Raw genomic sequence first — 56,900 nt, forward strand, 5'->3', positions numbered from 1 at the left:
TGCGGACGAAAGTTTCATTGAATTTATCTAATGGAATTTTACCGCCAACTTCCGCAGGTACAGGTTTTACCTCAGCAGCACCAACTTTAATTAGTGCTGCTCAACGCGGAGATAGCCGGATGTTTGTAATTGAAGCGATCGCCGGTACAATTGCCTCTAAAGCTTCAGTACGCCGTAGCCGTCAAGTTTACACTGTACCTTACGAACGTCTCTCAGCTACTTACCAAGAAATTCACAAGCGTGGCGGTAAAATAATCAACATTTCGCAAGTTTAAATTTCAGCAAAAATCAGGAATTCTCTTTTTGATAGGGTGTGAGGGTGTAGGGGTATAAGGGTTTAAAAAAATCCCTACACCCCTACACCCTTAATCCCTTACACCCTTTTCACTATGACTATTACTAACTCTGCTGAACCAATTCTTTCACCAGAAAGTGCGATCGCGGCACTATCTAGTGAGGATAATCAAATTCGTTATTACGCTGCTTGGTGGTTGGGTAAACATCAAGTCCAAGCTGGCTGTGTGGCGTTATGTGAGGCTTTATTTGATGAAGGTTATCGCATTCCCGGCGGGGGTTATCCGCTACGCCGTCAAGCCGCCCGCGCATTAGGACAATTGAAAAATCCCCAAGCTGTACCAGCGTTAGTAAAAGCGTTAGAGTGCGATGAGGATTTGCGTTTAAGGGAAGCTGCGATCGCCGCTTTAGCTGCTATTGGTGACAAAAGGGCTGTGACTCCTTTGTTACATCTGTTAGCAACCAGTCAAGAACAACCTTATGAAGCCTTGATTGAAGCATTAGCAACACTCCAAGTTTGGTCAGCACGTCCGCAAATCGAAGATTTTTTGCAACATCCTTCAGAACGAATTCAATGTGCGGCGGCGCGATATATGTATCTGTTAACGCAACAACCCGAATACATTGAACGTATCGTCAAAAACCTCAACCACGACAATATGTATTTACGTTGGGCAGCAGTTTTTGACTTAGGCGCAGTTGGTCATCAACAGGCTATTCAGGCTATCTTAAAAGCCCAGGTTCCTAATAGTTTGAAATTATTAAACTTAAAGCGTATTTTAGAAGCATTTCTAGAAAGTCATAGTTATGCCGAAGAGACAGCTTTATTAATTTTTCAAGCGATAGATAATTTACTAATTCAACTTTAAAAGTCAAAATACATTTTTTCGAGATTAGTATCACAAGTAAAAAGTAAAAAGGCAAAAGTAAAAAGGGAAATTCATAATAGGACTGACGCAACGAGAAGATTTGAACGTAGTCATCAGATTTATAGCGTCATGCACCAACCAGCAATTGTGACACTTACGTAATTCCTGCCATATTGGAAATTCGGTGGCAAATTAGGTTTGCCCCACTAATTGACCTTGATCGTTTTTCTAACCGGAGTCGTTTGCTCTTTTTTACTTTTACCTTTTACCTTTTTACTTTATTTTGCCATGCAATTTTTTATCAGTGAGCAGAACCATGAATGAGCAATTAATTTCCCAAATTAATCAAGCTGCAACACCAGAAGAAGCCATTACAGCAATTAGGACTATAGCTATAAGTAATACTCCAGAAATCGACTCTATCAATGCTGTAATTACAGCTTTAAGTCATCATCACCCAATGGTGAAAAATGCAGCAGTAGATGCGCTAGTTAAGTTGGGAAATGTCACAGTAAAACCGTTAATTACTGCTTATGAAACTTCTCGTGATCAGGGATTGCAAGCTTATATTATTCAAGCTTTAGCTCAAATTGGTTCAGATGAGGCGATGGATTTGTTAGCGGAAGTTTTAGGGACAACTGTAGCCAATCATTGCCAAGGTAATGTGCGACGAATTGCAGCAAGGGGTTTAGGAAAAATTGCCAGCAATTCTCAAGATGCAGGAGTGATTGGTTGTGTACAAGAAAAGTTGATTTGGGCTTTGGTTTCTCCTGAAGATTGGGGACTGCGTTATGCGGCGGCGGTGTCTTTACAAGAATTAGCCACACCAACAGCAACGGCGGCTTTACAAACTGCCATCGCTCAAGAACCCGATCCTGTGGTGCGATCGCGCGTAGCTTTAGCCTTAGAGTCAGGGAAAACGAACAAATTACCCATGACCTATGACCGATGAGAACCGTCTCTTGACCCTCAACCCAGCACTCACGAGAATGTTGCGAAATATTTATTTTATGTTTCTTCACAATAACCTTCCGGATGCAAAAACTGTTGTACAACAGCAATATCTTGCTCAGTAAGGGTTCCAAGAAGCTTAAGAAAATATTAAACACGCAATATTTTTTTGAAAAACCAATCAAATGTAAAGTTGAGTAACGAAAAAAAGCTAATTTTCTCAGTTCTAGCCCTTGTATGTAAAGGATTTGAGGTGGTTCTTATGACTGCAACTTATTTATTCACAATTTGTAACAAATAAAGGATCTATAGCGTTGTATAAACATAAGCTGGAGGGGTAAATAACAGACAGAACATAAACAAGGCAATCAATTCGTAAAGTTTGCTGGTTTCTCATAAAACAAACCCTAGTTCTCATAATTTTCCTCATGAAGCAACAGGCGGACTTGAGAAGCAGCAAAACGAGAAATGGTTACTTGGTCTGTTAAATGCCATCCCAAATTGATAAAACATTACCAGTTTTAATCGAGACATCTCTCAACTAAGGAATTAGGAGATTAGAGTCCATGACATTAGATGTATTCACCAAGGTAACTTCTCAAGCCGATTCTAGAGGCGAGTTTTTGAGCAACGAGCAATTGGATGCTCTGTCTGCTGTTGTTAAAGATGGCAGCAAGCGCCTAGATGTTGTTAACCGCATCACCAGCAACGCTTCTGCGATCGTTACCAACGCTGCTCGTTCTTTGTTTGAAGAACAACCCCAATTGATCGCTCCTGGTGGTAATGCTTATACAAACCGCCGCATGGCTGCTTGCTTGCGCGACATGGAAATCATTTTGCGCTATGTAACCTACGCTATTTTGGCTGGTGATGCAAGTGTCCTGGATGATCGCTGCTTGAACGGCTTGCGTGAAACCTACAGCGCCCTGGGTACTCCTGGTTCTTCCGTAGCTGTTGGCGTTCAAAAAATGAAAGATGCAGCTGTTGCGATCGCTAACGATCCCAACGGTATCACCAAAGGTGATTGCAGTGCATTGATCTCCGAAGTAGCTGGCTACTTTGATCGTGCTGCTGCTGCTGTTGCTTAATAGCAGTCTAGAGTCTCAATACGAAAGTATTTAGGCAACCAGGTAAAAAGACTAAGAAATACCAAGGAGATTTGAAAAGATGGTTAAAACACCAATTACCGAAGCTATCGCAGCTGCTGATACCCAAGGACGTTTCCTGAGCAACACCGAATTACAAGCTGTTAACGGTCGTTATGTACGTGCAGCTGCAAGCATGGAAGCTGCTCGTGGTTTGACCTCCAACGCTCAACGCTTGATCGATGGTGCAACCCAAGCTGTTTACCAAAAATTCCCCTACACCACCAGCACTCCTGGCCCTAACTTCGCTGCTGACAGCCGTGGTAAATCCAAGTGCGCTCGTGACGTTGGTCACTACCTCCGCATCATCACCTACAGCTTAGTAGCTGGTGGTACTGGCCCCTTGGATGAATACCTGATTGCTGGTTTGGCTGAAATCAACAGCTCCTTTGATTTATCTCCTAGCTGGTACGTAGAAGCTCTGAAATACATCAAAGCTAATCATGGTTTGTCTGGTCAAGCTGCTAACGAAGCTAACACCTACATCGACTACGCTATCAACGCTCTCAGCTAGATAGTTTTCTGCCCGGAGAGGGATGCAAGTGCTGGATGGTAATCACCTAGCAGTTGGATCAAGCTCCGGGCATAGTTTTATGTAGGGATGAAAAGAAGAATGCAGAATCCAGAATCCAGAATTCAGCTTTGGTTAAATCTAGTTATTCTGACTTCTGACTCCTGAATTCTTATTCAAAAAGCTTTTTAGAGCAAGCAGTCGGCATAAACCGCCGAACATCAATAAGGGGATAAAAGATGGCAATTACAGCAGCAGCATCTAGGCTAGGGACAGAGCCATACAGCGAAGCACGTCGAGTTGAACTGCGCCCCAACGCCAGCAAAGCAGAAGTCGAAGCCGTGATTCATGCCGTGTATCGGCAAGTCTTGGGTAATGATTACATCATGGCATCAGAACGTCTGGTAAGCGCAGAATCACTCCTGCGGGATGGAAACCTGACAGTGCGGGAGTTCGTGCGTAGCGTTGCCAAATCAGAACTCTACAAAACCAAGTTTTTCTACAACAGCTTCCAAACTCGTTTGATCGAACTCAACTACAAGCATTTGTTGGGTCGCGCTCCTTACGATGAGTCAGAAGTTGTTCATCACCTCGACTTGTACCAAAACAAAGGCTACGACGCAGAAATTGACTCTTACATTGATTCTGTAGAGTATCAAAACAACTTCGGCGATAACATCGTGCCTTACTATCGTGGTTTTGAAACTCAGCCTGGGCAGAAGACAGTAGGTTTTAATCGGATTTTCCGGTTATACAGAGGCTATGCCAATAGCGATCGCGCCCAAGTAGAAGGTAAAAAGTCACGGTTAGCGCGGGAATTAGCGAGCAATCTAGCATCTTCAATTATTGGCCCCTCCGGCAGCAATAATAACTGGAGTTTCCGTGCAACAGCAGATTTAGCACCGAAGCGGAACTTAGGCAACGCTGTCGGACAAGCTGATCGTGTTTACCGCATTGAAGTTACAGGACTTCGCAATCCCGGCTATCCGAGCGTAAGAAGAAGCAGCACAGCCTTTATCGTACCTTACGAACGGCTTTCTGAGAAAATCCAGCAAATCCATCGGCAAGGCGGCAAAATAGCCAGCGTTACACCAGCTTAAGTTGCTGCTACAGGGATTGTAAACCAAATAGGAGATAGAGAAGTAATGTTCGGTCAAACCACATTGGGTGCTAGTAGCGTTTCTTCATCTGCTAGTCGTGTGTTTCGCTATGAAGTTGTAGGCTTGCGGCAAAACTCCGAAACTGACAAGAATAAATACAACATTCGCAATAGCGGTAGCGTATTTATTACCGTGCCATACAGCCGGATGAATGAAGAATACCAAAGAATTACCCGTCTAGGTGGCAAAATCGTCAAGATTGAGCCATTAACTGCTGACGAGGAATAATCCCCTGGCAATGATAGAACCCAGTGGGGAGCAATTTGCCCCAGAGAACGGGCCTCAGCTCACACCAGATATAGCACTCGCTAACCTGCAATCACCAGATTTAAGTCTCCGCTATTATGCAGCTTGGTGGCTGGGCAAGTTCCGGGTTAACAGAGCAGATGCTGTAGATGGGTTGATTGCCGCATTAAAAGATGAAGCGGATAGAACAGAGCTAGGTGGTTATCCACTGCGCCGGAATGCAGCTAGGGCGTTAGGTAAGTTAGGTGATGCCAGAGCAGTACCAAGCTTAATTGAATGCCTTGAATGTTCTGATTTCTATGTGCGCGAAGCTGCTGCTCAGTCTTTAGAAATGCTGCGCGATCGCACTGCCACATCAGCACTGATCAAAATGTTAGATGGGGGTGTAGCCGAGGCCGTGCAAGTACCGGGACTCCCTCATCTAACCCAACCCTACGAAGCAGTCCTAGAAGCCTTGGGAGCGATTCACGCCACTGAGGCAATTCCACTCATAGAGCCTTTCCTAGAGCATCCATTACCACGAGTACAATGTGCCGCCGCCAGAGCCATGTACCAACTCACACAAAACCCCATCTACGGAGAAAGGTTAGTGAAAATGTTGGCAACAGGTGATCTGAAATTACGCCGCGTTGTCTTAGGGGATTTGGGTGCAATTGGGTATTTGGCAGCAGCAGAAGCGATCGCTCAAGCTCAGGTCGAAAATAGCTTCAAACTTATTGCCCTCAAAGGATTGCTAGAGCATCAATTAACAGATGAGTTAGAGAAACTTGCTGTATCTGATGACGCAATTCGGGTAATGAACTTGATGGATTCACTTTTATAGTCACTTGTCATTTGTCCTTTGTCCTTGGTCAAAAGCTGATGACAAGTGACTATTGACCAATGACTAACGACCAATGACTGAAGAACTAATTCGTGCCGTCGCCCTAGCAGATACACCAGCAAAAATGGTGACAGCAGTGCAGAACTTGGCAGCCACAAAAGATATAGCTGCAATTCCTACTTTGATTGCTGTGTTTGGATATAACAATCCAGCCGCCGCAGCAGTAGCCGCCACCGCCCTCACAGAAATGGGAGAAGCGGCAGTACCACAGCTAATATCTCAAATTGATGACTATAACTATGGCGCGCGGGCTTATTCGATTCGCACCTTAGCGGCGATCGCAGACCCTCGTGCTTTAGAGTTATTGGTTAGTGCAGCTGCCACAGACTTTGCCCCCAGTGTCCGCCGCGCTGCTGCCAAAGGTTTAGGAAACTTGCACTGGCATAAGCTAGATTTTCCCCAAAGCCATACAGCACCCAAAAGAGCCTTAGAAACCCTTATATTTATTTCTCAAGACTCTGAATGGTCAATTCGGTATGCTGCCGTTGTGGGTTTACAAGCCTTGGCAAACAATAGCGATTTACAACAACCTATTTTCGCCAGACTCAACGAAATGCTCACAGCCGATACCGAAAAAGCCGTCCGCGCTCGTGTGCAACTAGCTTATCTTTAAATAAAGCTATTTGTTTACCATAAAACAAGGTAAAAGTAAATATGTCAATACCACTACTAGAATATTCACCAAGTTCCCAAAACCAACGGGTAGAAGGTTACGAAGTCCCCAACGAAGATACCCCAACTATTTATCGCTTATCTGCTGCGGTTGACGATAAAGATATTGATAGCATCATCTGGGCAGCTTATCGGCAAATCTTCAGCGAACAACTGATTATCAAAAGCAATCGCCAAACCTTCTTAGAATCTCAACTGCGGAATCGGGCAATTAACGTCCGGGATTTCATTCGCGGCTTAGGCAAATCGGAAGTTTATCGCACCCAAGTAGCAGATATTAACTCCAACTACCGCTTAGTAGACATCACCTTAAAGCGGTTTTTAGGTAGGGCTGCCTATAACAAAGATGAAGAAATTGCCTGGTCAATTGTCATTGCCACCAAAGGTTTACACGGGTTTATTGACGCATTGCTAGACAGCGACGAATATCAGCAGAACTTTGGAGATGATATCGTACCTTACCAACGCCGTCGCTTCAAAGACAGACCCTTTAACTTAGTTAACCCACGCTACAACAGTTACTGGCGCGATCGTCAAACCCTCAACTACCTGGGTGGCCGTTCCTTCTACAGCGCCCGCACCACAGGTTATGCCACCAAAGAAGAAATTCGGCGCGTAATTCCCAGCAACTTCTTAGCAATGGCTGGGAACATAATTACCAACGAACGCAATTATCAACGCATAACCGCATCCGTTGTCTCCCAAATTAGAGACATGAATATCCCCGACAACAGCCGTGAAGCTGGTACTCCCCAACCAACAGTTAAACCCACAGCCGTTGCCCTACCTTACCGTTATCTTCCTGGCACTAAGACAACCTAGAAGGCAAAAGGTAAAAGTCAAAAGTTAAAAGTCAAAAAGCAGAAAGAGAAATATTAAATTTCAGACTTCAGACTTCAGACTTCAGACTTCAGACTTCAGACTTTTTTCATGACAAAGGACAAACCCTAAAACTATGGCAATACCTCTACTAGAATACAAACCCAGCTCTCAAAACCAGCGCGTCCCAGGTTACGAAATCCCCAACGAAAATACCCCCAGACCCTATCGCATCGAAAACTGTGCTAGTGATGGCGATGTTCAAGAATTAATTTGGGCGGCTTATCGCCAATTATTTAGCGAACATGAAATCCTGAAATTCTTCCGCCAAGGCAATTTAGAATCTCAGGTAAAAAATCGCGCCATTACTGTACGTGACTTTATTCGCGGTTTAGCCAAATCTGAAGCCTTTCGGAGTTTAGTCATCGAGACAAATTCTAACTACCGTTTAGTAGAAATTGCCCTGAAACGCTTTTTAGGTCGTGCGCCTTATAATAAAGACGAAGAGATTGCTTGGTCAATCAAAATAGCAACAGCTGGTTGGGATGGTTTTGTTGACGCTTTAATTGACTCAGAAGAATATCTCACCAACTTTGGCGAAAACATCGTTCCTTTCCAACGCCGCCGCTATAAAGATAGACCCTTCAACCTAGTTACCCCCCGCTATGGTAACTACTGGCGCGACAAACTAGAAGATGCTCGCTACAAAGAAGGAGACATCAAAAACTTCTTGGCTTTGGCTAACTCCCTCAGCATCAGACAAGTTACTTACACGCCAGTTAACCTCACTAACATCAAAATTCCTGACACCACCAGAGAAACCGTACCCCAAGGTATCCCGGTGTCGATTAGTTCCAGTGCTAACTTCCCCGTGCGCTAAGGGCTGTTTTTCAGTGGTTTGATAAAAGTATAAGAAGGATATAAGCTCTGCGAAAGCTAACTCATAACCTTCTAAATGTTTTTCCGTCGAGTTACCAAATCATCAAGAGCAAGTAACTTATACCAATTGGAACAATCATGGGTTTCAAATCCAAAATGGTAAAGACGGACTAATTATAAGATGCCAACTTTATTCTTAAGGCGGTCTTTAGTATGGCATTACCTTTACTTGAATACAAACCCACAACTCAAAATCAACGAGTTAGTAGTTTTGGTGCGGCAGATACCAACGAAGATACACCTTATATCTACCGTACAGAAATCGCCAACTCTCCTAGTGAAATTGAAAGACTAATTTGGGCAGCTTATCGCCAAGTCTTCAACGAACAGGAAATTTTGAAATTTAACCGCCAAATTGCCCTAGAAACCCAACTTAAAAATCGGTCAATCACGGTTAAAGATTTTATCCGGGGTTTGGCCAAATCAGAGCGATTTTATCAGCTAGTAGTCACGCCCAATAATAACTATCGGCTGGTAGAAATGTGCTTAAAACGGTTGTTAGGTCGCTCTCCTTACAATCATGAAGAAGAAATAGCTTGGTCTATTCAAATTGCTACTCGCGGTTGGCATGGATTTGTGGATGCTTTGATTGACAGTGAAGAATATACCGAAGCCTTTGGCGACTACACTGTACCTTATCAGCGCAAACGTATGACCATAGACCGACCATTCAGCTTTACTCCCCGCTATGGTGCTGACTATCGAGAACGCGCAGGTATTGTGAAAGGTGGCGGTTATCGCTCCTTGTCATATCTACCTAGTCAAAACGTTGATGGGGCTGCACTGTTAGGTGTATTGCTTGTAGTGTCCGCAGGAATAACTTTCTTGTTGGTACTAAATTGGTTAGGAATTCATACTGGGTTCTAACCGAATGCGGGACAATAGATAAAGCATGAGTGAGGATTTGAGTCATCAAACCTCCTCATTAATCACCAGCTAAATCTCTGTGTAATCTTTTAATAAGAGGAAAAAAGCAGCATGGCATTGCCATTACTTGAATACAAACCCAGCAGTCAAAACCACCGTGTTAAAAGCTTTGGTGTTGCTGACCAAAACGAAAATACACCATATATCTATCGCATAGAAGATGTCAGTTCTTATACTGATATCCAAAACATCATTTGGGCAGCTTATCGCCAAGTTTTCAGCGAACATGAAATTCTCAAGTTCAACCGCCAAGTAACTTTAGAATCTCAGTTAAAAACTGGCGCGATTTCTGTACGTGACTTTATCCGTGGTTTAGCTAAGTCTGAAGCCTTCTATCGTTTGGTTGTTTCTGTCAACAATAACTACCGTTTAGTTGACATCACCCTCAAACGCTTATTAGGTCGTTGTGCTTACAACAAAGAAGAAGAAATTGCTTGGTCAATTGTAATTGGAACCAAAGGTTTTGGCGGCTTTGTTGATGCTATTTTAGACAGCGAAGAATACAATCAAGCCTTTGGTGAGAACACTGTCCCCTACCAACGCAAACGCTTGGTAGACCGTCCTCACAACTTGGTTACACCCCGCTACGGCGAAGACTTCCAAGAAAAAGCAGGTACAGTTCAAACCGACTGGCGCTTTACCTTGGATAAATTCTACACCCGCAAGTTCCAAGAAAAACGTCTGGCTGAAGGCGATCCACGCAAATTTGCAGATTTGGCAGCAGCAATCAATCCTAGCGGTAACTACGCTCAAAGAATGTCATCCTTTGATATTGATTATATGAGTGCAGTACCTTACCGTGGCGGCAACAGACGCTAAAATTAACAATTTAGTTGTCTAAATTTTATACTGGGTCTAGTTTTTGCGTTGATGCAATAACCAACAGCCGATGTGTAGTTGGATGTTGCATTGAGTAAAAGCTAAACCCAGTAGCTTTTGATGGTATTATCTCGAAAAATGCAATAATCACTGTACACAATCTATCTTCAAGTTACGATTTCCCTGCTATGGAAACGAAGAGGTGTTATGAATTTAAAGTTAGTTGAATCTTTAGCACAAATTATTCAATCGTTGACACCTGAAGAACAAGCTTTCCTAGAAGAAAATTTAAATTAGTTTTTTTAGTTTCACCTAAAAGATGGTGAGTTTCAAATAATTAAATAAATTTTCATTTAAACATGTTATTTGTTATGTAGGCGATCGCAAAATCTATTTTGTCAACTCAGCAATCAAGTTTGATCCGCATTAACACTCTCAAAAACTATGCGCTGGTTTAACGGCTGAATTGGACGTGCATTATGGGGAAATAGCTGGGAAAATTTAGCTATCTGTTCACTCGATACCTCAACGGGAGTTTCCATGATGTACCATGTCACATTTTCGGAACAGGGTGGGGTGGTGAGGGAACCAGAATAAGTGAGAAATCTGCGTTCTGTTGGTAAAAGTTCAGCAGCGTTGATAATAGTATCTTTTAGCTGATTTTCCTTTCCCTGGGTTTGGGGTATAGCATCCCAAATTGTTTGCAGATTGGGGTTAAACTCTCCGGCTTTGAAGAATACGCCAACTACTGCTAAGTTACCTGCTTGACTGCGGTGAACGAAATGCAGTTCCATATCGTATTCTTCGCCGTTGAGGTGGTGTTCGCTGGGGTGGTGGAAATGGAATTGAAGCAGCTGATAAACTTGGCGATCGCTTTCTATATAACTTCCTGGTTGATAGTTAATTTGAATCGTTTTACCGTTATTAATTAAACTTAAGGGCGTTGGCTGATATTTAACTACTAATAAATCTTGATTATTTTTATCAAGACTTTTAACACTATCAAATTGTAAATTAATCGGTGTTTGTCTTTTACCTGTATAACAAAGTTGAAAATCTGGTGAAAGTTTACCCCAATATTCTGGCCCTTGTTTGCCGATATAACCCCAATTTGTTGCGGCTGCTGCTGGGGAAGTTAGATAACTAGAAACAGAACTTCCCACAGCAGTCATACCAAGTAATTGTAGTAGTCGTCGTCTGTTTAAAATTTTACTCATACCAATTTTTGGATGTGGGATTAACAGCGTTGATTAATGTTTGGTAATTAGCCAAGTGCTAGGGCAACCAGAAATTAGGCAAGATAGACTTACTGAAGTTACGCACAGTTTCGTTGAGCGATCGCCCGATTTTGATATGTACTTCATCTTCATGTACAGGTAAAATATCAGCAGTTTGACCCTCCCCTAAATAAGACATCACAAAATTCGCGGCTTCTAAACCTGTAACATAAGCTTTTTCTTGCGACCATGAACCGTGACGGTTAATAATCCAATCACCACTCATGAATACGTTGGCAAAACTTGTCCTAGCTGGCAACATATAACGATAACTACCTGGTGCAAAGTGCGTTACCGCATTTGGTAAGCGAATTACACTACTATCAATTACTTTCCCTTGTTTGAATGCAGGTACACAAGTTGCTAAATAATTCTGCACAATTGGAATTATTTCTTCATCACTCAAACTGAGGAACTGATTAGCATGATAAAAATCTGCTTCAATTACCGTTCCTGGTTCATCGTGATATTCATCATGTAAAGCATTCAAATCAAAAAATGTCCATCCAGTAGTTGCATCAAAACCAAAGCAAGCATTAGAAGGACGAGGAATATCAATTTTTCGGTCAAACCATAACCGCGTTGCTAAAACATCAATTGCACCTAAATTATTTAAATTCCGAAATTCTTCTCGGTTTTGCAAACTAGGACTGGAAGAAACAATTTTCTGCATTCCAGTCACCCCAACCGCAAAAATTACCGCATCAGCGTTAAAGACTTGCTCACCACAAACTACACCAGTGGCACGATTTTGCTCATCAATAATTAAGTCAGTTACACGCTGTTTTGCTAATACTTTACCGCCAGCTTTTTCAATTTTTTCTACCCAAGGGCGGAAGATTTTTTCGCCTACAGTTCCGCGACACCAAACCACATCAAAATTCGGCTGATGCGCCAAAATGAAATAATACAGCATTCCTAATGTGGCGGCAGCAGAACATTGTTCACCAGGGGCAAATAAGCCAACCAACAACATCGGCTCAAAAGCATCACGATAAAGCCTAGCAGATACACCAAAATCTTTGAATAATTCCCGCGCTGTAACAGAATCATAACGCCGCCAAGCTGCATCAGAATTATCAAAATCAACCACAGCATACAGTAATGGTAAGGCGCTGAGACGGTCAATTAATGGCAATCGCTGAAAGTGCGTGTAGAGAAATGTGCCAAGAGGTGCGGGTAGTTGGGGTAATTCTTGAAAAATAGGTGATTCTACTTCTAAGCCGGCGGGTGAATATTGAGCAGAACGAGTCCAGGTAGTGAAGGGGTTAATATCTAACTCGTTAATTAAGGCAAAAATATTTCTGTAAGGATACCAAAAACCATGAATCCCAGCTTCTACCGATTTCCCCCCAGGAGTTTTCCAACCTGCAACAAGTCCGCCAGGATAGGGGCCTGCTTCTAGAAGTGTCACATTGTATCCTTGCTTGGCTAAATGGTAGGTTGCGCCTAAACCAGCCCAACCCGCACCCACGACTACCACATTTTTTTGTTGTGACGCTTCTACCATTTTGCTCTCCGATTGTTGCAGCTCATCAATTAATGTATACGAACTTGCGTTCAGAGGGAGAGGGAAGAGAAGATTAATTCAGCTAATCACCGATTTTTGACGATGCCAAAATTTGAGGAACAACTAGAATTTATTTATGCCAGCGATCGCAACCAATGGCGGGAGTGGTTAGTCAAAAATCATCTCACTTCCCTTGGTATCTGGTTAGTATATTACAAAGTCAAAAGTGGTCAACCCAGTGTCAGATACAGTGAAGCAGTCCAGGAAGCTTTATGTTTTGGGTGGATTGACAGTAAAGTTAAATCTTTAGATGAAAACCGCTATCAGCAAATTTTTACACCACGCAAACCCAAAAGTGTTTGGTCAAAATTAAATAAGCAATATATTGAAGAGTTAATTGCAGCAGGTTTAATGACGGAATTTGGTCTGGCTAAAATTGCTGATGCGAAAAAAGATGGCTCATGGACTTCCTTAGATGCGATCGAAGCATTAATCGTTCCTCCAGATTTGCAACAAGCTTTAGCAGCCAACTCTTGGGCTAACCTCAATTTTGCAGCTTTTAGTAATTCCACCAAAAAAAACATTCTTTTTTGGATTGAAAATGCCAAACGTCCAGAAACTAGGTTAAAGAGAATTGAGCAAACTGTAACTTCAGCCGCGCAAAACAGAAATCCATTGAGCCGTTAGTTTAAAATTTGTAGCTTAAAACTTGAATCACCTTATCTTCTGGTAACTTTCCAGGAGTGATGGTAATAGTGTCACTGTTGCTACGCCGGACGGTGATCCCTTGCACCAAGTTGAGAAATTCATCCAAAGGTGATATATCACAAGCATTTGCATCAGCAGCTTGGGTGCGGTAGTGAGTCGGAATTACTACTTTGGGATTTAACACCTCAATTGCTTGTTTAGCTTCCTCGGCGTTATAAGCTTTAGCACTACCGCCTACAGGGACAAACACCACATCAGGACGACCCATGAGAATTTTTTGTTCAAGAGAAATGGGTGCAGCAATTCCGCCTAGATGTAAGATATTAATTCCTGCTTGTTGCCAACTCCAGGCGGTGTTTTTGCCAAATTGTCTCCCACCTTTGCGATCGTGATCTGTGGAAATTCCTTGAAATTTTATTCCCTGAAACTCATAAACGCCAGCTTCATAGACTAGTTTGGGATTTCCTGGTAAATCTTCTACTGCGCCTTCGTCTAATAATTGACTGCTAATCAAGACCAAGTTTGCACTGACCTTTGGCGCACGATAACCAGCAGTACAACCAACTGTGCGGAAGGGATTAGCGAGGATTTTCACTCCGCCACCAGAAATTAGAAAGCAAGTATGACCCAACCACTGAACTGATAAACCGCCAGATTGTGCGTCAGCTTCAGAGTGAGAACCTAAAGTAGAAACTAAAGCTGTGACTAACCCCGCCCCAGCATAGCCCATCAATTGTCGTCGTTTCATTAATCACTCTCTCGTCGGTAATTGTTCCAGAAAGTTTCGCAATAACTGTTTTCCCGAACAAGTTAGCACACTTTCTGGGTGAAACTGGACTCCTTGGATGTGAGGATAGTTCCGATGGCGCACTCCCATAATTGTGCCATCTTCAACCCAAGCCGTGATTTCTAACACTTCGGGGCAAGTTTCGCGGTCAATCACCAAACTATGATATCTGGTGGCGGTCATCGGATTTTCTATTCCTTGAAAAACCCCCACATCAGTGTGCGTTACCTGGGAAGTTTTGCCGTGCATTAACTCTGGAGCAGAGACGATTTTACCACCAAATACTTGACCAATGCTTTGATGCCCCAAGCATACACCTAAAATTGGCAAGCTTGGGCCGAGTTTTTCAATCAAATCCAAAGATATACCCGCATCTTCTGGACGACCAGGCCCAGGTGAAATTACTACAAGGTCGGGTTGTAAATCTTGGATTTCTTCTATGGTAATTTTATCGTTGCGAAAAACTTGAATGTCTGATGCGATAGGAAACTCTGCTGCTAGTTCTCCTAAGTACTGCACCAAATTGTATGTAAAACTGTCGTAATTATCGATGACTACAATCACGGCCTAGACTCCTGGTGATCATTACCAGATTCTAGCCGTCAGCGTCAGTAATTATGTCATTCAAGGTTGAGAAATTTTTATGGATAAGTTTGACTAATATCTAAACTTAAAACTTGGACATAATTAATATGATTAATGGCGGTAGCAATAAGGTACAAGCTACTAAGATAGCGACTAAAGCAGAAACAAGCACCGCACCCGCCGCACAGTCTTTGGCAACTTTGGCTAATTCGTGGTAGGTCTGCTTGACGGTTAAATCTACCAAAGATTCGATCGCAGTGTTGAGTAGTTCAAGTGCTAGAACTAAGCCGCTAGTAATCCCAATGACAGCGATTTCTACAGGTGACAAATGCAAGAATATGCTTAATGCGATCGCCAAAGCACAAAAACTCACATGAATCCGAAAATTGCGTTGAGTCTGAAAACTGTAAGTAATACCAGCCCAAGCATACTTAAAGCTCACAAATAAATTAGCAGCAACTTGCCACGAGAATTCCCTTTCCTTAGTGATCAGTGATGATAGCTTGTTTGGCGGTGGAGGAGAAACTTGTTGGGACATAAGCTAAAAAATAGAATAATACATTTGGGTAAACTGGGAATTTTAGCTGATTGTACTCATCCAATCAACTTCTCGGCAATTTTCTACACGAGTATTATAAAAGGATGCCTAAAAATTAACACTGACAGACATAAAAACTTTAATATTCTATGTCAATATCAATACCAACTGTCTCCAGTATTATTACCTGCTGCTTTAGCATTTGCATTAAACTCTCATCGTCAGGATGATCCCAGCCCAAAAGGTGTAAAAGCCCATGAGCAGCTAACCAAGCTAACTCAGTTTTTAAACTATGCTCTTGTTGTTGGGCTTGGCGTTGGGCGGTAGTTACCGAAATCACAATATCACCTAAATACACAGGTTCATCCTCCATTTCCGCATAGTCTGGAAAATCCGTTTCTAATGCAGCGAAGGCTAACACATCTGTAGGCTTATCTTGATGTCGGTATTGAGCATTTAATGATTGAATTTCTGCATCATCTGTTAAACGCAGCCCTATTTCATAGCTTGGCGCTGGCGGTAAATCAGATTGAAGATTTTCTAACCAGCGATGAAACCAATTCTCCCAAGTTTCCGCCTCAACATTGACAGCTAATTCGGGGGAAGACTCAGAAAAAATATCTTGCAAATTTAGTTCAACTTGTACCAAGTACAAACACTCCTCAGCAATGCAGGATTTTTCTTGGTCTTTAACGGGTTAAGTAAGCAAGACCAATTAAAACAGCTAATAGCCCCACAGTCGATAACAAAAAATGTTTTATGGAAGTACCGCCCTTGCGTACCATATTCCGCATCGCAAGTTTGACGTAGCTTGGTTGGGGTTCCGTTGAGGGAGAGTCACTCATAATGATTTCGTAACCAACTCTTTTATATATAAATGTAACAGTTTCCTTACATTTATCTTGCCATTTTGTCTATTTTCAGTTGGAGAAGGTGTTAGGGTGCAATATATTGCACCCAGCGACTGAAGTCGCGGCTACACGAACAAAACCCGCCTACGCGGGTTACAAACCATTGATTGTGCTAGTCCGAGGACTTAGTTTGTGTAGCCACGAATTCCATTCATTGGGGTTAGGTTGCAAGATATGTGCTTACACCCCTGCACCCTTACCCCCAACAGTTCATTAACCAGAACTACTATCTACTAGCTGATTTTCTTGCCGTAGGTAGGCTTGGATGAACATATCGAGGTCGCCGTTCATCACATCAGCGATCGCAGTTGTTTCGGAATTGGTACGCAAATCCTTTACCATCTGGTAAGGATGAAATACGTAGTTGCGAATTTGATTACCCCAGGAAGCTTCCACCATATCACCGCGAATTTGGGCAATTTCTTGCGCTTTTTGTTCACGGGCGATAACTAGCAGTTTGGCTTTGAGACGGGCAAGGGCTTTTTCTTTATTTTGCAGCTGCGATCGCTCTTCTGTACAGCGCACAGCTAGACCTGTCGGTAAATGCACAATTCGGACTGCCGTTTCTACTTTGTTGACGTTTTGTCCACCTTTACCACCAGCCCTGGATGTCGTAACTTCCAAATCCTTCTCTGGAATATCCAACTGTACAGAATTATCGATTTGTGGCATCACTTCCACCCCAGCAAAACTAGTTTGCCGTTTGCCATTGGCATTAAAAGGTGAAATCCGCACTAAGCGATGTGTACCTGTTTCTGACCGCAAATAACCATAAGCATAACGCCCAGTAATTTCTAGAGTTGCTGATTTGATCCCAGCTTCATCACCCTCAGATTCTTCACTGAGTGCTACTTTATAACCATGTGCTTCTGCCCAACGGGTATACATCCGCAGCAGCATAAACGCCCAATCTTGAGCATCTGTACCACCTGCACCAGCGTTAATTGTCAACACTGCCCCTTCCGCATCGTAAGGGCCAGAAAGTAGCTGTTGTAACTCCCACTGGTCGAGGTCACGGTTGAGCTTAGTGATAGTAGATTCTGCTTCTTGCAGTAGTGACTCGTCGGTTTCTAACTCCAACAGTTCCACCACTGCTTTAGTATCTTCTAAACTGGCTCGCCACTGGTTATAAGTATCCAAGTGGGATTTGAGTTCGTTAAGTTCTTGCAGCGTTTTTTGGGCTTCAGTTTGATTTTCCCAAAATTCTGGCTGCGCTGATATTTGTTCTAAGTCGTGAATTTTCGCTGTCAGTGCAGGTACGTCAAAGATAGTCCTGGGTTTTACCCAGGCGGCTAGACAACGTTTCGATTTCGCGTTTGAGTTCTAAGACTTCCATAGTGCTGGCTAAATTTAGAGCTACTTGGATAGAGTTTCTAAGTTTGCTCTTTAGATTTTATTTGTTTTTTTGATTTTAGCGGCTGTTGAGGCAATTCTTTTGCTATGACCAAATATTTATATTGCAAAGCAATGAAAAAACCGTGGCTAGTAATTTTGCACCACGGTTAAAAATTTCTTAAATTTTGCTATTTATCGTTACTTAATCGCGGCCATTGAGGGCAATCAGCAGCCGTAAGATAAAGACAAACAGGTTGATGTAAGTCAAATACATCGACAAAGCGGCAGGTAAGTATTGGTCGTCGCGGTAAGTACGGGGCAGGATGTAGAAATCCACGACAGATACTCCCACAAACAAAAACACGCCTAAACCAGAAATGCCGATTTCTAGCCAAGTTGGGGTATAAACACCAAACAAAGCAAAGAGAAATTGCACTGCACAAACCACAATCAAGGCGATAACACCGAGACTGATGGTTTTTGTCAAAGCCATTCCGTCTTGTTCAGACAAATTTGAACCAACTTGACGGGCAACAATAAAGGTGACACCACAACCAAGGGCGGCTAAACCGATGCCTTGAATACCAACACCTTGGGTTCTTAAGGCGACAAATACTAAACCACTGAGAGTATACCCAGATAAAAGGCTGTAGGTTGCCAATAAAGGCAGGGCAATACCTTTGTTGCCTTTTTCAGCAACGTTTTGGGCAACGAAGAACAGAATTAATTCTAAAATTACCGCACCAATAAAGGTCGGGAAGAAAATTTCAGGGTTAGTACGGATAACGCCTAAACCACCGTAGGTTCCCAAGGCAGTGAGAACAAGACCACCACCAACGTAAGGTAAGGCATTAGCGATGACATTTGGGCCGATGAGGGCTTGGGTTCTAGCGTCTCGGATAGCTTCACGAAAGTTACTTGTATTGCTCATACTTGAGTTTTTCGCGCAAAAAAGTTCTGTATATTCCTATTCTTACCAAGATTTTCATTTATCAGCTAGGGGATTTTGTGCTTAACCTTAGCCTGCAACAATGATGCAGAATAATTCAGCCGTTAAAATTCAAAATCCGGAAGCAATTGTTGATGATACTCAAGTTGACAAACTTAGCTGTGGTTAGGTTTGGGGAATTTCATTAGTTTTTGTAATCAACAATTTGTGAGATAAATCTTAATTTTAATATTTTGCAATATTTTTATTTTCTGAGAGAAATATAGTTAAATCAAAAATTTCAACTGCTGATTTTTGGTACATTGCCTACCAATGCCTAGATATTTTTGGATCAGCCCAGCATTTAACTACAAAAATATCTAGGTTTGCTACGAAAAATAAATATTAATTAACTCAGCAAGTTCATAGATAAAACACTAATCACCTGCAACAACTAAGTTAGGAAAATCATGCGTAAAAACACTGAATACCAGAGATAGAGCCGAATTAAGTTCAGTGGAACGACGATGGTTTAATCAGCGTGGTCTAAGGAAAATAATTACAGCTTTGAAGAACTATATACGCAACTCCGTTTTTCTAGGAAAAGGAGTTAATACAAAGGAATTGATATGGCAGCAATTGAGTCTTCTATGCGAATTGATGGGATAGAGTTATTACACTTATACCACCAGAACCCCTCAATTAAACTTCGTAATCAACTTGTACAGTTACATACTGGCTTAGTGCGAAAGATGGCTCATAAATTTAGCCATCAATGTAATGAACCTTATGAAGATTTAGAACAAATCGGTTATTTTGGTTTAATTAGGGCAATTGAGCGTTTTGACCCCAGTCAAGGATATGCGTTTAGTTCCTTTGCTGTGCCATATATTCGTGGTGAGATGCTGCATTTCTTGCGCGATCGCAGTACGCTATTAAAAATTCCTCGTCGTTGGCAAGAATTGTACAATGAAGGACAAAAAATTCGCAAAGAATTAGCATTATCTTTAGGTCGTCCTCCCAAAGATTCAGAAATTGCTAAGGTACTGAAGGTTTCTGTACAAGAATGGCAAGAAACAAAGTTAGCTGCACAAAATCGGATGCCTTTGAGTTTGGATGCTACAGCAGTTCACTATGTTGATTGTCAAATTACTTTAGGTGAAGCACTACCTTGTCCTCGTTCTGCGGTGATGCAGCAACAAGAAGAAGAACGCCAACAACTCCAAGGGGCAATTAATATGCTAGAAGACAAACCCCGGATGGCAGTAGAAATGGTATTCTTAAAAGAACTTTCACGCAAAGATGCCGCTAAGAACATTGGTACCAGTCCAATGACCGTGACACGGTATTTGCAAAAGGGCATTAATGATTTGATTAATTATTTGCAGCCTCAAGCTGTGGCTTCAGGGTCTTGATGTTTGATACTACAAAATTGCTGACAGGAAAACTCTATAACTCCAATCGCTTCTAACTATAGTAGGAGACAGAAGGCAGGAGGCAGGAGGCAGGAGGTAAAAGTTTTATTATTCCTGGCATTCAAGCTTTCAAAACGTCCTAACATATCTGACTACCGCTATAATAAACAAAGTTCTGGATTTAAGTACTTAGACAAGATTAATTAATAACATTGTTTTCCTGTTAAATATTCTCTGCCTCAACACATAAATTTAATCTTGCCCAACCACTTATTACTTTAAATGTTTAGTATTGGTCTTCATGGGCATATAAGTCAGGGTGTCGTCTCCAAAAAGAATTTCATCTATTCAAATAAATTTGAGGAATTTAAGCCTGCACGTTGAAAGATAGCGTTAGGGCTAATTTCTAAATCTGGCAATAAATCATCAGTAATTACTTGATGATGGCGATACGTGATAGGTAAGGAAGCTGGGGTAAATACAGTAATAGTTCTAGCTTTTGTATCGACTATCCAAACACGCGAAACACCTGCTTTGAGATAATCTGTGGCTTTTTCAGCCATGTCTCCAAAAGTTTGTCCTGGTGAGATAATTTCAATCACTAATTCGGGTGCAACCGGACAAGCTTCATCTTGCAACCAATCAGCAGCGAGGCGGTTGTAAGAAATATACGTCAAATCAGGGACGGGTACCCAATCTTGTTGGTTTCGGGTTAATTTGGCTGACCATTCAACTACTACTCGCCCTTTTTTTTCTGCCCATGCAGACAATAATATTAATAAAGCACCAGTAGTTGAAGCTAGGAAAAACTTAGGCGACATTTCATCGTCTTTGTATTTAGGAACAGCTTCACCATCAACAAATTCGTATGTAATATCACCTTCGGGAAGTGCGAGAAACTCTTCCACAGTCAGCCGTTGATTAGAAGACTGAACCATAGGTTTAAAAAGTGCTGAGTTATATGGGGAGAAAGCTATCAATGGTCATTGACCATTGATCATTGACTAACTAGCGTGATTTTAGATCAGCGATCGCACCTCTGGTCATAGCAGCAATGGCTTTATCGGTAGCTTTTGGTAAATGGTAGTACTTACCTCCGGCTGTTTGGGCTAGTTCTTTGGCAAAACCAGTGGAAACAAATTTACTTTCGGTATCAATTACCAATAGTTGCATTCCCAAAGCTCTAAATCTGCCAGCAATTTCTAATAACTCGCCTTTGATATCCGGTTTTTCTCCTGGTTCCTGGGGTTCGCCTAAAGAACGCCCTAACGGAATATTACCCCGGCCATCCGTGATGGCTACCACTACAACTTGCCCAATATCGCCACTCATTTGGGCGTTTAAACCAACACGTACAGCTTGGGTTAAACCATGCGCCAACGGTGAACCGCCACCACAAGGTAATCTTTCTAAACGGTTTTTTGCTAAAGCGATAGAACGTGTTGGGGGTAATAAAACCTCTGCTTGTTCTCCCCGGAAGGGAATCAAAGCTACTTGGTCGCGGTTTTGGTAAGCCTCAGTTAACAGTTGCATGACTGCACCTTTGGCTGACTGCATCCGGTTCAAAGCCATCGAGCCAGAAGCATCTACTACGAATACTACCAATGCGCCGGCTTTACGAACCAAGCGTTTTGAGCGAATATCACCTTGCTCAACAATGACTTTTCTGTTTGGCTGTCTTTCACGCCGCGCTTTTTGATAAGGTGCAGCAGCTCGCAGGGTAGCATCTACGGCAATGCGCCGGACTTTACCCTTGGGTAACATCGGCTTGACGTAACGTCCCCGATCTTCGGAGAAAATTAAGCTACGACTGCCTGATTTACCTTGACGTTGCGCCATTTGGGCAAAATACAGCACGCTGTCATCCAGAATTACACCTTCTGGGTCGAAGATAAATTCTTCGGGGATGCTTGGTGGTTCTTGATTTTCTGGTTCTTCTGGTTGGTCTTCTTCTTTGTCTTCCTCTTCCTCTTGCTGGTCTTGTTCTGACTCGTCTTGGTTTTGTGGTGGTGGTGGGGGAGGAGGTGGTGGTGGTTGGTCGGGCGGCGGTGTTTGGACTACAGTTGCTCGTGGTACAATTACTAACTCGACAGCGCGACGTAAATCATCGGCATTGACAGTTGTGCGTCCTTCTAAGGCGGCGGCGGCTTTGGCGACGCGCACAGCAAATAACTCGGCGCGGTGTCCTTGGACACCACCGCGAATGGCTTCATTGACTAAGTAAGCGATTTGGTCATGGGTGATGGTGACTTCTTTTAACCATTCCCGCGCCAGGATAATTTGGGTTTTCAGTCCGTCGATGTCTTCGCTGTACTGCTGAAGAAATTCTTGGGGAGATTGGGAAAAAGCGATCGCTTGTTCTACTGCTTCTACTCGTTGATCTAAACCGAGTACACCATCAGCCGAGAGAGCGATCGCAATTCTATCGAGTAAGTGTTCTCGCAGTGCGCCTTCTTCTGGGTTGTAAGTGGCTATAAATAAAGATTTGCAAGGATGTTGAAAACTAATTCCTTCCCGCTCAATTTGGTTACGCCCTTCAGATAATACTGTTAAAAGTTGATTTGATATTTGGTCATCTAATAAATTGATTTCATCTACGTACAGTACACCCCGGTTAGCAGAGGCGAGTAAGCCAGGCTGAAAAACTGTATCTCCTTGCTTCACCGACTGTTCCACATCTACAGAACCTAAAAGTCGGTCTTCTGTGACACCGAGAGGAATTTGGACAAAGGGTGCAGGAATGATTTGTGTAGGGACATCCTGAATATCTTTCTCGGCGTATTCGGCTAACAGTAAATCGTCCCATTCTTCGGGGTGGGTGGGATCGCAGTTGCTAATTGAATCGGGAACCACTTCAATTGGCGGGAGTAGGGCGTGAATAGCACGCGCCATTACAGATTTTGCCGTACCGCGACGACCTGCGATCGCCACTCCTCCCAAACCAGGATCGACTGCTGCTAACAGCAAGGCTAATTTTATCGCTTCTTGACCGACTACGGCAGTCAAGGGAAAAGAGGCGATCGTTGGAGTGATAGTAGGCGCAGGCATTGTTTGCAAAAATGATTATGAAGGCAGGAGGCGAGACTTGAGCAATTATTTCTGCTTTGCTTCACTGGTCTCGGTTTTTAGCATATCAATTTCTGGCGCTATCTTGCCGATTCCCTAATCTAAACTAAATGGGGCAAATTCTATTTGTCCGAATAGCATATTTTTGTCTACTGCTGACAAAATTTTATTATTGGTGCGATCGCTATTTAAACAACGACAAACTAATTGCGCCACATCCGCACGATGGATACTACCAACAATCCTTGTGTCCTCAGTTAAAACGCCATTACCTGTAGCTGGTTCTGTTTTCAGTCCACCAGGACGAATAATAGTATATGTAAGTCCACTGGCAATTAAATATTGTTCGGCTTTGTCTTTTTCGACTAAAACTGATTGCAGCGCCGCCAATGCTTGCGGAGATAATGCACCAACACTATTACCAGTCCCGATGGAAGTTACTAAAATAAATTTTTGGACTCCGGCTTTGATAGCTGCATCAATGAGATTTTTATTCGCTGGGTAATCTGGTTTTTCGGTATCTGTCGGTAAACCACCAATACTACTAATAACAGTGTGGATGGGTTCATTGGTGAGCATAGCTGCTTCCACATCACCAACATTCATTGCATCACCCAAAACAGTCTTCACACCCGTTGCTTGTAATTCAGCCGCAGCCGTTTCAGTTCTCAACAGTGCTTTAACTTTCAGTTGTTGTGCTGTTAAATAGTTGGCAATTTCTCTGCCAACACCACGACTTGCCCCAGCCAGAAAAATGTATGATTCACTTGTCATAACGAATTGCGAAACTACTAAATTACTTATGCTCCAGGGATTGTATCAAATTATGAAGAGTGCTGAGTTGAAAGTGCTGAGTGCTGAGTAAGGTGAACATTCTTGCGGCTGAGATGAAAACGAAACTCAGTATCCATAGCAATACTCGATCAGTTACAAACATCTCCTCCTTGTCTACCTCGTCTTCCTTGTCTGTTAGGACTGCTATATCTTCATGTTGTTGGGTTACGCATTATTTTTAATACTTAAAATTCAGTAGAGTATTTTTGCTTAATCCCATCGTAGGAGGTATTTTTGCTGGCGATCGTGCGATTCTAGCAAGTAACTCTATATAGAGAAAGACAGATGACCAACACATCTCAAGATATCAGAGTAATATCTACCACGAGAATTTGGGGAATCACAGTAGGTATTTTAGCCGTTTGTATTCCGCTTTCGGCTGTGACGAGAAGTGGGGCATTGCTACCTTTAGCTGCTCTTGGTGGTGCTACAGCCGGAACGATCGCTATTTGGCGGACTGATGAGAAAAAATCGCCATCTGGTGCTTTACAACCACAGCAATTAGAACTATTAGAGCAAAGAATAGCCAATTTAGAAACAATAGTCAGTCATGAAGAATTTGATTTACAGATGAAAATTAAACAGCTAGAAACCAGCGATCGCAATCATCATTCTGTTTCCTAAACTCCTAGTGAATCAAGCATTTTTGCAGTTTGTTAGTATATACAATTGTGGAAAAATTTCTGCCACTTTTAGAGCATAATCTTCTTAATTTAGTAAAAATAGCTATCATCAACCAAAATGCCCAAAACTCTGCCAATAACCTGCGAGTTCTGCTTAAATCATACTAGTCTTTAGAAATATTACTGTTTCTAGAAAACAGTATCTTCTTCTCTAGTTCCGATAGAATTATTGGACATCATAGAAGTCTATCTAACTCATACCCAATATCGATTTGAGATTTTAGGAGCAAGTTTTGACTAAAAGTCTTTTTGCAAAATCTCAAAGAAGCTTGCTGATCCCAAGGTGGTATCAATTAGATCATTATGCTGAGATTTGAGTGATCTTTACACACTGAACTTTACAGATACATCTCCATAAATGTGTTCTGTTAGACTGCGAAGATTACCGAATTTTTATTTTACTAGAAGTTATAAACTTGAGTAATTACGTTGGTATAGCTTACCGTAGGTATGCAAAATTGTATCGCTGGAATGCAGATGGATTGGATTAGCTTACTTCAAGCCCAGCAAGCTGATTTCCTTCAACGTATTAAAAAACCTAAAACTTACGACCTATCTTTACTGGACAGTCAAGTTAAAGGTTGTCACAGCGAAATTATGGCATTTTGGGGTGATTCATTGGCAAAAATCCAAGAATTATCGCGCCAACAAGCCGAAATTCTCGCCAAAAATCCGCCACCTATACCGCCAGAATATCCCGAACCGCCTGATTGGGTGATTCCTTACCCCAAACACTTTCAACAACAAGCACAAGATTATCTTTTGCGAGAGCAAATTGTTGAACAAGTGATGGCGGAACGGCTGGGTAAGATAGTGAAAAAGTTGCCCCAAGACACTATTCAAAATATGGTGTTAGATGATGAAGGCAATTTACGCGGCGAAAGTAAATTTACATACTGCCTAGCTGATAGTCCAAAACACAGCGTGTTAGTTTATGCTGCTGATGGCGAAAGTTTTAACGGTATCAAGAAAGATAAAATTAGGTGGACAGTCACTCAAGATGAGTTACGCCAGCACCAAGTTTTAATTTTCTTGTGTCTGTTTTATCCTTCTCATGGCAAATTAGGCTATGAAAAGCACGCTGTAATTGCTGGGTTTTTGCCGAGTCATCAACTGGAGTTCTCGGAAACTAAATCTTATGTGACTCCCAGTAGCCTGTTATATGCAGGAGGATTAAGTTGGTATTTAGAGTCACTCACAGCGAAAAAGACTACTAAAAAAGATATATTGCCAACAGTTGAAGAGCAAGCGATCGCAGAAAGCATTCAAATTGTCTCATCAGATCATCCCCAAAAAGAAATCATTGGTGATTGGGAATTTTGGCAAACATTAAAAGGTCATACTAGAGGGATTTATTGCCTTGATTTTGCTTCCCGTTGTCATAATGGCAATGTCACCCCGATTTTAGCTAGTGGGAGTCGCGGCGAAACCAAACTTTGGGATTTAAGCAAAGGAGAATTAATTGATACATTATCCGAAGCGCCTTGGATAGCATCAGGCTTAGTGGATGATGTAAACTCTATATCTTTCAGCCCCGATGGTCATACATTAGTCAGTGTTGGTGCAGATTCGACAGTGAAAATTTGGCACGTCGGCGCACCAGAATTGATTGATATCCTGCACAAACATAATGGTGTAGTGCGCTGTACTGCTTTTACCCCAGATGGGCGGATGGTAGCCACTGGTGGCGATGATCGAAAAGTTCTGTTTTGGGATTTAATGCAGCGTCAGGTAGCGATCGCTCTATCTTTAGATGATACAGCTGCCCATGCCCTGGCCTTGAGTCCCGATGGCAAAACCTTGGTGACTGGTAGTTACCGCAAAATCAAAGTCTGGAAAACAGCCCAACTTTCAGAATGTAGCACCCTACAAGAAATCGAACCACTGCACAGCTTAACTGGACATTCTCACATTGTGCGTTCCCTAACTATTAGTATTGATGGACAGTGGTTAATTAGCGGTAGCTGGGATCAGACAATCAAAATCTGGCATTTAGAGACAGGCAGATTAATTCGCACTCTCAAAGGTCATACTGATCGAGTATATGCGATCGCCCTCAGTCCAGATGAGCAAATTATCGCCAGTGGTAGTGCAGATAAAACCATTAAACTCTGGCATTTCAACACCGGAGAATTGCTAGGTACATTTACCGGACATAGTAATATAGTCACATCCCTAGCCTTCACAACTTCTGGTGATATGTTAGTCAGTGCCAGCTTAGATAAAACCATTAAAATCTGGCAGCGTAGTTAATAATTACAATGGATTTTATCCCTATCTCTCCAGCTAATTTACTAGCTTCCTATTCCCTACAGGTAAGGGCGAAGGCTAAGCCCTTACTGAGATTTTTTCAAAAAAAATATTTTTAAATGTTGGGTTATGCTATCAATTCACCTAACTTACTAGCTTTTTAGATTCCTGCTATTAGGCTAATACAACAAAAAGTCAATTTACCCAGAGAGACTTTCATCTTCACTAAAACTCAGCACATTTGTTTCTAAGTCATAGAAAAACTGTAATCGACATCTACCAACTTTGCCAGTAGCATCCTTATACTGATGTAACCATTGCTTCATTTTTTCCAATCCTGTTTCTATCAACTGGCTTTTTACCACACTCACACAAGTTCGCGGTACTGGATAAACAGTAATTGACCACTTCGGTTCATACCAGCCAGACTCTATGACTTTATTAGAGCTAGTCAAGCTAACCAAGGAATATCCATAGTTAATACTCAAAATTTTCGCAGGATTTTTAATCTTAGCTGGTTCTTGACAGGAATCAGAAAAAGCAACGCTAAGATAGTCGAATTGAGGTGTATCTGATAGTGCTTCTGATAATATTCCAGCACTAATAGGGTATGACATTAAACGTGAAAGTTTACTTTTGTACTTTGTAGGAATCATTTTTACCAGATGACTTTTTATCTTATCGAGTATAAGCAATTGAAATTCATAAAAATTATGCGTTAAAATTTAAAATCAGATTTCTTTTCAAGAATTATGGAAAGAATTGTAAAATATTCTAGACAAGATTCAGGGCGAACGCAGGGTATTTCTGAAACCCTTACCAGATAAGGATATTGGCGAAAAAAGAGGATAAATTATAAAACGCCGAAACCCTTGTTATTAAAGGATTTTTATACTTTAGATGCGGTTGCCCTGAGACAAGATTGGTGTAAATGTGAATGTAGTGAACGAGAAGAGCCTTTAACCACTTTCTTATATGACTTACCCAACTTAACCGCTTGTAACATTTTCCCCCCATTACATATTCTCAATATTCTTCTGCTCAGGGGTTGGGCTGGTGGTGGGATGAGTCCCAGGTTTAGCTGGAAAGCTTTTGAGATATGTGAGATTGAATATCAAGAAATTTTGCCTAAGCTGCTCTATCCTAATTGGCAAATACTAGGCAAAAAGCTTTGGCGCATCAGATTACCGATGAAACTTGATCCAGAATTTGATTCTATAGGCGATCGCTATACATGGATGACATTGGTTAGCGAAAAACATGGAATAAAATAAACAAACGTAGGTTGCCTAAAATGCAGTGTAACCCAACAATTGCAAGCTTATCAAAGTTGAGTTGTGCGATCAAGTTACTCTATTCTGGTTCCTCTTGCTCTCCGGTTACGAGCCATTTCCACATTGCCATAATAAACTGGCTCAACTTGTAACTTTCCTCATGCCACTCAATCACATCTCCATTTATACCCTGCCAAATCACAGGATTTTGTTTGTTGATATCAGCTTGATCAATGCCCCAATATACAACACATTGGTTTTCTTGCATAAATACAAGTTTGCTATCTATCCAATTAAGTTCTTCAATAGACAACAATCGATTATGTTCTTTGTTAATTAAGTGCTGTCCAGCCAAAGTATAGTAATCAATAAGTGCTTGAGGAATCTTTAGCTGACGCTCTGCTAGTTTAGCTTGAACCGCCTCGAATCCTAGCCCGTCTGTTACTTCTAGTGGAGAACCAAAAATTTCTTGAAATCGACGGCTATAGTATTCCTTAAACATTACTTTATAGCTAGAAAACCTACTTACTAATAACCTTAAATAACTGCCTTGCCAATTTTGAAAGAGTAAATTCTAGTATAATAAATATGTTTGCTTAAACACATTTAAACTCAACAATGTTAGGCTGAATGAACTTTGGATTGTGCGATCACAGCCAACCGTACCAAAATTAATAAAATTGCAGCTTTTCAACCAAAACTTTCTGCCCACTTTGAAAATTAGAACAGTCTAACTTTGTCGTCAGTCGGAAGTTTAACAAATCATAGCGAGGTTTACCATCTAGATGATTAGCTCTTGGTGGAATATCGAGTGCTTCGATTGAACAACCGCCAATTGTCGAATCTGGAGTTACCCTAAAATTCACCCCCGGTAACTCAAAGTGCTTGACTACGATATTCCGCAAATTACGAAAATGCTGAATAACAAACTCCACTTCAACTTCGATATCAGCTAGAAATTCCATATTTCCCACACTTAGTAAAATAAATAAATGTAGGTTGGGGGAACCCAGTGTAACTTAACCATGCCAAGATTATCAAATGTTGAGTTGTGCGATCGCTCCAACCAATCTACCATATAAAAATTAACAGGAGAGATGACAATGGTCAGCAGCCTGAAAGAACTAATTGATGAGCCAGAATTGGGTCATAGTAACGACCCGGAAGAAAGGTTTATCAGTAGTGGTGTGAGTTGGGACAGTTATGAATCGCTATTGGCGAAACTAGAAAATAACTCTCATTACCGTGTTAATTATTTAGATGGAATATTAGAAATCGTGTCACCGTCAATCAGACATGAAAAAATCAAAACGAATTTAGGTATGTTGTTAGAGCGTTTCTTCTATAGCAAGCGCATTCGTTTTGTACCGATGGGAAGTTCTACTTTTAAAAATAAAGCAAGAAAAGCTGGTGCAGAACCAGACGAATGTTATTGTATAGGCGAAGAGAAAAAAGTACCAGATTTAGCAATAGAAGTAGTTTTGACAAGTGGTAGTGTGAGCAAACTGGAAATCTACCGTAGGTTAGGAGTTGCAGAAGTCTGGTTTTGGGAGAGAAATCAGTTTAAGTTATATCATTTACGAGACAATTCTCAGCAAGAACAAGCCACTGTTTACCCTGATACTTACGGGTATGAACCTATCTTTCAAAGTGAGATACTGCCAGAATTAGATATTTCTTTGCTAGAACAATGTCTGACAATTTCAGATTCAATTCAAGCTATTGATGAATTTGAGCAAGGATTGAAAGCAGCCAATGAGCCAAAGTCATAGAGATGCGATCGCTGATTTTTGGGAGTACGTCTATCTAGGGAATTAATTTTAACTAAATTGATTATACATATAGTAGGACGATATATTACTAGCAAATTATTTAAACTACAGCCATAAAATATTAAGTCTTTGCAGAACAAACATTTGTTTTGTTATTCATTGCAAAATTAACCAAATTAGTCAAAACGGAGGGGAAAATCATGAGTGAAAACTCTACTTTACTCCAAGAATTAGACAGTGAAGCATCTGAATTTATCAGTGGAGGTCAACGTCGTCCTAGAGTTTTGTATGCTTGTCCTAGAGATAGATACGTCACCAATACTGAGGGCTATTACTGGTTCCGAGGTAGAAGGGGATGTCAAGAAGTAGACTACGATAGCGCACCTAGACGAGTGAGACGGGAACTTGAGAACTTTAGAGGTAATTTTGACTAATCTATTTGCTATTTTCTAATAGTTAGTCAAGTGGGCATTACATACTAAATTTTGAGTTTAATTCGGTTTTTCTAAATAATGCCCACTCTACAAATACTCATAAATCATTGATGATTTTTGCCAACACCTTTAATAATTAGCTCCATAGTCTGACGCATATAAGTTGCTAGTGGTTTTGGTGTTGGTTTAAAGACGATCGCATAATATAAAGACCCACTCACCAAATCAATAATTAATTCAATATCGGCATCTGGTTGAATTTCACCTCTTAATTTAGCGCGTTGCAACACCTCGGCAAAGGCATCACGTCGAGGTTTTGTATATTTTTTCCAGTAGACTTGAGCAAACTGCGGATTACTAGAAGCTGTACTAATTATTAAAGCTAGTGTCTGACAGCCAAGGGGACTCTGTATTCTCTGGGCTGCATGATCAATCACAATATCCATATCTCCCCAAAAGCTACCAGTATCAGGTATCTGCACATCTTCCCGCACACTTTCGATCGCATCTGCGACCAGTTCCTCTTTACTGGTGTAACGCCTGTAAATTGTTGCTTTTCCAACTCCAGCCCGGATAGCGATCGCTTCCATACTCATACTTTGATATCCCACTTCCGCCAGCAGTTCCAACGTCGCTTGCAGAATGGCTTGATCTGCATTGATACTACGTGGTCTTCCGGGTGAACTGATGTGCTTATTCATATTGCGTTAGTCTCAAACTTCCGACATCAAATATCGCCATTGCAGCCTTATCTATCTTGAGGCAGTTTTTTTAGGTTTACCAAACTTTACCCTTGACTTATCTTAATATAATACGATACAGTCTCGTATTATAAACAAAGGCGAAAAATCAAAGCTAAGTCTCACAATTTCTAAATTTAAATATCACTGCTATTCAAAATGGCTAATATTAAAGCTTCTACCTTCAACCAAGCAGGCTATGTACAGGGAAGGCTGAAATGGGCGATCGCCTTTACGGCATCTTTGGGCGCAATTTTGGAAGTTATTGATACCAGTATTGTCAACGTAGCTTTGACTTCCATGCAAGCCAGTTTAGGCGCAACCGTAAGCGAAATTGGCTGGGTAGTAACTGGTTATGCGATCGCCAACGTCGTCTTAATTCCCTTATCTGCTTGGTTAGGAGATTACTTTGGCAAAAAGACATACTTTATCTTTTCCCTGATTGGCTTTACAGCTGCTTCTGTAGTCTGTGGACTGTCAATTAACTTACCGATGCTGATTTTATCGCGGATTGCTCAAGGGTTATTTGGAGGTGGACTATTAGCCAAAGCGCAAGCCATTTTATTTGAAACCTTTCCCCCGTCCGAGCAAGGTTTAGCACAAGCAGTATTTGGCGTAGGAGTCATATCCGGCCCAGCCATCGGCCCAACATTAGGCGGCTATCTCACCGATGCTTTAGGCTGGCGCTGGATTTTCTTCATTAACATTCCCTTTGGGATTTTAGCAGTTGTGATGGCAGTGATGTTTCTGCCCCAAGACAACAAAAGTAAAACCCAGAATCAAGCCGTAGACTGGTTAGGAATTGGGCTATTGGTGATTGCGATTGGCTGTCTGCAAACTTTTTTAGAAGAAGGCGAACAAGAAGATTGGTTTGCATCTGGGTTCATCACTAGTTTGGCAATAGCCAGTGTGATTGGATTAGGACTATTTATTTGGTGGGAACTAAAAACATCACATCCGGCTGTAGCGTTGCGAGTACTGCGTCATCGTTCCTTAGCGGCGGGAAGCTTTTTATCAGCAATTGTTGGTATGGGACTTTATGGCGCACTCTTCGCCGTACCGATTTTTGCTCAAAGTGTCCTACATTTCACCGCTACACAAACAGGATTATTGCTGGCTCCTGGGGCTTTAGCATCAGCAATTGTGATGATTCTCTTAGGCAAATTATCCACCAAAATAGATGCTCGATTATTGATTGCGATCGGTGGTGTGGGAACAGCCTTTGTGATGTTTGACTTATCAAAACTCACCATCCAAACAGGCACAGATGATTTATTCTGGCCTTTAGTATGGCGGGGAGCTTTCACAGTCTTGATGTTCTTACCTCTGAGTTTAGCTACTTTGGGGCCGCTACCCAAACAAGATATTTCTGCGGGTTCTGGCTTTTATAACCTGACACGACAGCTTGGTGGTAGCATCGGCATTGCCATACTCACAACTTTGTTAGATAAACGGGAAGCTTTTCACCGTGCTATTTTGTTAACCAATCTCAGTCCATATAATTTTGAAACCAATCAGCGCCTCGATATGCTCACTGGCGCAATGCAAAGTCAAGGAATGGATGCAGCCACAGCCCAAACACAAGCATTGGCTTTACTTGAACAAACTGTAAATATCCAAGCTGCTGTTTTGTCGTTCGCAGATATTTTTCGAGTGGTAGGTGTGGCGTTTCTTTGTTCTTTACCTTTGTTGCTATTCTTAGGTAAAGGTGGCGCGGGAGCCAAAGCCCCAGTTGGGCATTAGGACTTCCAATTAAAAAGATATATTATCACTGTGTAGGCAGGAGGCAGGAGGCAGGGTGCAGGGGGCAAGGGGGAAGAATCTCTACTTCCTGTCAACTCCTTATCCTCTCTGCGCCTCTGCGTCTCTGCGTGAGATAAATCATCCCGTATTTATACAACGTCGAAATAATTAACCGCAGATGGACGCAGATAAACGCGGATGAATTTGTATTCTACCCAAATAAAAAAGAGCCAGCGCTGTCCAGAATAATTTCAGCACCGGCTTTAGTTGTATATATCCGCAGGGCGGTTAGGGAAAGGGAAAATTGTTAGTAATGAGTACCTGTTTTGCGATGATTAATCGCTGTGACTGCATCTGGTTTAATTAATTTACCGTTGTCAACGGTGGCGTAAACTACCCAATGGTCGCCACATTCCATGCGTTGTTCAACAGAACATTCGACGTAAGCCAGTGCATCAGTCAAAACTGTGCAACCATTTTCCGCAGCAGTGGTGGTAAATTGAGCAAATCTATCTTCGCCTGGGGCAAAGTTCTTGCGGAAATGCTTCATATATTCCTGGTGATTGCCTTCTGCCAGGATATTTAAGGCAAACTTACCACCAGGATACATCAAAGATTCTATGGCGCGTTCTTTGGCGATCGCTACAGTTAAACCAGGTGGGTTAAAGGTAGCTTGCGATACCCAAGCACCAAGCATCCCGGTAGAAACATCACCTTGTTTGGCAGTAATCACGCAAACTGAACCAACAATGCGCCCAACGGCTTGTTCTACAGGGGTTGCAGCTTGTTGGGGAACGCGAATTTTTTTCGCCTTTTTCAAGTTCTGGGCGAAGTCTGTACCGAGTTCTTCGCAGAATTTGAGGGTAACATCGTCGGGTTTGAACTTAACTTTCAAAGTTTCAAAACCCAGACGATAGCCAGCATCGCGCAATTTACCTTCAATCATTTCTACGGCTTCACCACTCCAGCCGTAGGAACCAAAGACACCCGCAACTTTGTTGTTATCACCAACTTTCAGAACAATACCTAAAGCGGTGTGAATGGGTGTCGGTGCATGACCGCCGATGGTAGGGGAACCGATAATGAAACCATCTGATTTTTCCACTGCGGCTTGGATTTCTTCGGGGGTAGCAAATTCGCAGTTGATCGATTGAACTTCTACACCGCCTTTGGTTAATCCGAGGGCGATCGCTCGTGCTAAGGTGGCAGTATTACCGTAAGCTGAAGCGTATAATAAAGCCACCGAAATTTCTCGATTTCGTTGCGAACGGCTCCAGTCGCTATATGCTTTGGTCAGTTCAATTAAACTACTGCGAACAATCGGCCCGTGACCAACTGCATACATCCGCACTTGGAAATCAGAAATTTTTTCCAAAGCTGATTCGACGTGCTTCGCTTGGGAAGCCATCAAACAGTTGTAGTAATAGCGTTGGTCTTCTTTGATTTGTTCCCAGTGGTCATCAAAAACATCCTCACCGCAGATATGTGCGCCGAAAAGTTTATCTGTGAACAAAATTTGAGTTTGCTGGTCATAAGTGCAGAGGTGTTCCGGCCAACGGGGGTTGGGTGTGGGTATGGATTTCAACACATGACCCTTACCTAAATCGAGGGTTTCTTTCCCCCGCATCACCAAAATATTTAAACTATCATCAGGGAAAGCTGCCTTTAAATTAGCCGCACCAGGAAGGGAACAAACAAAGGTAATTTGCGGAGCCACTTCCAGTAATGTTTTTAAAGTTCCCACCCGGTTGGGGCTAAAATGTCCCAGGATGACATAATCTAATTTTTTCAAATTAATGTTCTGCTGTAATGCTTCCAAAAAAATGGTTGTGAAAGTATCAGCAGGTGGGTCAATAATTGCAGTTTTATCACCTTCAATGAGATAACAATTAGAGGTTGTACCTCTTTCTAATGCGTATTCAATTTCAAACCGCAGACGTGACTGACTACGCGCTCTGAGAACTTTGATGTTGGTCGCAATGGGAGAAACCTGTACGTCACGGGGTTTGGAATCGCTCATAGGTGTTGGTTGATGTGGAGAGAAAAAGGGCAAAAACCGAGCTTTAACGGATTGAATAAAATCTGTAAAAGACATGATGAAGTGTGAAGTGTGAAGTGTGAAGTGTGAAGTATGAAGTCTAAAGTCTGAAGTGTGAAACATTATTGATGCGGTAAATGGCAGATGAATGAGGTACAAATTGAAAGAACAAAGCTATATACCAATACGGTTCAGTTAAGAGAATAGTAGGTTGGGTGTAGCGATAGCGTAACCCAACAAAGTATGCGTGAATGTTGGGTTCCGTTCCTCCACCCAACCTACACCAGTCTAAGTTGTTGCCTTAACTTAACTGTATTGAGCTATATACTGGAAAACTTTCAACTCTGTTCCCTCTTTCAGACTTCAGACTTGATTTAGTAGTAATTTCCGACTTTGCGATGGCGGACTGCGGTTAAGCCATCGGGTTTAGAAACACGACCGTCTTGGACTGTGCAGTATAAAATCCAGTGGTCGCTGCACTCCATACTACTCTGCACTTCACATTCCATGTATGCAAGGGCATCTGTCAAAATGGGTGAACCGTTTTTGGCGGTTTGGGTTTTCACACCTGCAAATCTATCAGCACCGGGATGTAGACGCTTGAGGAAGTGCTTTTTCAGTTCTTGATAGTTGCCTTCTTCTAAGACGTTCAGCACGAAGCGATCGCCTACCTGCATTAAAGCATCAATGGCGCGGTCTTTGGCAACGGCAATTGTAAATCCTAATGGTTGCAAGCTGGCTTGGCTGACCCAAGAGGCTAACATCGCACTGCTGACATCACCTTTTTTAGCGGTGACGATATACAGTCCGTTGCTAATTCTGCCCAGGGCTTTTTCCATGTTCACATCAAGGGCTTTGATTTGCTTGATGTTACGTTCGCGGGTGACGGCTTGCCCTAAGTCTGTGCCGGCTTCTGTACACAATTGATAAGTAGATGCGGTGGGAGCTTCTTTAATCCGAATGGCGGGGAAGGCTTCTTTCACACCAGAGTCGAGAAATTTGCGGCGGAGTGTATCGACTGGTTCATCATCGCCACCAAAGCATTCAAACAAGCCAAAGAATTGTTTGTCTTTAGCAACGGAAATTAAAGAACTAATACCAGCTTGGGCGGCGACGGAGGTAGAAGGAGGCATCCCAATGATAATACCAGCTGCTCTACCTGCAAGTTCTTGAATTTCTTGGGCTTCGGCGGTGCTGAGGTCAAGAAACTCTACACCCACACCAGTTTTTTGAATCCCTTCCGAAATGGCTTGACCGAGGCGATCGCTATAACCATACTCAGAAGTGTAGAATAAACCAACACTGGTGAGAGCTGTGGCTTGTCTTTGACTCCAGCTTTGATAACACTCAGTCAGAATATCTAGATGATGATAAAGTAAAGGCCCGTGACCGTTTGCGATGATTTTAATCTTGCCGAGTTCGCCCATCCGCTTCATCGCATTCAACAGCGATCGCGCATTTGGCCCCATCAGACAGTCATAATAAAATCTAAAGTCAGCTTCGATCGCTTCTAAGTCTTCATCAAAGGTGCGATCGTCACAAAAGTGCATCCCAAAGGCATCGCAAGTATAGAGAGTTTGGGTTTTGCGATCAAAACTAAAAATGGTGTCAGGCCAATGCAAGTTAGGCGCACTCACAAATTCTATTTCGTGACCTTTGCCAATATCAATGCGATCGCCACTTTTGACAATCCGCTTGGAAAAAGGATCATGCACCAAACCTTCCAAGAATTGCAAGGCAATCTTAGAAGCTAAAACAGTCGCTCGTGGTGCTAATTGTAAGACATCTTCCACCAAACCACTGTGGTCTGGCTCTGTGTGGCTAACAATAATGTAATCAATGGTCTTGGGGTTGACGATACTTTTGAGGGTGTCTAAATACAGTTGGCGAAACTTCTGGTGAGAAGTGTCAATTAAAACTGTTTGTTCGCCCCGAATTAAATAGGAATTGTAAGTCGTACCGTTTTGCAGTCCGAATTCGATATCGAAGCGATCGCGATCCCAGTCAAGACAGCGAATCGCCGTGGTGTTTGGGGCAATTTCTACAGTTTGGACAGTAAGCCGATGCTGAACATTTTCTGCGATCGCTACCATTATTCGTCTCCGAGCGCAAGTTTTTAATAATCTTTCTCTGCCCCCATTGTGCCGTTAATTGAATTTTAAAGTTGTAATGAAGACTAGTTTTCAAAATTTGGCAGTTGTATCAATTATTGCTGTTTTTCAGCATTATTTTTAACTCAGAATATTCTTTGTAAATCTCTCACAGCAAGGGTATCACGTTTTAAATATTAATATTTATTGGCATAATTTAAAATCCCTAACATATCATACATAACTTCTTTTTTTTGGCTATAATTCCGTAACAAAAAGCATAGATTTGCTCACCGATGTGTTGAAAATTATCTGCATAAAAAAATGTTTCGCGCCTTTGCGCCTTTGCGCGAAACATAATTTATCTATGAAAATTAGCCGAAATTATCTATCCTGTTGCGCCCATATCCGGGTGGGAAGACCCCAAACATAGATAAAGCCTTCGGCTGCTTTGTGGTCAAATTGGTCTTCTGCGCCGTAGGTGGCTAAGTCGGGTGTGTAAAGTGTGTTATCACTCCAACGACCTACTATCGTGGCGTTACCTTTGAACAATTTTACCCGCACTGTTCCAGAGACACGTTCTTGAGTTTTTTGAATGAACGCATCCAGAGCAGCTTTGAGGGGACTGTACCACAAACCGTTGTAAACCAATTTGGTGTAAGTGTCTTCTATACCCCGCTTATATTGGGTGACATCTGCGGTTAAAGTTAAGCTTTCTAAATCGCGGTGTGCGTGAATTAACACCAACATTGCTGGAGATTCGTAGATTTCCCGTGATTTAATCCCCACCAAGCGATTTTCAATCATGTCAATGCGACCAATGCCATGATTGCCAGCTAATTCGTTGAGTGTTTCAATTAATTCAACGGGGTTTTTAGCTGCACCGTTGACAGTGGTAGGGATACCCTTAGTAAAGCCAATTTCAATATATTCTGGCTCATTGGGGGTATCAGCGATCGCTTTCGTCATCTGATAAATTTCTTCTGGCGGTTCGGCGGCTGGATCTTCCAACACACCCGCTTCAATACTGCGACCGAGCAAGTTTTTATCAATACTGTAAGGCGAAGACTTTTTCACAGGTGCGGGGATACCGAACTTTTCCCCGTAGGCGATGGTTTCTTCGCGGCTCATGCCCCATTCCCGCGCGGGTGCTAAAATCTTCAGGCTGGGATTTAAGGCAGCACAGGAAACGTCAAAGCGTACCTGATCGTTACCCTTACCAGTACAACCATGTGCGATCGCATCAGCACCGTATTTTTCGGCTGCTTCTACTAATATTTTGGCAATTAAGGGACGAGCCAGCGCCGTTCCCAGGGGATAGCGATTTTCATAAAGTGCATTAGCTTGAATCGCCGGGAAAGCGTAATCTTTAACAAAGCTGTCTTTGACATCAATTACCAGAGATTCACTAGCACCCGACTTGAGAGCTTTTTCTTTGATTGGCTCTAATTCATCTCCCTGGCCTAAATCTGCGGCGAGAGTTATCACCTCTTCCACACCCCACTCTTGCTTGAGGTAAGGAATGCACACAGAAGTATCTACACCACCTGAATATGCTAAGACAACCTTTTTGGCGCGACCCATTGGTTTCTCCAGTTAGGAAAACAAAGAATGACACAATATTATATCGGACTAATACAGGTAGATTTGCGGCTGTTGTCAGGACTTACGCACGAAGGTTAGTTGTGAAGATTGGGTGTAAGGGTATAAGGGTGTAGGGTGTAAGGATTTTGCTCACATACACCTCTAAACTCTGGATTTTTCGTTTCTATGCGTCAATCTTCCTATCAATTCTCGATGACATAAAGTATATCTATTAGCCAGCGATTAAACTCACTGGCTGATAGTGCTGTTAGTTAACAAGCGACTACTTTCTTTTTTGGGATTGGACTAAAGTTTTGACTAACTCAACCATTGCCATAATCACAGTAGCCGTTCCGCCCATTAATAAAGAACTTAAAATTGCTGCTGCAAGAATGATTTCTGTTGGACTGTACCCGTCACGCATCCAAGCAGAAGGTTTTTCAATTACTGGGGAAGTTGCGGGAATTAACTGTGAAGTTTGGGTGTTGTTAGAAGTGTTATTCATAGTGAACTTTGTGAAAAACTCGACTGTGTAAATCTTATTTCTGCCTTCAAAGCCCGTAAATTCCCTAGAAATAGAGATAAAGTAGAATCAAGTAGAAGATAAGTAGAATTAAGCAAAATTTTTCAGGCTGTCTATGCAATGGGATGAGTTTTTACGACAAGAAGCGGCTACTCATGAGTTATCCCCAGAGCAAACTGCAGCTTTTTTAGTTAGGTTTCAGGCTGAAAACTCAGATAAAAGTGAACAAGAAATTGCCAACTTATTAGAAATTGAGCTTTCTGCTTTTAAAAAGCGGATGAGTCCGGTGTATAGTAAGTTTGCTGAGAGTTGTCCTGAGTTAGCTAGACGTCAACGCAGAAAGTTTGAAACATTAAAGGCTTACCTAACAGCAAAATATAACGGTGTCAGCGATACCCAGCCGAAAAAAGAAATTCAGCACAATATCCCCCCGGCTGTACCTTGGGAAAGGTTTGTGGGAAGGGAGGCGGAATTACAACGACTGCACGAGATGATACAACAATCGCAGCAAGTTGCTATTGTGGCGGTGGCGGGTATGGGTGGTGTGGGTAAAACTGAACTCGCAACCCAGTATGCTCAACAGAACTTGCAAAATTATCCTGGTGGGGTTTGCTGGTTATCAGCACAGGGTATTGATGTCGGGATTCAAATTCTTAGATTTGCAGAAGATAAATTTAAATTTATCGCACCGCATGATAGGGAATTATTAGTTGATAGGGTAAAACTTTGCTGGAATAGGTGGGATGCTGGTGATGTTTTGCTGGTGTTTGATGATGTCACCGACTACAAAACCCAAGTTAAGCCTTATCTCCCTGCGAACTCATCTAAGTTTAAAACGTTGCTCACAACTCGCCTGGGCTTTGATAGAACTTTGCCACAATTAAGCCTGGGTGTTCTCAAACCATTGGCGGCGATGCAATTATTAAAGTCGCTGGTAGGGAGAGAAAGATTAAAAAATGAGCCTTGGGTGGCGAGAGAAATATGTAAATTCTTGGGATATTTGCCTTTGGCTTTAGAGTTGGTGGGACGATATCTGGATACAATGCCAGATTTATCACTGCAAACACTGTTGAAGCGGTTAGAAAGAAAGCGACTGGAACATGAAGCAATGGCTAAGGCTAACCCGTTGATGCGTTATGAATACGGTGTGGCTGAAGCTTTTGATTTGAGTTGGGACAAGTTAGATGAGAATGCAAAAGAACTTGGTTGTTGGCTAAGTTTATATGCTTTGGCTGATATTCCTCTTGATGTGGAAGCAATTGAAGATGATGAACAGCAAGAAACTCAAGAGAAAGCCATTGCTGATTTGCTAAAACTGCATTTATTACAACGGCAAAGCAAAGAAATTTATCGTTTACATCCCCTAATTCGGCAATATTTTCAAATGAAGTTGGATGAATCAAGTGATGCAGATGAGGTGAAGACAGATTTTGCCGCGCAGGTAGTAGAAATAGCAAAGCAAATTCCGCAAGAGCCTACCCGTGATTTGATTCAACAACTCACACCCCTGATTTCTCATCTAGCAGAAGCTACTAATCATCTAACAGCATTCATTAAGGATGAAGATTTAATCACTCCTTTTACCGGATTAGGCTTGTTTTATCAAGGACAAGGATTGTATAAAGACGCAGAACTTTGGTTGAGTCAGTGTTTAGAAGTGATTAAAAATCGCCTTGGTTCAAAAAATCCTTATTTTGCCACTAGCCTGAACAATCTGGCAGAACTTTATTATATGACAGGACACTACAGTGAAGCTGAAATCATGTATCAGCAAGCTTTAGAACTTAGAAAACGTCTGTTAGGAACAGAACATCCCCATGTTGCGGCTAGCCTGAATAATCTGGCAGAACTCTACCATTCGACAGGACAATACAATAAAGCAGAACCTCTTTTTCAGCAAGCTTTAGAACTTAGAAAACGTCTGTTAGGAACAGAACATCCCCATGTTGCGGCTAGCCTGAACAATCTGGCAAGCTTCTACCATTCGACAGGAAAATATAATAAAGCAGAACTTTTATTTCAGCAAGCTTTGGAATTATGGAAACGCCTTTTAGGAACAGAACATCCCTATGTTGCTACTAGCCTGAACAATCTGGCAGGACTCTACCATTCAACAGGACTTTACAGTGAAGCCGAACCTTTATATCAGCAAGCTCTAGAAATTGTAAAATCCTTGTTAGGAGCAGAACATCCCGATGTTGCCATTAGCCTGAATAATCTGGCAGAACTCTACCGTGCGACAGGAAGGTACAGTGAAGCCGAACCTTTGTATCAACAAGCTTTAGAACTCAGGAAACGTCTTTTAGAAACAGAACATCCCGATGTTGCTACTAGCCTCAATAATTTGGCATTATTCTACCATTCAACAGGACGTTACAGTAAAGCCGAACCTTTGTATCAGCAAGCTTTAGAACTCAGGAAACGTCTGTTAGGAACCGAACATCCCGATGTCGCCACTAGCTTCAATAATTTGGCAGCACTCTACGAATCAACAGGAAGTTACAGAGAAGCTGAACCCCTGTATCAGCAAGCTTTGGCGATTTGTGAGCGTACTTTGGGTGTGGGTCATCCCGATACTATTACAGTGCGGGGAAATTATGCAAGGTTTTTAAAAGAAGCATATCGTTATTGCAATATTTAACAATGAAACTATTAAAGTTCACGCAGAGACGCAGAGGCGCGGAGGATGGGGAGAAAGTTATATTAATTTGAAATTTGTAATTAAGGAATGTAGCGATCGCTCTCTCATTTCAATCTCATAAATTCCTGAAAAGCTAAAGAGTATTGTAGCTTGTTTATAGTATCTGTATTCCATAATTAAAATACAAACAACAGTTGAGGCGCTCATGACTGTGCAGTTATTAAGACGTAAATTCACAGTGCAGCAATATCATAAAATGATTGAGTCGGGGATATTAACAGAGAATGAGCGAGTTGAATTAATCCGGGGAGAAATTATTGAGATATCGCCTATTGGGACAAAACACGCTGCTTGTGTAAATCGTCTGATTAATTTGTTAGTGCAGTTGTTAGGAAAGCGCGTCATAGTAGCAGCCCAAAATCCAGTAGAGTTGAGTGATAATTCACAACCACAGCCAGATGTGGCTTTACTCAAACCCCGTGATGATTTTTATGCAGCCGCACATCCCCAACCTCAAGATATTTTCTTATTAATTGAAGTGGCTGATTCAACAATAATCTATGACAGGGAAGAAAAAATTCCTTTATATGCAGAAGCTAATATAATTGCGGTTTGGTTAATAGATATTAATGAGCAAGTTGTGGAAGTTTATCAACAACCAACAGCTACAGGATATCAGCATATACAAAAGTTTGCTGGTGGGGAAAGTTTATCAATTCCAGGTTTTCCTGATGTCACAATTACGGTCAATGAAATCTTCGGTAGATAAATTACTGGTTCTATTTTTATCTCACGCAGAGGCGTGGAGGCGCAAAGAAGGATTTTAGAGGTGTTGTCATTGTCTTTTGTTAGGCGCGATCGCTCACCTATCTTCAACACAAGCTAAAATATGCTTTCAACTGGCACAATTAGTAATTTATGCTAACTATTATTGGTTGCGGAAATCTCAATCGCTGCGATGATGCGGTAGGTGTAATTATCGCCCAACGCTTACAACAATATCTAGTCGAAAATCCTCATCCTCATGTGCGCGTGTATGACTGTGGAACCGCAGGGATGGAGGTAATGTTTCAAGCTAGAGGTAGTAAAAAATTAGTAATTATTGATGCTAGTTCAACTAATTCCGAAGCGGGTGCAATATTTAAGGTTCCGGGTAAAGAATTGGAAGCTTTACCGGAACCTAGTTATAACTTGCATGATTTTCGTTGGGATAATGCGTTAGCCGCCGGACGGAAAATATTTCAAGATGATTTTCCTGAAGATGTAACAGTTTATTTAATTGAGGCGGCAAATCTTAGCCTTGGACTAGAGTTAAGTCCTGTAGTTCAACGTGCGGCTGACAAGGTTTTTGAAGAGGTAGTTGCAATTATTTGTAATTGGTCAATTGTTAATATTTAATTGACCTTTACTACTCTCCTCATTCATACACTTTTCTAGCCAGCCATATCACGGTAAACAGCAATTTCATCTACCCTCATTTCAAAGGGGATACCTTGGCTTTCGGGAGGACAAACGCGGATTTTAGCACTGGTGACAATTGACTGGAGTAATGACCCCATTGCGACGATTTGCTGTAATACTCGCCAGTTGGTAACAGGGTCGGGACATTCAATTACTAAGGTCATCGCACTAGCATCACTTGTGACATACCAGCGACAATGAGAAAGAAGATTTTGAATTGTGCGATCGCACGCTTCATAAAAGTATTTACTAATAGAATGCTCTAGTTGTTGCCGTAAAATAATATCTGCCGATGACGGTTGCATTGGACGGTAATCGTAATCATCGTTGTAACAGAACATATACCTAGCCATCTCTACTTACAAAACTACTTAATTGCCAATAGCCATTGCGTAGAGAATATCCATTTTTGTTTCTAAGAAACTCTGGGTTTCATCGTCATAAAACGCGCCAATTCCGCTACATTGTATCCCCAAGTAATTACTACTCAGGTAAACTCTGTGTCCTAAAAAACCTGCTAACTGCATAGCGGTTTGATAACTTGTATAGTCAGACACAAAAAACAAAGTTACTGCACAATCACGCGCAATAGCCTGATTAATGCACAAATAACCAGTATGCTCGCTAAAATCGCCACTTTTAATCAGATGATTGTTTTGATATAACCCAGGGGATATCCCCTCTACTCGATGCACGACTGAATAAACTTTGATTGCTTCACAACTTTCTGTGGGAATTGGTTGCTTTAGTTGTTGCAATATCCTGAAATAATCTTCTTGAGAAATCAACTGTTTCCGGAAACGTCTATTTGAACGTCTATGCCAAACAGTTTGATAAAATTTATCCTTGTCAAACTTAAATTTGGGATGCTCTAGCTGTTGTTTTGGACTCTTGTGTAAAGCTGTTACTTGATAGCCATCTTCAATAAATTGATGAGCTTCAAAATAATCTGTACCACTCACAAAAGGAATTTTCAGCCTTAAGCGTCTCACCTGCTTTTCTTCTACTTCCCCACATAAAACACTAGCAGTCACAAACTCTTTATTCTCAAAACCTAAGTCAGAGTTAAGAGCTAATTTATCAAAATCAAACATTAGCTGGATATTTTTGTCATAGAGATCCGCCGATGCGGCAATTGTACCTAAATGGTGTCCGCTATCTAAAAAGCAATATCTCAGACTTCTGTTTTTATATTTCCAACTAGACCTATAATAAACGCAACTAATTAAAAAAATGATTCCTTTGATACATTTGCCCGGTATAATATAACTTTCTAAGCCATCATCTATTAATTCATAGATAAGTGTTAGACAATTATTCTCAACTTCTAGATGGTAGATGCCATCAACTATTTCCGGGATGCCACGAATTTGTACATAAATCTCGGTAGGATATAACCCACCAGCAGAAGGATTAACACGTAGTTGATAGACTACATCCTTATAAGTCTTTTCTAAGGTGATTGCACTTGTTAAGTAAATAAAAGAATGAATGGGATGATTGAGATTTAATTGCAGCCTGCGATAAAATTTTGGATATAGTTTAAAAGCCGATGGTTGCGTTGTTGGGTCTACATAATTAGGGTCAAGCTGCACTGATAGGTAAGAATGTTTAGTCGCTTGATGAAAGTTTTTGCTAGATAATTCATTTTGTAGCATCTTTCAGCATCCTTAAAACTTCGACGGTGCTGGCAAAATCTATAGCTTTGTAATCGTCTAAGTTTTTTAAATTTAAATTAGGATGATGTTGTAAAAGTAACTTGACTACTTCTGCTTTACCTGCTGAAGCTGCATACATTAACACTGTTGCACCGTTATCGTTTTGGTTATCAAGATTTATTTTCATTTCTAGCAGCAAATTAATTAATTCATAATGCTTGCCAAAGCAAGCAAACCATAAGGCATTATTACTATCGTTATTTCTGGCATTAATATCCGCACCTGCACTAATCAATTCTTGAACGACTGAATAATTACCTATCCTAGTGGCTTTCATTAAAGCTGTATCACCATTTTCTCCAGGCTGATTTAAATCTTCAGGATTGTAATTATTACCTATCAACCATTCACAAGTTGTTTTACTCAAACTTTGCTGATTTTGCTGCTTCATAAATTTCTTCCTAAAAGGCGAGGGAAGAGAACAAGAAATTAAGGACTTGGCTCCCCTCTCTGCGTCGGAGAGGGGCTGGGGGAGAGGTGAAAACAGACTTGTAGAATTACGTTAATTCACTAATAAAAGGGAATGGTGGACAATGCCCACCATTCACAAAAAACTCTTGGCAAATACTGTCTAAGGAGTTGTAAAAACTCCTGTCAATTTATACTTAGACAGCATTCATTGTTTGGTTAGGTTGCTCACCTGCGACCATTGGTTTTGGTTCTTCAGAGAATAGTTCTCTAGAAGATTTATCTTGCTTGGGTGCGCCATAAAAACCAGCTTCAGCTTCGAGTTCATCTACGAAATCCCAAGCTTCAATTGTACGTTTAGAGTCTGCACCGTAGTTCGCAGAAATTGCCCGTGCATTCGAGACAGCTTTATATATCTCTTTTTGCAAGAATAAGAGTTTTGGTTTTTCTACAAAGTCGCCTTTGTGGATAATATCGCTGATAGTAATCATCCCAAGTAATTCACCACGGATGACAGGCGCACTCCGCATCCCTGTATTAATCAATAACCTTGCAACATATTCTAAATCAAGGTCAGGATCTACAGTGACACAGGGTTTGCTCATTATTTCGTAAACATAAGTTCTTTGAGGATCTTTTCCATAAGCAACCACTTTGCCTGCAATATCACTCTCAGTCACAATGCCGTAAGCATCACCACTATGACGAGGTTCTACAATTAATTCTTGCAGTTGTTTGAGCCTTAATAATTTCACTGCTGCTGCTACTGTAGCAGAGCCGCGAATGGTAGCTACATCTTGAGTCATAATATGTTTGGCTCGCATAATTCCTGCTCCTTATGTATTGCAAGTAAGGGAATTGTTTCTAAACTGCTGCACTTCTTCCCAAACTGTGTTTGCTTCGTCTAAGTATGATGAAAATTAGACACAGGTTTTACGCAGTATTAGCCCTAAATTCTACTGAATATAATCATCAATTATCAGTATAAGATTTACACATTTTCCCTACTCTGTTGCTGAAGCGATCGCATCGTCTGTCTAACTTTCAGATGTACCAGGATTTAGGTAGAAACATCTTTGATAACCCTGTAATCTCTTGCTGCTGAAGTTTGGTTCACTAGCAACAATTTAGCTTACTTATATATTATCACTCTGATAGGTTTGTTCTATAAACAAGTGTGTATTCTCTTAAAGATATTGGTTAAATATCACAAAAAAATATCAAAATGCAGCACAAACTACATTTAATTATTTAATAGTATGTTTATTCAGGATGCTTGTTTAATATCAAAAATTATAGATATTGATTTGTTTACTAGGTAACAATTATTTTTTGAAATTAAGTTTTGTAGACGGAGTTCATGTATCAATATTTTAACTAAACATATTCTTAATTAGTGATATATTGTGCTACTTATTTCAACTCAAATTCTCCCTCTAGCGGAGTATTTGTCGTAGCAAGCTATTAGGTTTATATATTTTGTATAAATTATATCTAGTAATCTTATAAAGAAAATCTAAAAAATAACCTTAATATTCCAAAAAGTTGGTATTGTTTCAAACAATCATGATTAAAAAGGAAATAAAAACATGGAAATTAGTGCGCGTAATGCGTTAAAAACCACCGTTAAGAAGGTTGTAACTGGTTCAGTTAATACTGAAGTAACTTTAGAATTAGCACCTGGAGTTGAGTTAGTCTCTATTATTACCAAAACCTCAGCCGATAACCTGGGCTTGGTAGAAGGTAAGCAAGCTTATGCTGTTATTAAAGCGTCCGATGTTATTGTTGCTATTGATTGATAAATAACTAATTCATTAACTGAAATTTTTTTATTTTTGTAGAGACGTTGTATACAACGTCTCTACAGAATTTATATATAGCAGTCCTAAATCATTTGTAAAATTTCTATATCTTTTTCTTCTTTCTTACCTTTGCGTCCTACCCTGCGGGAAGCCGCTATCGCGTCTAGGCGTTCTTGGCGGTTCGTTTCTATATCTATGTTTTTCACGACTCATTTAGGATTGCTATATTACAAATTTTCATATAATTGGCAGTAGATTTTAGCTTGAATTTAGTTATCAGCTATCCGCACGTAAATAGTCTGAGCAATTTCTTGGCTTAAACTGATAGATTCTCCAGCAACTTTAATTTGTAATACAGGAAGTCGCTGTTCTAGAGTAATATAAGTTCCAATTTTTATGCCTGCTGAATGAATCTGGTCTAGGATTTTCTGATCTTGAGTTTGATAAAAAGCTATAATACCTTGCTCTCCTGGTTGGAGTAGTGATAAAGAACAACCGCTTACACTAAAAGGCTCAAACATTAAAAGTATGAAGTGTGAAGTATGAAGTATGAAAGATAATTTTCTTTACCTTTCATACTTTTTGGATTGCTAAAAATAGCTGTGGCGATAAAAAATTGCAGCTATACAATCTGAATCTGTGTAGAGAGATTTTGACTGTATAGCTGCAACTTCTGTGCATAGTCTAAGACATCAATTATACGAGGTAAGGTTCTTGGTGTGTCTTGATTGTGCAGTTAGAACGAGGATAGGTAACGCACAATAAAGCAAATCCTTTAGATACTTGCTCATCATCTAAGAAGTTTTGATCAGATTGATCAATTTCACCTTCTGTAACTTTACCTACACAGCTAGAGCAAGAACCTGCATGGCAAGAGAAAGGTAACTCAATACCAGCTTCTTCTGCTGCGTCTAAAATTGTAGTGTCTTCATCTACCTCAATTACGGTATCGATGTCTTCTTTTTTGTTGATTAATCTTACTTGATAGGTAGCCATTTTCCGATTCTCCTCATTACGGTTCGGTTGGTTCTCGAAGTGTGTCAGTTTCCTCTTCGAGAAAATATGAATAGGAAGACACTGCATTTGATGAGTTTGATAGCAGAAGGCAGGAGGTGAGACAGCGCGGTCTTGGGGGTTTCCCCCATGAGCGACTGCGAACCCGAAGGGCAGAAGGCAGAAGGCAGGAGGTAAGATTTTTACTATTCCTGGCATTTAAGCTTTCAAAATGTTCTAACCTATCTGACTACCACTATCGCTTGTGTCTCTGACTTTGGTGCGGAGTACGTTTACGAAAAGCCTATATGGTTTTACTTAACACTAAAAGAAGACTCTTTTAGCTACAAGGAACACCATCTGGCGTACAGTCTCCTGTTTTGAAAGATTTGCCGCAACCGCAGGTACTAGTTGCATTAGGGTTGGTAAATTTGAAACCGCTTTCTACCACCCCTTCGACAAAATCAATCACGATTCCTTCTAATAAGGGCGCACTTTTAGCATCGACGTAAACCAACACACTACCTTGTTGGATTACTAAATCATCTGGTTGGGGTTGGCTGGTGACATCCATACCATATTCATAGCCACTGCAACCACCATCTTTGACAGAGATTCGGATACCTTTAGTGCTATTCTCATCGGAACCGGAACCTCGCAGGAAAGCCCGCAAACGAAATTCTGCTTTTTCTGTTAAAGTAACAGTCATTCAATCTCCTAATCTGTAGCGATTGATTGTTCTAATCTAGAATTTGGGTTTTTTGTGATAATTGTCCTTTGTCATTAGTCATTAGCCATTAGTCGTTTGTAAATACAAAGGACAAAAGACAAAGGACGAATAACCAAGGACAAAATACTTATTAAGTTGTAAAATTACTGGTGGTTTCCATTGATGGAGATTGCGAGTATCTCCAAGGTGCATTGTTACCGCATACTTGACAAGAGCGATCGCGGTATGAACGACGCTTGGCAAATTCCATCCGGTTAAAGTCTATTGTCAGTAATTGTGACAATAAAGGCTGACTAAATCCAGTAATCAGTTTGACTGCTTCTAACGCCGTCAAACAAGCCAATGTCCCAGAAACCGCACCTAGCACCGAGAAACCACGCCGATCCCAATCAGGCTTTTCGGGAAACAGACAAGATAAACAAGGCGTGACACCGGGAATAATCGTTGTCAAATAAGCCTCCATCCCATCCATTGCAGCTTCTACCATTGGTTTGCGCCAGCGCACACAAGCTGCATTCAACAAATCGCGTTCTGTAAAATTATGAGCGCAGTCCAGCGCCATATCTGCGGATTGTACCAAAGAATCTACATTCTCTGCGGTAACGTAGTCATGAATCGCTTCGATTTCAATATCAGGATTGATGGCTTGCAAGGTTTCTTTAGCCTTAAATACCCTTGGCTTACCTACCCAATCATCAGTCATGAGAATCTGACGATTCATATCATCCAGGCGTAAATCGCCACCCCGGACGAGAATTAGCTTACCAACGCCTGCTACTGCTAAGTAAAGCGCGGCTGTACCACCTAATCCCCCCACACCTGTAACCAATACTGTCGCTGACTTCAGGCGCTTCTGAGCCGCTTCGCCAAAATTCGGAAGCATCATTTGGCGACTATAACGTTCTAACTCGGTAGGAGTTAGGTTGATCACTATTTACCTCCTAATCAGAAGAGAGTTCTGTCAGCGTAATTACATTTTTGGGCTTGTCTTTAAAGACTTTGAACACCTTTTGTTCTTGGGGTGTTGATTCGAGAAATATCTCGTAAGCCTGTTGTAAAGCCAAGCAATATTGATTCAGTGTTTCTTCAGCAGTTAAATCAGCAGCTTGTTCGTCAATTTCTTGGATATATTGCGAGAACTTTTTCAATATATGGAGACGATTTACATTTACAACTTTTTGGTCGTAAGGTAATTCAAAGAATTTCAAAAATTCTTCGGCATCACTTAATTTTTTGAATTCTTCAATAGTTTTACTCATTTACCCTCCAATGCTGTTAGCTGCTGCTTTAACTCATCCAGTTGCCGATATATTTCATAAGTTGCGGCTGCAACATCCATAAGTTGTTTGTAATCTGTTGGCAAACCTTCGGCTAAATCATGCAGATCCATTTTCATTTGACCTGCTTTGCTGTTGAGGCGTTTAATTTGAGTTTTCAATTCCTCGATGGTCATTTGTCATTTGTCCTTTGTCATTAGACTTTTTTTGTCTCGCGCAAAGGCGCAAAGATAATTTAGTCTATTAGTCCTTGGTATTAATACAAATGACCAATGACTAATGACTAATGACGATAACTTAAATCTTGCCGACTTCTGGGAAGCGATTAACTAAATCCAATCCTTTTTGGACAAAAGTTTCGCCTTCTTCTGCTAACTTTTCGAGAGATTCAAAGCCGAAGCGATGAGCATCTCTTAAGGTTTTTACTGTTAGCAAAAGTCGTCCAGAAAATACTAATGCCCAGCCGAAGCCTTCATGATTGATATCAACTACAACCTGAGAAATTAGATTGGTTTCTTGTTCAATTCTGGCAGCAACAGCACGATAAAATACTAAAATTCGCGCTTGAGTTGCGGCATCGACTTCGCCTTCAATGGGGATTTCGCGTTTCTTTTTTTTGGGGACGACGAATGCTTTGAGGATTAATTCGTCTGACCAACTACGGTAGAATCCGTAACTGTCTTGCCCACGAATTTGCAGGATTAAAGCCTTAATGAAGGGAGAGTTTAAGGCTGCAAGACTAGTAGTGCCGTTAACAGTATTATCTGCGGTCATACAGTTGCTTCGTTCTCAATGTCATCTGTAAAACTTTTGGTTTTGGGTTGGAGAGCTTTCCGCAACCAAGGTGGAGGATTCCCTTTAAGAGTTTGGACTAATTTAGTGAGCAGCTCTTCGATTTTTTCTTCTTCGGTGCGGGCTTTAACTGGGGTAACACCTTTTTTTATTAACTTGGCAGCAGCAGTACCGCCAATTGCTGTCACATAAACAATTGCACAGTCAACCAGTGCATCAAGTTTGGGTGTGATTTTATCTTCGTTACCATCTTCTTTTAACTCACCCTCAAAGTTGAGAGTTTGTAAAAATTGATATCCTTCTGCATCAATTTCGTAGACATCAATTTCTCTCGCCCAGCCAAAGTGAGCATTAACGTGAATGTGGTCACTGGTTGTAAAGGCAATTTTCATTCTGTTCTCCTACTTGTGTAGGGAGTGGGGAGTGGGGAGTGGGGAGTAGTAAATTTCTACTCCCTATTCCCTACTCCCAATTCCCCAATTACTAATCATTGAAAAAGTGTTTAACGCGCTCTTCTTCAGCTTCTAAAAAGAGGTTGCCGATGCCGAACAAAAGCTCCATCGTGCCGCGATAGCCAACTTTTGTAAACAGACCATTACCTAAACGGTCGTAAATGGGCAAGCCTAAACGATAAAGAGGAATCGACAGACGTTTAGCGATCGCAGCCAGGTTAGAATTACCAATCACTAGGTCAGAACCTACTGCTAGTTCCTCGAAGTCTTCTAAATCGCCGATTGTGACACTCTTGATGGGGAGTTTTTCAAGTAGAGGCGATCGCGTCGTGGTAACGGCAGCATGAATTTGGGTTCCCATCGATTGCAAGAAGCGCACTGTCGCCCACAACAAATCCGGCTCTAACGCTAAAGATACTCGTTTTGCACCAAAATAAAAGTGCGTATCAAGCATTGCATCTTGCAACTGGCGACGTTGGCGGCGGTATTTTTCGGGGACTGGGTTGCTGCTTAAAATTGATAATGCTTGCAAGAACTCATCCACTGGTTCCAAACCAGTTAGTTCCCCAAACACTTCGTAGGGAATGTTGAACCGTTCATCAAGAATTTTGGCAGCACCCCGCATACTTTCACCCAAAGCGATGGTGAAAGCAGAACAACCTACTTGACGCAGTTGTTTGACACTTGTACCGCTACCAGTGACAGCACTATAGTTATCTTCTAAGTGACCATCTAACGATGCGCCAAGGTCAGGTACGAAGATAGGGTCTAATCCGAAAGCCGTGACAATCTCTTTAATTTCTTGTAAATCACCGGGAGTAAAAGCAGAACCAGCCAAAATTGTGACTTGTTCGCTTCTGATTCCACCAGCTTGGGGAATTTCCTTTACAATGCTTTCCACAGCAGTGGCAAAACCATCTTGTAATGCACCTTTAAAATCTGGTGTTGGTGCAAAGATAACGGGGATGTGGTCTAATTCCCGATGGCGATCGCGGATATCTTTTAAGAAGCGTTCAATATCATCGCCTCTGGTTTCTGTTAATCCAGTTGTACACAAACCGATAATTTCTGGCTTGGCCTTCTCAACCAAAGTGAGAAGTGCCTGTTCCACATTCTCTTCACCACCCAAAATCGTGGTTACTTCAGTCATGGCTGTAGTGGCTAGGGGAATAGCTTCCCGAAAATGCCGTACAAGCACAACTTTGGCAAAGGCGGTACACCCTTGAGAACCATGAAACAGAGGTATCATTCCCTTTAACCCCAAAAAGGCGAGGGATGCACCTAAAGCTTGACTTTGTTTGAGGGGATTAACTGCAACTGATTTTTCGGGAACAGTAACGATCGCCATCTAAAATACCTCTTCTATTGACGCAGAGAACATATCTTCTGCTGACAAACTAAAATTATTTAAAGTCCCCGCTTCTTCATCCCAAGGCGCAGGTTTACGGATTTGATCCCAGATAGGGCTGTAGAGGGCTTCGTATAACTCTCGTGCCATCTCTAACATTCCCACATAGCCAGCATACGGATGATGGCGTTCTTGGTTGATGTCAAGGAAAGGAATCCGCGCTTTCAGGGCTGTGTATTGGTTCCGACCACCCGCAATCAACATATCAGCGTTGGTGTTCCGTACCAATTGCAACAATTCCTGAGCATTGCCTTTTTCTAGCATCATCCCTTCTGTACCAATTAAGCGTTTGATTTTCGCTTTATCTTCTTCTGTACTCTTGCGGGTGCTAGTAGCCACAACTTCTATCCCCAAATCCTTAGCGGCGGAGATAATAGACCAACTTTTCACACCGCCAGTATACAGAACCACACGCTTACCCTTGAGTCGGGCGCGATAGGGAGCCAAGGCGATATCCAACGCGGCTGTTTCTTCAGCAATTAGCTGTTCAGTCCGCGCTTGCAAATCAGGATCTCCCAACTTAGCAGCCACATTCCGCAAGCAACGATTTATGTCATCAATCCCATAAAAAGACTCTTCAATGTAGGGAATCCCATATTGCTCCTCCATCTTTCTGGCCATATTGAGCAAAGCCCGCGAACAAATCATCACGTTCAACTTGGCACGGTGAGCGTAACGAATTTCTTCATAACGAGCATCACCCGTGATTTTAGATAGTACGCGGATGCCTAATTTTTCAAATAAAGGCAGGACTCCCCACATTTCCCCGGCGATGTTGTATTCGCCAATCAAGTTAATATCATAGGGGGTTGTAAATTCCGGTTCTGCTGTGCCGACAACATAATCTAATAAAGCTTCACCGCCAAAACGGTTCCCCAAATTCTTACTACCAATAAATCCCGGCGCAATCACCGGCACAACAGGAGTCCCAATTTTTTCCGCCGCCGCCTTACAAACAGCATTGATATCATCGCCAATCAATGCCGTCACACAAGTAGCGTAGACAAACACAGCCTTGGGATTATAACGCTGATGAATTTCTAAAATTGCTTTGTAGAGTTTCTTTTCACCACCGAAAATCACATCATTTTCCGTCATATCGGTAGTGAAACCCATCTTATAAAGCTGAGGCCCCGAAGATAGACTACCACGACTACCCCAAGAATTACCCGCGCAGGCGATCGGGCCATGAACCAAATGCGCCGCATCAGTAATTGGAACCAGAGCAATCATCGCCCCATCAAAAGCACAACCACCTTGAGCCGCCCCAGGTTGCGCTTGTTGTGTACAAGACTTATTCTTCTTCTCGCCCTTCTTCTGCTGATTATGTTCGCATCCCGTCTCATTCAGCAGTTCATTAACCTTCTTTTGGGTATTCATCTATCTTCCTCTGTGTTCTCCGTGCTACGCCAGTTCGCTCAAGTCGGGAAACCCTTTCGGCAGTCGCTCATGGGGGAAACCCCCAAGACCGCGCTGCCTCACCACGCGACTGGCTCCTCTGTGGTTCGATAAAAATTCTTGATAGGACTTAAATAAGAACTCTCTCAAACTCTCATTCCTTAGTGTCCTTTGCGTCCTTTGTGGTTCGTTAAATCCTACTTGAGAAAAACCAGTTAACAATAATCACCTATAAATTCACTGATTACTGTTAACTGATGACTGTTACAAAAACTTCCTGCAAAAATCTTCTCCATACCCGACACACAATTCCCCATGTGCATCAGTAATTCATTTCTATAACATCGACTTTTACAAGAAACTTTAAAGTATGCTTGACTACCAATAACAAAAAATCTTCTTGTCGCTCCAATACTCCTAAATTAATTGTGAAACTCTTTCTTTCCTCCCTTTGCGTACTTTGTGTACTTTGCGGTTAGATAAAAAACTCCGTTCACAACTCACAAGGATTGCTATAACTTCCAGATAATAAGTAAATTAGCAAATATACCTTGTCACATCCTCACCACATTCATCAGCGAGGTAAGACAAAGCCCGAAAACGCAAACCAACAAACTCATCATAGAGAGGATTAAGTTTGCATAAAGGTGGAATATGGAAACTCCGACCAAATAAACTAATATTTCGCTCAAAAGGACAACAGCAAGGAATTACCTGGCATATTACATGAGCGAGGCGATTATTTTTAACTTGAATTCCGTCCACAAAACGACGTAGAGGATTAAGTAGAGGAGACTTTTTATAGTTAGGTGGATGGTAATTAACGTGAGAATGAGCGTGATTGATGCTGTCCATGATAGAGAAAAGTAATTAAGAGATAGGTAGGTTGAAAAGTAAAAGGTAAAAAGTCAAAAGGCAAAAGAGTAAGTGTTTTACCTTTGCCCTTTACCTTTTGACTTACTTAGCTGTTTTTAACAAACAAGCTTGTAGCTATTTCTAGCGAATCAAGTCGAAGGAGATATCGGTCTTACCAGTGATGTTGGTGTTGCGATCCATTTCATCCAACAGAGTGTTAACAACCCAGTTGAGGATGTTTAGACCACCTTGGTAGCCGAGGGTAGCATAGCGGTGTAAGTGGTGGCGATCGAACAGAGGATAACCAATACGTACCATTGGGATCTTGGTATCGCGCCACAGGTACTTACCGTAGGAGTTACCGATGAAGAAGTCTACAGGCTCGGTGAACAACAAAGAGCGTAAGTGCCACAAGTCTTTTTGAATCCAAACGGTAGCTTCTTTACCGAAGGGGCTAGCAGCGAGAATAGCTTCCATTTCTTTCTTGAAAGCTTCGTCGCCGTTGTTGCAGAGGATGTGTACAGGCTCTGCACCCATTTCTAACAAGAAGCTGGTGATGGAGATGATCAAGTCAGGATCGCCGTAGATAGCGAACTTCTTACCATGAATCCAAGCGTAGGAGTCAGTGATAGCATCAACTAAACGACCGCGATCGATTTCCAACTCTTCAGGAATCGCTTTACCAGTCAATTCAGCGATCGCAGTCAAGAACTCGTCAGTACCTTTAACACCGAAGGGACGCAGAACTTGTGTTTCTTGCTTCCACTGGGTTTTAATGTATTCGCGGGTCTTGGGAGTGGTGTAAGCTTGGAGAGCTACTGTTGCCTTAGCGTTGATAGAATCAGCAGCATCTTCCAGCTTGGTACCACCTGGGTACATATCGAATTCACCAGTGTTGGGTGAATCAAAGTAATCGCTGCTGTCAGACAGAATGGTGTAGTCAACACCCATTGCATTTAACATCCGCTTAACTTCGCGGTTGTTACCTACATAGGTATCAAAACCAGGGATGATGTTGATTTTGCCGTTGCTGGTAGCTTTTTTCTTGCCTTCTGTCAGGTTCAACAGAATTCCCTTCATCATGTTGTCGTAACCAGTGATGTGGGAACCTACGAAGCTAGGAGTGTGAGCAAAAGGTACTGGGAAATCTTGAGGAATAGAACCAGCTTGCTTAGAGTTGGTGATGAACGCGCCTAAGTCATCACCGATTACCTCAGCCATACAGGTGGTGCAAACAGCAATCATCTTAGGCTTGTACAGTTGGTATGAAACTTGCATACCTTCAATCATGTTGTTCAAGCCACCGAATACTGCTGCGTCTTCTGTCATGGAAGAAGAAACTGCGGAGCAAGGCTCTTTATAGTGACGGCTGAGGTGTGTACGGAAGTATGCTACACAACCTTGAGAACCTTGAACGAAGGGAAGAGTACCTTCAAAACCCAAAGCAGCGAACATCGCGCCTACGGGTTGACAACCTTTAGCAGGGTTAACGGTTAAAGCTTCACGAGCAAAGTTCTTTTCCCGGTAGTCCCAAGATTTTGTCCACTCAGACACTCTTTCAACTTCTTCAGGAGAGTGAGCGCCTTCAAAGTTCTTTCTCTTGTTTTCAAATAGCTCGGTGTATTCTGGCTGTTTGAATAGATCAACGTGGTCTACAATTCTTTCAGGATTCTGTGGCATTTGTCTGTCTCTCTACGCTTGCTTG

General features: G+C 41.7%; 62 protein-coding genes (1 of these 62 only partly in view). 25 read left to right on the top strand and 37 right to left on the bottom strand.

The window, feature by feature from the left end:
• The 13 genes from H6G74_RS11775 to H6G74_RS11835 form a co-directional block, all read left to right on the top strand.
• A protein-coding gene (locus H6G74_RS11775; protein WP_190967848.1) for a phycobilisome linker polypeptide crosses the window boundary here: on the top strand, window positions 1–275 show its final stretch. Its footprint begins 562 nt before the window's first position; the window shows 275 of its 837 coding nt (coding positions 563–837); its start codon lies beyond the left edge, outside the window; the stop codon is at window positions 273–275.
• Between the two features lie 114 nt (window positions 276–389).
• Window positions 390–1,163, top strand: a complete 774-nt coding sequence (locus tag H6G74_RS11780; RefSeq protein WP_190967849.1) for a HEAT repeat domain-containing protein — start codon at window positions 390–392, stop codon at window positions 1,161–1,163.
• Window positions 1,164–1,479: 316 nt separating this feature from the next.
• The gene (locus tag H6G74_RS11785) at window positions 1,480–2,115 is read left to right on the top strand and encodes a HEAT repeat domain-containing protein (RefSeq protein WP_190967850.1); all 636 of its coding nucleotides are present in this window, start codon (window positions 1,480–1,482) and stop codon (window positions 2,113–2,115) included.
• Window positions 2,116–2,680: 565 nt separating this feature from the next.
• The gene (locus tag H6G74_RS11790; RefSeq protein ID WP_190967851.1) at window positions 2,681–3,202 is read left to right on the top strand and encodes a phycocyanin subunit beta; all 522 of its coding nucleotides are present in this window, start codon (window positions 2,681–2,683) and stop codon (window positions 3,200–3,202) included.
• A 79-nt stretch (window positions 3,203–3,281) separates the two neighbouring features.
• Entirely contained in the window at window positions 3,282–3,773 is a 492-nt protein-coding gene (cpcA, locus tag H6G74_RS11795; RefSeq protein WP_190967852.1) for a phycocyanin subunit alpha, read from the top strand.
• A 236-nt stretch (window positions 3,774–4,009) separates the two neighbouring features.
• A complete protein-coding gene (locus H6G74_RS11800) occupies window positions 4,010–4,870 on the top strand; it encodes a phycobilisome linker polypeptide (protein WP_190967853.1) in 861 nt (286 codons plus the stop codon).
• 45 nt (window positions 4,871–4,915) lie between these two features.
• Window positions 4,916–5,158, top strand: coding sequence for a phycobilisome linker polypeptide (locus H6G74_RS11805; RefSeq protein ID WP_062292420.1), 243 nt, complete (start codon window positions 4,916–4,918; stop codon window positions 5,156–5,158).
• A 10-nt stretch (window positions 5,159–5,168) separates the two neighbouring features.
• Entirely contained in the window at window positions 5,169–5,999 is an 831-nt protein-coding gene (locus H6G74_RS11810) for a HEAT repeat domain-containing protein (RefSeq protein ID WP_190967854.1), read from the top strand.
• Between the two features lie 73 nt (window positions 6,000–6,072).
• The gene (locus H6G74_RS11815) at window positions 6,073–6,672 is read left to right on the top strand and encodes a HEAT repeat domain-containing protein (RefSeq protein ID WP_190967855.1); all 600 of its coding nucleotides are present in this window, start codon (window positions 6,073–6,075) and stop codon (window positions 6,670–6,672) included.
• A gap of 41 nt (window positions 6,673–6,713) precedes the next feature.
• The gene (locus H6G74_RS11820) at window positions 6,714–7,553 is read left to right on the top strand and encodes a phycobilisome rod-core linker polypeptide (RefSeq protein ID WP_190967856.1); all 840 of its coding nucleotides are present in this window, start codon (window positions 6,714–6,716) and stop codon (window positions 7,551–7,553) included.
• 133 nt (window positions 7,554–7,686) lie between these two features.
• Entirely contained in the window at window positions 7,687–8,430 is a 744-nt protein-coding gene (locus tag H6G74_RS11825; protein ID WP_190967857.1) for a phycobilisome rod-core linker polypeptide, read from the top strand.
• 212 nt (window positions 8,431–8,642) lie between these two features.
• Window positions 8,643–9,356, top strand: coding sequence for a phycobilisome rod-core linker polypeptide (locus tag H6G74_RS11830; protein WP_190967858.1), 714 nt, complete (start codon window positions 8,643–8,645; stop codon window positions 9,354–9,356).
• A gap of 111 nt (window positions 9,357–9,467) precedes the next feature.
• The gene (locus H6G74_RS11835; RefSeq protein WP_190967859.1) at window positions 9,468–10,235 is read left to right on the top strand and encodes a phycobilisome rod-core linker polypeptide; all 768 of its coding nucleotides are present in this window, start codon (window positions 9,468–9,470) and stop codon (window positions 10,233–10,235) included.
• A 410-nt stretch (window positions 10,236–10,645) separates the two neighbouring features.
• Here the strand turns inward: H6G74_RS11835 and H6G74_RS11840 are convergent, their stop codons facing one another.
• Window positions 10,646–11,452 carry a carbonic anhydrase gene (locus H6G74_RS11840; protein WP_190967860.1) on the bottom strand — a complete coding sequence of 269 codons (807 nt, stop codon included), beginning with the start codon at window positions 11,450–11,452 and terminating at the stop codon, window positions 10,646–10,648.
• 58 nt (window positions 11,453–11,510) lie between these two features.
• Window positions 11,511–13,022: a hydroxysqualene dehydroxylase gene (locus H6G74_RS11845; RefSeq protein WP_190967861.1), complete on the bottom strand. Its 1,512-nt coding sequence runs from the start codon at window positions 13,020–13,022 to the stop codon at window positions 11,511–11,513.
• Between the two features lie 102 nt (window positions 13,023–13,124).
• Here H6G74_RS11845 and H6G74_RS11850 point away from each other — a divergent pair, with 102 nt between their 5' ends.
• The gene (locus H6G74_RS11850; RefSeq protein ID WP_190967862.1) at window positions 13,125–13,709 is read left to right on the top strand and encodes a YdeI/OmpD-associated family protein; all 585 of its coding nucleotides are present in this window, start codon (window positions 13,125–13,127) and stop codon (window positions 13,707–13,709) included.
• A 1-nt stretch (window position 13,710) separates the two neighbouring features.
• Here H6G74_RS11850 and H6G74_RS11855 read toward each other — a convergent pair whose 3' ends face one another.
• From H6G74_RS11855 to H6G74_RS11885, 7 genes are all read right to left on the bottom strand, one after another.
• Window positions 13,711–14,478: an MBL fold metallo-hydrolase gene (locus H6G74_RS11855; protein WP_190967863.1), complete on the bottom strand. Its 768-nt coding sequence runs from the start codon at window positions 14,476–14,478 to the stop codon at window positions 13,711–13,713.
• Window positions 14,479–14,481: 3 nt separating this feature from the next.
• Window positions 14,482–15,081, bottom strand: a complete 600-nt coding sequence (locus tag H6G74_RS11860; RefSeq protein ID WP_190967864.1) for an anthranilate synthase component II — start codon at window positions 15,079–15,081, stop codon at window positions 14,482–14,484.
• Between the two features lie 106 nt (window positions 15,082–15,187).
• A complete protein-coding gene (locus tag H6G74_RS11865; protein WP_190594990.1) occupies window positions 15,188–15,640 on the bottom strand; it encodes a diacylglycerol kinase family protein in 453 nt (150 codons plus the stop codon).
• Between the two features lie 139 nt (window positions 15,641–15,779).
• The gene (gene ybeY, locus H6G74_RS11870; protein ID WP_190967865.1) at window positions 15,780–16,289 is read right to left on the bottom strand and encodes an rRNA maturation RNase YbeY; all 510 of its coding nucleotides are present in this window, start codon (window positions 16,287–16,289) and stop codon (window positions 15,780–15,782) included.
• Between the two features lie 40 nt (window positions 16,290–16,329).
• Window positions 16,330–16,485, bottom strand: a complete 156-nt coding sequence (locus tag H6G74_RS11875; protein ID WP_083468722.1) for a DUF3285 domain-containing protein — start codon at window positions 16,483–16,485, stop codon at window positions 16,330–16,332.
• A 279-nt stretch (window positions 16,486–16,764) separates the two neighbouring features.
• Window positions 16,765–17,887 (bottom strand): peptide chain release factor 2 gene (gene prfB, locus H6G74_RS11880; RefSeq protein ID WP_190691778.1). Its coding sequence is split into 2 segments (ribosomal slippage): window positions 16,765–17,814 and window positions 17,816–17,887, totalling 1,122 coding nucleotides; the frame shifts between segments, so codons are not numbered across the junction.
• 201 nt (window positions 17,888–18,088) lie between these two features.
• Window positions 18,089–18,817: a Bax inhibitor-1/YccA family protein gene (locus tag H6G74_RS11885; protein WP_190967866.1), complete on the bottom strand. Its 729-nt coding sequence runs from the start codon at window positions 18,815–18,817 to the stop codon at window positions 18,089–18,091.
• A 626-nt stretch (window positions 18,818–19,443) separates the two neighbouring features.
• Here H6G74_RS11885 and H6G74_RS11890 point away from each other — a divergent pair.
• On the top strand, window positions 19,444–20,229 hold the full coding sequence (locus H6G74_RS11890; protein WP_190967867.1) for an RNA polymerase sigma factor SigF: 786 nt from the start codon (window positions 19,444–19,446) through the stop codon (window positions 20,227–20,229).
• A gap of 344 nt (window positions 20,230–20,573) precedes the next feature.
• Here the strand turns inward: H6G74_RS11890 and H6G74_RS11895 are convergent, their stop codons facing one another.
• From H6G74_RS11895 to H6G74_RS11905, 3 genes are all read right to left on the bottom strand, one after another.
• A complete protein-coding gene (locus tag H6G74_RS11895; protein ID WP_190967868.1) occupies window positions 20,574–21,167 on the bottom strand; it encodes a Uma2 family endonuclease in 594 nt (197 codons plus the stop codon).
• Between the two features lie 70 nt (window positions 21,168–21,237).
• Entirely contained in the window at window positions 21,238–23,277 is a 2,040-nt protein-coding gene (gene bchD, locus H6G74_RS11900; protein WP_190967869.1) for a magnesium chelatase ATPase subunit D, read from the bottom strand.
• 114 nt (window positions 23,278–23,391) lie between these two features.
• Window positions 23,392–24,069, bottom strand: a complete 678-nt coding sequence (locus H6G74_RS11905; RefSeq protein ID WP_190967870.1) for an SDR family oxidoreductase — start codon at window positions 24,067–24,069, stop codon at window positions 23,392–23,394.
• 345 nt (window positions 24,070–24,414) lie between these two features.
• On the opposite strand from H6G74_RS11905, the gene H6G74_RS11910 reads away from it, so the two are divergent.
• Both H6G74_RS11910 and H6G74_RS11915 read left to right on the top strand, forming a co-directional pair.
• Window positions 24,415–24,753, top strand: coding sequence for a hypothetical protein (locus tag H6G74_RS11910; RefSeq protein ID WP_190967871.1), 339 nt, complete (start codon window positions 24,415–24,417; stop codon window positions 24,751–24,753).
• 509 nt (window positions 24,754–25,262) lie between these two features.
• Window positions 25,263–27,065 (top strand): WD40 repeat domain-containing protein, encoded by a 1,803-nt coding sequence (locus tag H6G74_RS11915; protein WP_190967872.1) that lies wholly within the window; start codon window positions 25,263–25,265, stop codon window positions 27,063–27,065.
• A 197-nt stretch (window positions 27,066–27,262) separates the two neighbouring features.
• Here the strand turns inward: H6G74_RS11915 and H6G74_RS11920 are convergent, their stop codons facing one another.
• Window positions 27,263–27,679 carry a hypothetical protein gene (locus H6G74_RS11920; RefSeq protein ID WP_242051207.1) on the bottom strand — a complete coding sequence of 139 codons (417 nt, stop codon included), beginning with the start codon at window positions 27,677–27,679 and terminating at the stop codon, window positions 27,263–27,265.
• Between the two features lie 255 nt (window positions 27,680–27,934).
• On the opposite strand from H6G74_RS11920, the gene H6G74_RS11925 reads away from it, so the two are divergent.
• A complete protein-coding gene (locus tag H6G74_RS11925; RefSeq protein WP_190967874.1) occupies window positions 27,935–28,336 on the top strand; it encodes a hypothetical protein in 402 nt (133 codons plus the stop codon).
• 79 nt (window positions 28,337–28,415) lie between these two features.
• Here H6G74_RS11925 and H6G74_RS11930 read toward each other — a convergent pair whose 3' ends face one another.
• Together H6G74_RS11930 and H6G74_RS11935 are read right to left on the bottom strand one after the other, a co-directional pair.
• Complete coding sequence (locus H6G74_RS11930) at window positions 28,416–28,838, bottom strand: hypothetical protein (RefSeq protein WP_190967875.1); 423 nt, start codon at window positions 28,836–28,838, stop codon at window positions 28,416–28,418.
• A gap of 169 nt (window positions 28,839–29,007) precedes the next feature.
• Window positions 29,008–29,301, bottom strand: coding sequence for a hypothetical protein (locus tag H6G74_RS11935; protein WP_190967876.1), 294 nt, complete (start codon window positions 29,299–29,301; stop codon window positions 29,008–29,010).
• Between the two features lie 138 nt (window positions 29,302–29,439).
• Between H6G74_RS11935 and H6G74_RS11940 the strand changes: the two genes are divergently transcribed.
• Window positions 29,440–30,108: a Uma2 family endonuclease gene (locus H6G74_RS11940; RefSeq protein ID WP_190967877.1), complete on the top strand. Its 669-nt coding sequence runs from the start codon at window positions 29,440–29,442 to the stop codon at window positions 30,106–30,108.
• 200 nt (window positions 30,109–30,308) lie between these two features.
• Window positions 30,309–30,542 (top strand): hypothetical protein, encoded by a 234-nt coding sequence (locus H6G74_RS11945; protein ID WP_190967878.1) that lies wholly within the window; start codon window positions 30,309–30,311, stop codon window positions 30,540–30,542.
• Window positions 30,543–30,646: 104 nt separating this feature from the next.
• Here H6G74_RS11945 and H6G74_RS11950 read toward each other — a convergent pair whose 3' ends face one another.
• Complete coding sequence (locus H6G74_RS11950) at window positions 30,647–31,243, bottom strand: TetR/AcrR family transcriptional regulator (protein ID WP_190967879.1); 597 nt, start codon at window positions 31,241–31,243, stop codon at window positions 30,647–30,649.
• 198 nt (window positions 31,244–31,441) lie between these two features.
• Here H6G74_RS11950 and H6G74_RS11955 point away from each other — a divergent pair, with 198 nt between their 5' ends.
• Entirely contained in the window at window positions 31,442–33,025 is a 1,584-nt protein-coding gene (locus H6G74_RS11955) for a DHA2 family efflux MFS transporter permease subunit (protein WP_190967880.1), read from the top strand.
• A gap of 307 nt (window positions 33,026–33,332) precedes the next feature.
• On the opposite strand, the gene H6G74_RS11960 is transcribed toward H6G74_RS11955, so the two are convergent.
• From H6G74_RS11960 to H6G74_RS11975, 4 genes are all read right to left on the bottom strand, one after another.
• A complete protein-coding gene (locus tag H6G74_RS11960; RefSeq protein WP_190967881.1) occupies window positions 33,333–35,045 on the bottom strand; it encodes a diflavin flavoprotein in 1,713 nt (570 codons plus the stop codon).
• 392 nt (window positions 35,046–35,437) lie between these two features.
• Window positions 35,438–37,156, bottom strand: a complete 1,719-nt coding sequence (locus H6G74_RS11965) for a diflavin flavoprotein (protein ID WP_190967882.1) — start codon at window positions 37,154–37,156, stop codon at window positions 35,438–35,440.
• 381 nt (window positions 37,157–37,537) lie between these two features.
• Window positions 37,538–38,737 (bottom strand): argininosuccinate synthase, encoded by a 1,200-nt coding sequence (locus H6G74_RS11970; RefSeq protein WP_190967883.1) that lies wholly within the window; start codon window positions 38,735–38,737, stop codon window positions 37,538–37,540.
• A 283-nt stretch (window positions 38,738–39,020) separates the two neighbouring features.
• Window positions 39,021–39,242, bottom strand: a complete 222-nt coding sequence (locus tag H6G74_RS11975) for a hypothetical protein (protein ID WP_190967884.1) — start codon at window positions 39,240–39,242, stop codon at window positions 39,021–39,023.
• A gap of 133 nt (window positions 39,243–39,375) precedes the next feature.
• On the opposite strand from H6G74_RS11975, the gene H6G74_RS11980 reads away from it, so the two are divergent.
• The 3 genes from H6G74_RS11980 to H6G74_RS11990 all read left to right on the top strand — a co-directional run bounded on the left by H6G74_RS11980 (window position 39,376) and on the right by H6G74_RS11990 (window position 43,299).
• Window positions 39,376–41,901, top strand: coding sequence for a tetratricopeptide repeat protein (locus H6G74_RS11980; RefSeq protein WP_190967885.1), 2,526 nt, complete (start codon window positions 39,376–39,378; stop codon window positions 41,899–41,901).
• A gap of 205 nt (window positions 41,902–42,106) precedes the next feature.
• Entirely contained in the window at window positions 42,107–42,670 is a 564-nt protein-coding gene (locus tag H6G74_RS11985) for a Uma2 family endonuclease (protein WP_190967886.1), read from the top strand.
• A 149-nt stretch (window positions 42,671–42,819) separates the two neighbouring features.
• The gene (locus H6G74_RS11990) at window positions 42,820–43,299 is read left to right on the top strand and encodes a hydrogenase maturation protease (RefSeq protein WP_190967887.1); all 480 of its coding nucleotides are present in this window, start codon (window positions 42,820–42,822) and stop codon (window positions 43,297–43,299) included.
• 35 nt (window positions 43,300–43,334) lie between these two features.
• Here H6G74_RS11990 and H6G74_RS11995 read toward each other — a convergent pair whose 3' ends face one another.
• From H6G74_RS11995 to H6G74_RS12010, 4 genes are all read right to left on the bottom strand, one after another.
• A complete protein-coding gene (locus tag H6G74_RS11995; protein ID WP_190589847.1) occupies window positions 43,335–43,715 on the bottom strand; it encodes a hypothetical protein in 381 nt (126 codons plus the stop codon).
• A gap of 18 nt (window positions 43,716–43,733) precedes the next feature.
• Window positions 43,734–45,020 (bottom strand): nitroreductase family protein, encoded by a 1,287-nt coding sequence (locus tag H6G74_RS12000; RefSeq protein ID WP_190967888.1) that lies wholly within the window; start codon window positions 45,018–45,020, stop codon window positions 43,734–43,736.
• Window positions 45,007–45,471: an ankyrin repeat domain-containing protein gene (locus H6G74_RS12005; RefSeq protein WP_190967889.1), complete on the bottom strand. Its 465-nt coding sequence runs from the start codon at window positions 45,469–45,471 to the stop codon at window positions 45,007–45,009. The genes H6G74_RS12000 and H6G74_RS12005 overlap by 14 nt, the downstream gene beginning before the upstream one ends.
• A 214-nt stretch (window positions 45,472–45,685) precedes the next feature.
• Window positions 45,686–46,312 carry a CBS domain-containing protein gene (locus H6G74_RS12010; protein WP_190967890.1) on the bottom strand — a complete coding sequence of 209 codons (627 nt, stop codon included), beginning with the start codon at window positions 46,310–46,312 and terminating at the stop codon, window positions 45,686–45,688.
• A 765-nt stretch (window positions 46,313–47,077) separates the two neighbouring features.
• Here H6G74_RS12010 and H6G74_RS12015 point away from each other — a divergent pair.
• Entirely contained in the window at window positions 47,078–47,287 is a 210-nt protein-coding gene (locus H6G74_RS12015) for a TOBE domain-containing protein (protein ID WP_190967891.1), read from the top strand.
• A gap of 86 nt (window positions 47,288–47,373) precedes the next feature.
• On the opposite strand, the gene H6G74_RS31500 is transcribed toward H6G74_RS12015, so the two are convergent.
• From H6G74_RS31500 to nifK, 13 genes are all read right to left on the bottom strand, one after another.
• The gene (locus H6G74_RS31500; RefSeq protein WP_277927147.1) at window positions 47,374–47,496 is read right to left on the bottom strand and encodes a hypothetical protein; all 123 of its coding nucleotides are present in this window, start codon (window positions 47,494–47,496) and stop codon (window positions 47,374–47,376) included.
• Between the two features lie 63 nt (window positions 47,497–47,559).
• A complete protein-coding gene (locus tag H6G74_RS12020) occupies window positions 47,560–47,811 on the bottom strand; it encodes a FeoA family protein (RefSeq protein ID WP_190967892.1) in 252 nt (83 codons plus the stop codon).
• Window positions 47,812–47,986: 175 nt separating this feature from the next.
• Entirely contained in the window at window positions 47,987–48,286 is a 300-nt protein-coding gene (locus tag H6G74_RS12025) for a 2Fe-2S iron-sulfur cluster-binding protein (protein ID WP_190967893.1), read from the bottom strand.
• Between the two features lie 337 nt (window positions 48,287–48,623).
• The gene (locus H6G74_RS12030; protein WP_190967894.1) at window positions 48,624–48,992 is read right to left on the bottom strand and encodes a HesB/IscA family protein; all 369 of its coding nucleotides are present in this window, start codon (window positions 48,990–48,992) and stop codon (window positions 48,624–48,626) included.
• Window positions 48,993–49,143: 151 nt separating this feature from the next.
• Window positions 49,144–49,944 (bottom strand): HesA/MoeB/ThiF family protein, encoded by an 801-nt coding sequence (locus H6G74_RS12035; protein WP_190967895.1) that lies wholly within the window; start codon window positions 49,942–49,944, stop codon window positions 49,144–49,146.
• Between the two features lie 10 nt (window positions 49,945–49,954).
• Window positions 49,955–50,272 carry a nitrogenase-stabilizing/protective protein NifW gene (gene nifW / locus H6G74_RS12040; RefSeq protein ID WP_190967896.1) on the bottom strand — a complete coding sequence of 106 codons (318 nt, stop codon included), beginning with the start codon at window positions 50,270–50,272 and terminating at the stop codon, window positions 49,955–49,957.
• Window positions 50,269–50,466 carry a CCE_0567 family metalloprotein gene (locus tag H6G74_RS12045; RefSeq protein WP_190589856.1) on the bottom strand — a complete coding sequence of 66 codons (198 nt, stop codon included), beginning with the start codon at window positions 50,464–50,466 and terminating at the stop codon, window positions 50,269–50,271. Before H6G74_RS12045 ends, nifW begins: the two co-directional genes overlap by 4 nt.
• A 121-nt stretch (window positions 50,467–50,587) precedes the next feature.
• Entirely contained in the window at window positions 50,588–51,064 is a 477-nt protein-coding gene (locus tag H6G74_RS12050) for a NifX-associated nitrogen fixation protein (protein ID WP_190967897.1), read from the bottom strand.
• A complete protein-coding gene (nifX, locus tag H6G74_RS12055; RefSeq protein WP_190967898.1) occupies window positions 51,061–51,474 on the bottom strand; it encodes a nitrogen fixation protein NifX in 414 nt (137 codons plus the stop codon). Before nifX ends, H6G74_RS12050 begins: the two co-directional genes overlap by 4 nt.
• Window positions 51,475–51,565: 91 nt before the next feature.
• Window positions 51,566–52,882, bottom strand: coding sequence for a nitrogenase iron-molybdenum cofactor biosynthesis protein NifN (nifN, locus tag H6G74_RS12060; RefSeq protein ID WP_190967899.1), 1,317 nt, complete (start codon window positions 52,880–52,882; stop codon window positions 51,566–51,568).
• Window positions 52,883–54,322 (bottom strand): nitrogenase iron-molybdenum cofactor biosynthesis protein NifE, encoded by a 1,440-nt coding sequence (gene nifE, locus H6G74_RS12065; protein WP_190967900.1) that lies wholly within the window; start codon window positions 54,320–54,322, stop codon window positions 52,883–52,885. It abuts the gene before it with no gap.
• A 555-nt stretch (window positions 54,323–54,877) separates the two neighbouring features.
• Entirely contained in the window at window positions 54,878–55,195 is a 318-nt protein-coding gene (locus tag H6G74_RS12070; RefSeq protein WP_190967901.1) for a Mo-dependent nitrogenase C-terminal domain-containing protein, read from the bottom strand.
• 141 nt (window positions 55,196–55,336) lie between these two features.
• Window positions 55,337–56,875, bottom strand: coding sequence for a nitrogenase molybdenum-iron protein subunit beta (gene nifK, locus H6G74_RS12075; protein WP_190967902.1), 1,539 nt, complete (start codon window positions 56,873–56,875; stop codon window positions 55,337–55,339).
• Between the last annotated feature and the right edge of the window lie 25 nt (window positions 56,876–56,900).

The sequence above is a fragment of the Nostoc spongiaeforme FACHB-130 genome (genome assembly GCF_014698475.1).
GTDB lineage: Bacteria > Cyanobacteriota > Cyanobacteriia > Cyanobacteriales > Nostocaceae > Nostoc_B > Nostoc_B spongiaeforme.

Bases quoted from the DNA above. Each gene is read 5' to 3' on its own strand.
- H6G74_RS11780 (WP_190967849.1), top strand. From the start codon at position 390: ATGACTATTACTAACTCTGCTGAACCAATTCTTTCACCAGAAAGTGCG.
- H6G74_RS11785 (WP_190967850.1), top strand. From the start codon at position 1,480: ATGAATGAGCAATTAATTTCCCAAATTAATCAAGCTGCAACACCAGAA.
- H6G74_RS11790 (WP_190967851.1), top strand. From the start codon at position 2,681: ATGACATTAGATGTATTCACCAAGGTAACTTCTCAAGCCGATTCTAGA.
- cpcA (WP_190967852.1), top strand. From the start codon at position 3,282: ATGGTTAAAACACCAATTACCGAAGCTATCGCAGCTGCTGATACCCAA.
- H6G74_RS11800 (WP_190967853.1), top strand. From the start codon at position 4,010: ATGGCAATTACAGCAGCAGCATCTAGGCTAGGGACAGAGCCATACAGC.
- H6G74_RS11805 (WP_062292420.1), top strand. From the start codon at position 4,916: ATGTTCGGTCAAACCACATTGGGTGCTAGTAGCGTTTCTTCATCTGCT.
- H6G74_RS11810 (WP_190967854.1), top strand. From the start codon at position 5,169: ATGATAGAACCCAGTGGGGAGCAATTTGCCCCAGAGAACGGGCCTCAG.
- H6G74_RS11815 (WP_190967855.1), top strand. From the start codon at position 6,073: ATGACTGAAGAACTAATTCGTGCCGTCGCCCTAGCAGATACACCAGCA.
- H6G74_RS11820 (WP_190967856.1), top strand. From the start codon at position 6,714: ATGTCAATACCACTACTAGAATATTCACCAAGTTCCCAAAACCAACGG.
- H6G74_RS11825 (WP_190967857.1), top strand. From the start codon at position 7,687: ATGGCAATACCTCTACTAGAATACAAACCCAGCTCTCAAAACCAGCGC.
- H6G74_RS11830 (WP_190967858.1), top strand. From the start codon at position 8,643: ATGGCATTACCTTTACTTGAATACAAACCCACAACTCAAAATCAACGA.
- H6G74_RS11835 (WP_190967859.1), top strand. From the start codon at position 9,468: ATGGCATTGCCATTACTTGAATACAAACCCAGCAGTCAAAACCACCGT.
- H6G74_RS11840 (WP_190967860.1), bottom strand. From the start codon at position 11,452: ATGAGTAAAATTTTAAACAGACGACGACTACTACAATTACTTGGTATG.
- H6G74_RS11845 (WP_190967861.1), bottom strand. From the start codon at position 13,022: ATGGTAGAAGCGTCACAACAAAAAAATGTGGTAGTCGTGGGTGCGGGT.
- H6G74_RS11850 (WP_190967862.1), top strand. From the start codon at position 13,125: ATGCCAAAATTTGAGGAACAACTAGAATTTATTTATGCCAGCGATCGC.
- H6G74_RS11855 (WP_190967863.1), bottom strand. From the start codon at position 14,478: ATGAAACGACGACAATTGATGGGCTATGCTGGGGCGGGGTTAGTCACA.
- H6G74_RS11865 (WP_190594990.1), bottom strand. From the start codon at position 15,640: ATGTCCCAACAAGTTTCTCCTCCACCGCCAAACAAGCTATCATCACTG.
- H6G74_RS11875 (WP_083468722.1), bottom strand. From the start codon at position 16,485: ATGAGTGACTCTCCCTCAACGGAACCCCAACCAAGCTACGTCAAACTT.
- H6G74_RS11885 (WP_190967866.1), bottom strand. From the start codon at position 18,817: ATGAGCAATACAAGTAACTTTCGTGAAGCTATCCGAGACGCTAGAACC.
- H6G74_RS11890 (WP_190967867.1), top strand. From the start codon at position 19,444: ATGGCAGCAATTGAGTCTTCTATGCGAATTGATGGGATAGAGTTATTA.
- H6G74_RS11895 (WP_190967868.1), bottom strand. From the start codon at position 21,167: ATGGTTCAGTCTTCTAATCAACGGCTGACTGTGGAAGAGTTTCTCGCA.
- bchD (WP_190967869.1), bottom strand. From the start codon at position 23,277: ATGCCTGCGCCTACTATCACTCCAACGATCGCCTCTTTTCCCTTGACT.
- H6G74_RS11905 (WP_190967870.1), bottom strand. From the start codon at position 24,069: ATGACAAGTGAATCATACATTTTTCTGGCTGGGGCAAGTCGTGGTGTT.
- H6G74_RS11910 (WP_190967871.1), top strand. From the start codon at position 24,415: ATGACCAACACATCTCAAGATATCAGAGTAATATCTACCACGAGAATT.
- H6G74_RS11915 (WP_190967872.1), top strand. From the start codon at position 25,263: ATGCAAAATTGTATCGCTGGAATGCAGATGGATTGGATTAGCTTACTT.
- H6G74_RS11920 (WP_242051207.1), bottom strand. From the start codon at position 27,679: ATGTCATACCCTATTAGTGCTGGAATATTATCAGAAGCACTATCAGAT.
- H6G74_RS11930 (WP_190967875.1), bottom strand. From the start codon at position 28,838: ATGTTTAAGGAATACTATAGCCGTCGATTTCAAGAAATTTTTGGTTCT.
- H6G74_RS11935 (WP_190967876.1), bottom strand. From the start codon at position 29,301: ATGGAATTTCTAGCTGATATCGAAGTTGAAGTGGAGTTTGTTATTCAG.
- H6G74_RS11940 (WP_190967877.1), top strand. From the start codon at position 29,440: ATGGTCAGCAGCCTGAAAGAACTAATTGATGAGCCAGAATTGGGTCAT.
- H6G74_RS11945 (WP_190967878.1), top strand. From the start codon at position 30,309: ATGAGTGAAAACTCTACTTTACTCCAAGAATTAGACAGTGAAGCATCT.
- H6G74_RS11950 (WP_190967879.1), bottom strand. From the start codon at position 31,243: ATGAATAAGCACATCAGTTCACCCGGAAGACCACGTAGTATCAATGCA.
- H6G74_RS11955 (WP_190967880.1), top strand. From the start codon at position 31,442: ATGGCTAATATTAAAGCTTCTACCTTCAACCAAGCAGGCTATGTACAG.
- H6G74_RS11960 (WP_190967881.1), bottom strand. From the start codon at position 35,045: ATGAGCGATTCCAAACCCCGTGACGTACAGGTTTCTCCCATTGCGACC.
- H6G74_RS11965 (WP_190967882.1), bottom strand. From the start codon at position 37,156: ATGGTAGCGATCGCAGAAAATGTTCAGCATCGGCTTACTGTCCAAACT.
- H6G74_RS11970 (WP_190967883.1), bottom strand. From the start codon at position 38,737: ATGGGTCGCGCCAAAAAGGTTGTCTTAGCATATTCAGGTGGTGTAGAT.
- H6G74_RS11975 (WP_190967884.1), bottom strand. From the start codon at position 39,242: ATGAATAACACTTCTAACAACACCCAAACTTCACAGTTAATTCCCGCA.
- H6G74_RS11980 (WP_190967885.1), top strand. From the start codon at position 39,376: ATGCAATGGGATGAGTTTTTACGACAAGAAGCGGCTACTCATGAGTTA.
- H6G74_RS11985 (WP_190967886.1), top strand. From the start codon at position 42,107: ATGACTGTGCAGTTATTAAGACGTAAATTCACAGTGCAGCAATATCAT.
- H6G74_RS11990 (WP_190967887.1), top strand. From the start codon at position 42,820: ATGCTAACTATTATTGGTTGCGGAAATCTCAATCGCTGCGATGATGCG.
- H6G74_RS11995 (WP_190589847.1), bottom strand. From the start codon at position 43,715: ATGGCTAGGTATATGTTCTGTTACAACGATGATTACGATTACCGTCCA.
- H6G74_RS12000 (WP_190967888.1), bottom strand. From the start codon at position 45,020: ATGCTACAAAATGAATTATCTAGCAAAAACTTTCATCAAGCGACTAAA.
- H6G74_RS12005 (WP_190967889.1), bottom strand. From the start codon at position 45,471: ATGAAGCAGCAAAATCAGCAAAGTTTGAGTAAAACAACTTGTGAATGG.
- H6G74_RS12010 (WP_190967890.1), bottom strand. From the start codon at position 46,312: ATGCGAGCCAAACATATTATGACTCAAGATGTAGCTACCATTCGCGGC.
- H6G74_RS12015 (WP_190967891.1), top strand. From the start codon at position 47,078: ATGGAAATTAGTGCGCGTAATGCGTTAAAAACCACCGTTAAGAAGGTT.
- H6G74_RS12020 (WP_190967892.1), bottom strand. From the start codon at position 47,811: ATGTTTGAGCCTTTTAGTGTAAGCGGTTGTTCTTTATCACTACTCCAA.
- H6G74_RS12025 (WP_190967893.1), bottom strand. From the start codon at position 48,286: ATGGCTACCTATCAAGTAAGATTAATCAACAAAAAAGAAGACATCGAT.
- H6G74_RS12030 (WP_190967894.1), bottom strand. From the start codon at position 48,992: ATGACTGTTACTTTAACAGAAAAAGCAGAATTTCGTTTGCGGGCTTTC.
- nifW (WP_190967896.1), bottom strand. From the start codon at position 50,272: ATGAGTAAAACTATTGAAGAATTCAAAAAATTAAGTGATGCCGAAGAA.
- H6G74_RS12045 (WP_190589856.1), bottom strand. From the start codon at position 50,466: ATGACCATCGAGGAATTGAAAACTCAAATTAAACGCCTCAACAGCAAA.
- H6G74_RS12050 (WP_190967897.1), bottom strand. From the start codon at position 51,064: ATGACCGCAGATAATACTGTTAACGGCACTACTAGTCTTGCAGCCTTA.
- nifX (WP_190967898.1), bottom strand. From the start codon at position 51,474: ATGAAAATTGCCTTTACAACCAGTGACCACATTCACGTTAATGCTCAC.
- nifN (WP_190967899.1), bottom strand. From the start codon at position 52,882: ATGGCGATCGTTACTGTTCCCGAAAAATCAGTTGCAGTTAATCCCCTC.
- nifE (WP_190967900.1), bottom strand. From the start codon at position 54,322: ATGAATACCCAAAAGAAGGTTAATGAACTGCTGAATGAGACGGGATGC.
- H6G74_RS12070 (WP_190967901.1), bottom strand. From the start codon at position 55,195: ATGGACAGCATCAATCACGCTCATTCTCACGTTAATTACCATCCACCT.
- nifK (WP_190967902.1), bottom strand. From the start codon at position 56,875: ATGCCACAGAATCCTGAAAGAATTGTAGACCACGTTGATCTATTCAAA.